Below are 53,928 nucleotides of genomic sequence, written 5' to 3' on the forward strand. Positions count from 1 at the left end.
ATCCCGGAATGACGAAAGGTTAGAGCAATGGTTGAATTCGCACTTCCGAAGAACTCCAAGATTTCCGGCGGCAAGACCTGGCCGAAGCCCGCGGGCGCGACCGAGACCCGCGAGTTTCGCGTCTATCGCTGGAATCCGGACGACGGCAAGAATCCGAGCGTCGACACTTATTACGTCGACACCAACGATTGCGGCCCGATGGTGCTGGACGGCCTGATCTGGATCAAGAACCACATCGACCCGTCGCTGACCTTCCGCCGCTCCTGCCGCGAAGGCGTCTGCGGCTCCTGCGCGATGAACATCGACGGCCAGAATACGCTCGCCTGCACCCGCTCGATGCACGACGTGAAGGACGGCGCGGTGAAGATCAATCCGCTGCCGCACCAGCCGGTCGTGAAGGACCTCGTCCCCGACCTCACCAACTTCTACGCCCAGTACGCATCGGTCGAGCCGTGGCTGAAGACGACCTCGCCGACGCCGCAGAAGGAATGGCGCCAGACCCACGAGGATCGCGAGAAGCTCGACGGCCTCTACGAGTGCATCCTGTGCGCCTGCTGCTCGACCTCGTGCCCGAGCTATTGGTGGAACAGCGAACGTTATCTCGGCCCCGCCGCGCTGCTCCAGGCCAATCGCTGGGTGTCCGATTCGCGCGACGAGGCGACCGGCGAGCGGCTCGACGACCTTGAGGATCCGTTCCGCCTCTACCGCTGCCACACCATCATGAATTGCGCCAAGGCCTGCCCGAAGGGACTGAACCCGGCGGAAGCCATCGCCGAGCTCAAGCTCAAGATGGTCGAGCGCCAGATCTAGAGACGCGGCTCATGGTTCCTGTCCCGGCCAGTCCGGCCGGGACATTCCGAGATCGCAGTCAATTCGAGTAGAATTTTCTCCGACCCGCGGTGCGCGTAAGTTACAGGCGCACAACCAGCGGTTCCGGCACAAGTTGCTTCCTTCCCCGCGCGAGATTCAGTTAAGCTCCCGTCAGGGACGGAGCGACTGTGCAGAGGGCGCAACGCAACTCGCTGAGACTGTTGCAGTGGATGATGGCGGCATCCCTGGCGCTGCCGGTTGCGCTGTTCGCGATCACCTCCGCGATCTCCTACGGCTCGACCAGGGACACCGCCGACCGGGAGATCGAGCGCACGCTCGACGTCGTGCATGAGCACGCGCTCAAGGTGTTCGAGACCATCGACCGCAGCCTTGCCGAGCTCAACGAGGTGGTCCGCGGCCTGCCCGACGACATCATCCGCGCGCGCGAGCCGGCGCTGCACCGCCGCCTGAAGCGGCTGACCGACTCGCTGCCGCAGCTCAAATCGGCCTGGATCTTCGACGCGGACGGAAAAGCGCTGGTCAACAGCCTGGCCTCACCACCGCCGGAGCTCCGCTTTGCAGACCGCGACTATTTCTACGCTCATGTCGACCAGACCATCGGCACATTCATCGGCACGGCCCTGACGCCCCGTCCGCCCTATCAGGGCGCGCGCTTCTTCGGGGTGAGCCGCCGCCGCGACTCCGACGACGGCGGCTTCATCGGGGTGATCCAGGCCTCTGTCCTGCCCGAATATTTCGAGAGTTTTTATGCGCGGATCGGTTCCGATGCCGGCAGCTTCTTCACGATGGGACGCACGGACGGCGTGCTGCTCGCGCATTTCCCGCGGCTCGACCGCGACCTTCGGCTGGATCCGACCGGACCGGTCGGCCGGGAAATCGCGGCCCACCCGGAGCATGGCCTCATCACCGTCGCCTGGCCGTCCGACGGGATCGAGCGTCGCATCGGCTACCGGCGCGTCGCCGAATATCCGATCTATGTCAGCGCCGGGCTCGAGACGTCGGCGATCCGCGCGCGCTGGCTTGCCACCATGGGCCAGCATCTGGTGTTCGGCATTCCCGCCACCGCGCTCCTGTTTCTACTGTTGGCGCTTGCGTTACGGCGCACCCAGCACCTCCAGGCCGAAGCCGCCAAGCGGCGTGAGGCCGAGGAGGCACTCAAGCACAGCCAGCGCCTGGAGGCGCTCGGACAGCTCACCGGCGGCGTCGCGCATGATTTCAACAATCTGCTGACGGTGATCCGCGCCTCGGTCGACCTGTTGAACCGGCCGCAACTGACGGAGGAGCGGCGGCAGCGCTACATCACGGCCATTGCGGACGCGGTGGCGCGCGCGGCCAAGCTGACCTCGCAGCTGCTCGCCTTTGCGCGGCGCCAGACCCTGAAGCCGGAGGTGTTCGACGTCGGCGAGCGGATGCAGGCGCTGCACGACATGCTGGCGCCGCTGCTGGGGCCGGCCATCGAGATCACCATGCGCCTGCCCACCGAGCCCTGCCTCGTCCATGCCGATGCCGGCCAGTTCGAGACGGCGCTGATCAACATGGCGACCAACGCGCGCGATGCCATGCAGGGCAAAGGCAGGATCGTTTTCGCGGTCGAGGCCGCGACGACCGTTCCGGACACGCTGGCCCATGCCCCAGGCAGCCAGAACTTGGTAAGCCAAAGCTTGGGAAGCCAGAGCTTGGCAAACCAGAACCTGGCAAACCGCGGCTTCATCAGCGTGACCGTCAGCGACACCGGCATCGGCATTCCGGCCGCCCGACTGGAGCGCATCTTCGAGCCGTTCTTCACCACCAAGCAGGTCGGCCACGGCACCGGCCTCGGCCTGTCCCAGGTGTTCGGCTTCGCCCGGCAATCCGGCGGCGAGGTGACGGTGACGAGCGAGGTCGGGCACGGAAGCACCTTTGCGCTCTATCTGCCGCGCGTGCCGCCGGACCTGCTGCCGCAGCGGCAGGCGCCGAACACGGCGCCGGCGGTGGCCGGCAGCGGCATGTCGGTGCTGCTGGTCGAGGACAATATCGAGCTTGCCAATTTCGCCGCCGATGGCCTCACCGAGCTCGGCTACAGCATCACGCTGGTCGACAACGCAACCGACGCGCTCGCCGAGCTCGTCATGGACGCGGATCGCTTCGACGTCGTGTTCACGGACGTGGTGATGCCTGGAATGACCGGGCTCGATCTGGCGCAGGCGATCCGCGACCGCGGCATCGACGTGCCGGTCGTGCTGACCACGGGCTACAGCCAGGCCCTGTCGCAAGACGGCGTGACCGGTTTCGAGCTCGTGCAGAAGCCCTATTCGATCGAGGAATTGTCGCGCGTTCTCCACCGGGCGGCCCGGATCCGGCGCGTCCGGGACGGCGCCGCCGAATGAGGTGCCAAGCGGAACCCGAGGGAACCGGTTGATTTCCTTCGCGTTGTCCGCTCATGCAAAAGCCGGCCGCCAAGCGCGAACAGGGCCCCAAACCGCCCATCGTCGGGATCAAGGGGGAGAATGGCGACGAGGTCGCCGCGCCACCGCCGGAAGTGCTCGAGCCTGACCCGGAGCTAACGCCCGAGGAAGCCGAGCAGGCCCGCAAGGATTATCTGCTGACGCGGTTCTGGATCAGCGCGCGCGGCTTCTGGGGACGCAACGGCGATCGCCTCGCCTGGCCGTTCTCGCTCGGCCTCGGCGCGCTGATCGTCCTGACCGTCGGCTTCCAGTACGGCATCAATGTCTGGAACCGGGCGATCTTCGACGCGATCGAGAAACGCGATGCGACCACCGTCTTCCATCTCACCGCGTTGTTCTTCCCGCTTGCGATCGGCAGCATCGTGCTCGGCGTCATCCAGGTGTTCGCGCGCATGGGCATCCAGCGGCGCTGGCGGGCCTGGTTGACTGCGAGCGTGCTGACGCGGTGGCTCAATAACGGGCGCTATTACCAGCTCAACCTCGTCCGCGGCGACCACGAGAATCCGGAATACCGGATTGCGGAGGATCTGCGCATCGCGACCGATTCGCCGGTCGATTTCCTCGCGGGCGTCACCTCGGCGCTGCTGTCGGCCGCGACCTTCATCGTCGTGCTCTGGACCATCGGCGGTGCGCTCACCGTCACGCTTGGCGGATCGACGCTCACCATTCCCGGCTTCCTCGTGATCGCCGCGATGCTCTACGCCGCGATCGCGTCCGGCTCGATCCTGGTGATCGGCCGTCAGTTCGTCCAAGTCTCCGAGGACAAGAACCAGGCCGAGGCCGATTTCCGCTATACGCTGACACGCGTGCGCGAGAACGGCGAGAGCATCGCGCTGCTCGGCGGCGAGGAGGAAGAGCGCGACGGCATCGACCGCAATTTCACGAGCGTGCTCAGGCAATGGGCGCGGCTCGCCGGCCAACACATGCGCACCACGCTGGTGTCGCAGGGATCGAGCCTGGTTGCGCCGGTCGTGCCGCTTTTGCTTTGCGCGCCAAAATTCCTCGACGGCAGCATGACGCTGGGACAGGTGATGCAGGCGGCCTCCGCCTTCACCATCGTGCAGAGCGCGTTCGGCTGGCTGGTCGACAATTATCCGCGGCTCGCGGACTGGAATGCCTGCGCGCGCCGCATCGCCTCGTTGATGATGTCGCTCGACGGCCTCGAACGCGCCGAGCAAGGCGATGGCCTCGGCCGCATCAAGCGCGGCGAGACCCGCAACGACGCCATGCTGGAGATGAAGGATCTCTCGGTCACACTCGACGACGGCACGGCCGTGGTCGGCGAGACCGAGGTGGTGATCGAGCCCGGCGAACGGCTGCTGGTCGCCGGCGAATCCGGCACCGGCAAGAGCACGCTGGTGCGCGCGATCGCAGGCCTCTGGCCCTGGGGCGGCGGCAGCGTCAATTTCCATGCCGACCGGCGCCTGTTCATGCTGCCGCAGCGGCCCTACGTGCCCTCCGGGTCGCTGCGCCGCGCGGTCGCCTATCCCGGCGCCGCCGACCACTGGACCGTGGAGGAGATCGGCGAAGCCCTGCACAAAGTCGGCCTCGATCATCTCAAGGAGAAGATCGAGGACGAGGGTCCGTGGGACCAGACGCTATCAGGCGGCGAGAAACAGCGTCTCGCCTTCGCGCGACTGTTGCTGCACAACCCCGATATCGTCGTGCTGGATGAGGCGACCTCGGCGCTCGACGAGAAGAGCCAGGACAAGATGATGAAGACGGTCACCGACGAGCTGCCGAAGGCGACCATCGTCAGCGTCGCGCATCGTGCCGAGCTGGAAGCCTTCCACAGCCGCAAGATCGTTCTGGAGCGCCGCAAGGGCGGCGCCAAGCTCGTCAGCGACATCGAGCTGATCCCGCGCAAGGGCAAGCGCCGGCTGCTCGGCCGATTTCTGCGGCAGCGCAAGGCACCGAAGAAGGCGGCGTGAGGAAAGCTACATCACGCACACTCTCTCCGTCGTCCCGGACAAGCTGCGTGCAGATCCGGGACCCATACCCACAGAGAGGAGTTTGGCGATGACTCGGAGTGCGCATCTCGCATCAGACTCCTCCCTGGGGTTATGGGTCCCCGCCTTCGCGGGGACGACAGCGAGATTGTGGCTCGCATCGAGCGTTGGAGTCCCGCGCAAAACCGGCTATGCATGCGCCGCTTGCAACGAGGATCGCCTGCTTGACGACCGACAACGCCCCTTCGTCCGCGCCGTTCGGCGCGTTTGCGCCCAATGCGGCGCAGGCTGCGATCATTCGCCTCGCACAGCAGTCGGGGCTGAAGCGCGGCGCGTTCCGGCCCTGGATGTCGCGGCTGGTCAACCTGCTGCGCGGTGGCCCGGTCGACGTGCAATATCAGGGCGCATCGTTCCGCCTCTATCACCAGGGCAGCGCGACCGAGCGCGGCGCACTGTTCAATCCCGATTATAATCTCGACGAGCTCGAGTTCCTGCGCCAGCATACCCCGGCGGGCGGCACCTTCGTCGACGTCGGCGCCAATGTCGGCACGTTTGCGCTGGTGATGGCGCGGCAGGTCGGCACCACAGGCAAGGTGGTCGCGATCGAGCCACATCCGCTGACGTTTGGACGGCTTTCGTTCAACCACGCCGCGTCGAAGACGGCGCAAGTGCGCCTGGTGCAGGCTGCGGCCGGCGACAGCGACGGCGAGCTGATGATCGAGAGCGGCGGCGGTAATCTTGGCGCCACGCACGTCGTCACCGGCACGGCGAGCGCCGAGGCGATCAAGGTGCCGTCGCTGCGGCTGACACGCATTCTCGACGAAGCCGGCGTCCGCCAAGTCGATTCGCTGAAGATCGACGTCGAGGGTTTTGAGGACCGCGTGCTGATCGGCTTCTTCCGCGATGCGCCGCCCTCGCTATGGCCGCGCGCGGTCGTCATCGAGCATCTGTCACAAAACGAATGGCAGCAGGATTGTATTGCCGACATGGTCGCGCGTGGATTCGCGATCATACGCAAGACACGAAGCAATACGTTCCTCTCACGCTGACAAGGACGAAGGAGGTTACGATGATCGACCATCTGGGTTTCTCCGTCTCCGACTATGAGCGCGCCAAGGCGTTCTACGCCAAGGCGCTGGCTCCGCTCGGCTACGGCCTGATCATGGAGGTCACGGCGGAGCAGACCGGCCACGCTGCCGCCGCCGGCTTCGGCGCCAACGGTAAGCCGGATTTCTGGATCGGCGGCGAAGGCGCCATGAACAAGCCGGTGCATGTCGCGATCGCGGCCAGGGACCGCGCCACCGTCGACGCGTTCTACAAGGCGGCCATTGCGGCCGGCGGCCGCGACAACGGCCCGCCCGGCATCCGCCCGCATTACCATGCGAACTACTACGGCGCGTTCGTGCTCGACCCTGATGGCCACAACATCGAGGCCGTGTGCCACGCGCCGGAATAAGGCAGATCCAGCGCGGCGCGATGAGGGAACATCGGCGCGGCATCCTCGTTGTCTTTCTCCGGACAACTGCTCCCGATGATGCCGATGCCGATCGAACCGCCCGAGATTCCACCGGCAACACCGGGGACTCCAGCCGAACCGCCGCCCGGCATTCCGCCGGGCAATCCGCAGCCTGAAATCACGCCGCCGGTGCGCGAACCCGGCTCGCCACCGCGGCCCGACGAATTGCCGGGCCGCATGCCTGAAGAGATTCCATCGCGCGGGCCGAACGGGCCGCTGACGCCGAATCCCGCGACGGATGCAATTCCGCCGCGGGATCGCGCATGAAGCGGCCGATCACATGTGGGGCAATTGCAACCAGCGTCTGAATGCGCAATGAACGTTGCCGCAGTGATGTGATTTCCGTGCAGAAATAAATCGGGCAGCGACCGCTTCGCCCGCCACAATCCGGCCTAACGCGTAGCTGTTCATCCCAACACTTCGTCAAAGAACCTTCCGGGGAAGTTCACCACCATGACCAATCTTCGTTTCGTGCTGCTCGCGACGACGGCTCTGACCGCGATGCAATTCGCAAGCTCCGCATCGCAAGCGCAAAGTGCGCCGCCGCTCGTGGTCGCACAGGCGCAGCCTCAAGACACGGGCCCTGACGGAAAACCGAAGCAGCCGCCGAAGGGACCCGCGGCTGCGCCGCCTGCTGGGCCCGCGCGCCCGGCCGCTCCGCCGCCCGCCGCTGCACCGCCCCACCCGCCCGCTGCGCCGCCGCCGGCCGCCGCACCGCCGCGTCCCGCCGCGCCGCCACCGCCTCCGCCGCCACCTGCGGCGCGTCCGGCCCCTCCGCCGCCACCTGCGGCGCGTCCGGCCCCTCCGCCGCCACCCCCGCCGCCTGCCGCACCGAAGCAGCCGTCGCCGCCTCCGGCCGCGGCGCCGCAGCAGCACGCCCCGACACCGCCGCCTCCGACACCGCCTGCAGCGCGCCCGGCTCCGACGCCGCCGGCACCGCCTCCCGCTGCGGCGCCGCAGCAACACGCGCCGACACCGCCGCCTCCCGCCGCTCGTCCGACTCCGACACCTCCGCCACCTCCTCCGGGCCCCGCGGGGCGGCCCGCGCCTGCGCCGACCGCGACGCCCGCTGCTCCTCCGCCCGCAGCGCCGACGGCACGACCGGGAGCGCCTGCTCCAACCGCCACACCTGCCCCGACTGCAACACCTGCACCGACGGCCACGCCTGCGCCGGCTCCGGGCAGCACGCCCGGCGCGCCGCCGGCTGGACGCCCCGGTGCACCCCCGCCCGGACGTCCCGGCGCGCCCCCGGCCGCAGGATCGCCCTCGCCAGCTCCGGGTGCGACGCCCGCTCCAACGACGACGCCGACACCGGGCGCTGGCACCCCGCCCCCGCCGTCCGGCCGTCCGGGCCCGGCCCCCGCACCTGGCGCAACCCCGGCTCCCACGGCAACGCCGGCCCCTGGCGGCGCTGTGACGCCGGCGCCAGGACGGCAGGGTGGCACGCCTCCTGCGGGCGCGCCCGCTGCCGGAACACCGCCTGCGCCGCCGCAGGCTGGCGTCCCGCCCCGGCCCACACCTCCCCCCGGCGCCGCGGCGCCAACCGTCGTTCCCGGCACGCCGGCCGCAGCGCCGCCGCCGAACAGGGCGCAATACGCCCCGCCAACGGTCGGTCCGGCCTTCCGCGCCGCGCCGACGGTTGCAGCTCCGCTGCCGCCGCCGCCGCGTCCGCAGCAGCGTGACCTGACGCCGCTTGCGATCGGTGCGGGCGTAGTGGCCGGTGCCGTGGTCGGCGCGACCATCGCGGACTACCGCAACCAGCGACGCGAGGTCGTCGAAGGCGGCCGCACCGTCTACACCGAGCCGGACCGCATCATCATCCGCGACCCCGGTGGCCAGGAGTATGTCCGCGGCAACGATCTCTATCGCTTCCGCTATGGCGCCCGCGACATCCGTACCGAGACGGTCGGCGGCGAAACCCGCACGGTCGTGATCCGTCCTGATGGCAGCGAGGTGATTACGGTGGTCGGAACCGACGGTCAGATGCTGCGGCGAATCCGCAGGGACCAGCGCGGACGCGAGCTCGTCATCATCGACAACACCTACCGCGATCCGCAGGCGGTCGGCGGCTTCTATGTCGACGTGCCGCCGCCGGTGGTCAACATGCCCTACGATCGCTACATCGTCGACGCCGAGGAGGCCTCGCCGGACGTGATCTACGAGACGATGCGGGCACCGCCGGTGCAACGGATCGCACGACGCTACTCGCTCGACGAGATCCGCTACAGCCCCAATGTTCGCATGCAGATGCCGAGCATTGACGTCAACACGATCACTTTCGAGACGGGATCGTGGACCATCCCGCCCGATCAGGCGGCGCGGCTGCAAGTCATCGCCGACGGCATCAACCAGGCGATCCAGGCCAATCCGCAAGAGGTGTTCCTGATCGAGGGCCACACCGATGCGGTCGGCAACGACGTCGACAATTTGTCATTGTCGGATCGCCGGGCGCAGGCCGCCGCCGAATTGCTGACCCAGCAATTCAATGTGCCGGCGGAGAACCTGCAGTCGCAGGGCTACGGCAAGCAGTACCCGAAGGAGCAGACGGACGGCCCAAGCCGCATCAACCGCCGCGTCACCGTCCGCCGCATCACCCCGCTGCTCAACGGCGGCCAGGCCAGCGCGGCCCCGCCGCGCTGAGGCGAAAGCACGAACGCAAATGGCCGGGAGCGATCCCGGCCATTTTTTGTTGGCGCGGCGAGCTACCGCCCGGCAGCGAGCCCAAGCGCGTCGGCGATGACGCGAAACACTTCGGTATTGTCCATCGAGCCATGCACGCGATCGCTGCCCGGCCCGGCCGCCGTCAGGATGACGTCCTCGCCCGAATGCACGCTGGCGCCGATCAGCGCCGGCAGATTGCCGAAGCGCAGCACGACGCCCGGGACGTCCTTGTATTTGTCGTTGGCCTTGAAGGTCGCATTGTCTTCACCCTTAACGGTCGGCTCGTTGGGATTGTCGAGCTTCGGGCGGAAAGTCTCGTAATGATCCGGCAGGCTGGCCGAGAAGATGGCAAGCCGCCGGCTCACGTCGATGCGGGCCGGATAACCCTCCGCATCCGGCGCCGGATAATTCGGGAATCCGGCCTGGTCGTAGACGCCGACGCGCTCGCGCAGCGACACGTTGGGCGCGGTGCCCATGTCGTCATTCACCGTGCCGACGAGACTGTTGGGATGATTGTGGTCCGCCAACACCAGGATGAGGGTGTCCTCGCCACGCGCGCCTGCCCATTCACGGGTCTGGCGCACCGCGTTGTCGAGCATGATCGTGTCGAAGACGGCGCGCTCCATGTCGAGCAAGTGCGCGTATTTATCGATCATTCCGGACTCGACCATCAGGAAGAAGCCAGCCTCGTTCTTCGCCAGGATGTTCAGCGCTGCCTGCACCTGCTCGGTCAAGTCAGGCTGCTCGGGAAACTTCTTCACGCCGCCACCTTTGAGGAATTTGCGGTCAAGCACGCCGTCCATGTTGCCGGTGGCGAACAGGCCAAGCAGCTTGCCCGCCTCCGGCTTTGCGGCAGAAGCGCTGAGCTCGGCCGCGGTGGTCGCGACCTGATAGCCTGCGTCACGAAACTTCGCGATGTAGTCGGTCTCGTCCTTGCGCTTGGAACCGGCGGTGGATTTCGGCAGGAAATTCGCGCTGCCGCCGCCCATGAGAACATCAGGCTTCGCCGTGAAGAATTGCTCGACGATCTCGTCATAGGCCGCGCGCCGGCGCGTATGCGCGACCATCGCCGCCGGCGTCGCGTCCTCGATCTCGGTGTTGGTGACGATGCCGATCGCCATGCCGAGCCGCCTCCTGGCGAGGCTCGTGATGGTTTCGACCCGGGGATCGTCGAACGGGCTTGCGGTGCGGTCCGCATAGACGCCGAGGGCGTTGACGGCACTCTTGTGCCCGGTCGCATAGGCGCTGGCCGAGTTCGCGGAGTCCGTGATGATCGAGTCCGAGCCCGCGGTCGCCACCAGTGCCATGTGAGGCATGTCGTCGATGGCGAGCTTGCCGCGGCTCTTGCCCTCCGAAATGCCCTTGGACAGGATTCGGGCCGCGACCCGATGCGCCGGCGACATGCCGTCACCGATGAACAGGATGACGTTCTTCGCCCTGCGCGGACCCGTGTCGTAGACCGTCCATTTGACGCTGCGCTGGCGCGTGCCGTCGCTCACATCCACGGCAAAGCTACCAGGCGTGGTCAGCGTGACGTCGCGCAGGATCAGCGCCGACTGCTCCTTGCCGTCCTCGCGCTCGATGAAGGTCGCCGAACGGCCGAACGCGGTCGCGTAATCCGCGCCGTTCACCGTGACCTTCAAGCTGGCGGGATCGACCGGCCCGGGGAATTCGACCTTGAAGTCGAACTGGGCTCCGGCAAGGATCTCGGCACGATCGATCGGATAGATCGTCTGTGCCGACAGTGACGTTGTCCAAAGCAAGACGATGAGAGAGGCGACGGCCGATCCCTTGACCATGTTCGATGCTCCGCGATGCCCATTCAGGGGGAAGCGGGGAGCCTAACGGCCGAGGATGACACCGTCATTATGTCGCGCATCGCCCGATCGGGCGGCAAAAGGCCTCAACCCTTGTCGCTCTCGAGCCGGAAGATCTGCGAGCCTTCGCTGCCCGAGAGCAGGCCGGTGTCGCTGTAGAGCTTCAGCTTGGTCCGGGTGTCGGCGATGTCGAGGTTGCGCATGGTCAGCTGGCCGATGCGGTCGGCTGGCGAGAACGCGGCGTCCTCGACCTTCTCCATGCTCAGCCGCTCCGGCGCATAGGTGAGGTTCGGGCTCTCGGTGTTGAGGATCGAATAATCGTTGCCGCGGCGCAGCTCCAGCGTCACCTCGCCGGTGACGGCGCGCGCGACCCAGCGCTGCGCAGTCTCGCGCAGCATCAGCGCCTGCGAGTCGAACCAGCGGCCCTGATAGAGCAGGCGTCCCAGACGCATGCCGCTGATGCGGTACTGCTCGATGGTGTCCTCGTTGTGGATGCCGGTGACGAGGCGCTCATAGGCGATGTGCAGCAGCGCCATGCCCGGCGCTTCATAGATGCCGCGGCTCTTGGCCTCGATGATGCGGTTCTCGATCTGGTCGCTCATGCCGAGGCCGTGACGGCCGCCGATGACGTTGGCTTCCAGGAACAGCGCGACGGGATCGGCGAAGGTCTGGCCGTTGAGCGCGACTGGCTGGCCTTCCTCGAAACGAACCACGACTTTCTCGGCCTTGACGGCGCAGTCGTCGCGCCAGAACGGCACGCCCATGATCGGGTTGACGATCTTGATGCCGCTGTCGAGGCTCTCGAGGTCCTTGGCTTCGTGGGTGGCGCCGAGCAGATTGCTGTCGGTCGAATACGCCTTCTCGGCGCTCATCTTGTAGGCAAAGCCCTGCGCGGTCATGAATGCCGACATCTCGGCGCGGCCGCCGAGCTCGTCGATGAACTGCTGGTCGAGCCAGGGCTTGTAGATCTTCAGGCCGGGATTGGTGAGCAGGCCGTAGCGGTAGAAGCGCTCGATGTCGTTGCCCTTGAAGGTTGAGCCGTCGCCCCAGATGTTGACGCCGTCTTCCTTCATCGCCGCGACCAGCATCGTGCCGGTGACGGCGCGGCCGAGCGGGGTGGTATTGAAATAGGTGATGCCGCCGGTCGAGATATGGAAGGCGCCGGACTGGATCGCGGCGATGCCTTCATGGACCAGCTGCGTGCGGCAATCGACGAGCCGGGCCTTCTCGGCGCCGAACTCCATCGCCTTGCGCGGGATCTCGTTGTAGTCGGCCTCGTCGGGCTGGCCGAGATTGGCGGTGTAGGCGTAGCAGCGCGCGCCCTTCTGCTTCATCCAGAGCAGCGCCGCAGAGGTGTCGAGGCCGCCCGAAAAAGCGATGCCGACTTTCTCACCCTTGGGCAGGCTTTTCAGGATCGTGGTCATGGCGCTTCCAATCGGGTCTCAAGGGGCTGATGTCATGGACGGGTTGACCGCGCGAATATCAAATTTCGCGGGGCTCGGCACCCATTTAATGGCTTAAACCGAGGGTTCGGGACCGGACTTGCGGCCGAACAGGCGCCGGCGGAGCCGGTAGGCGGGCATGTTCAGCCGGGTCAGGGCGGCATCGACCGCCTCGTCCGAGAACCGGGTCCGTGGCCAGCGGTAGATCAGCGCGTAGGCAAACCAGATCACGACGAAACTGACGAGGCCGGCGATCGCCACATCGGTGAGAAAATGGCCGCCAAACGCCATCCGCAACCCGCTGGTGACGGCGCCGAACACAACCGCGCCGGCATAGGCGAGCGGCCGCCATGCCGGCGGCGCCAGCGCGGCCGGCGCCAGCGTCCAGAACGCGGTCGCGCCCTCGCCCGAGAAGAACGAGCAGTTGCGCACGCAATCGCCGCGCGGATCCCACCACGCCACGAACTGCTGGTCGCCGGCAAACTGCGTCACCACCACCGGGCGCGGGCGGCCCCAATAGGTCTTGAAGGTGAGGTTGGTGAGGATGCCGGCCGACATGATGATCGTGACCAGCAGAAACACGATCGCGCGCCCCGACACCATCAAGGGACGGTCGGGCCGGATCATCTTGACCACGAGCGCCACAAGCGAGGGCAGCACGAAGGCCCAGGCGACCCACATCGCGGCGTCCCGCGCAAAGCCCGCCCAGTCGTTCAGCTTGAGCGGAAAGGTTTTGGTTTGGGGGTCGAAGAACAGCGACGCGAGCTTGAGATCGAGCTCGGGATAGAGGCCGAAAACAACGCCGATCACGAGCCACAGCGCCAGGGCGATGAAGAGTCCAGTCCGGTTCATGGCGCGCGGTTTAGCGGAGTGGAGAGGCGATGGAAACCCTTGCCAGGGTCATTCCGGGGCGGCTCGCAGAGCCGAACCCGGAATCTCGAGATTCCCCGGTGCGCAGTTGCGCACCTGAGGTCTGGTCCTTCGGACCATCCCGGAATGACGAAGCAACCTACCGCGCGTCCGGCCTCGAATTCGACGGCAGCGGCGGAGGCGGCCGGCGCGGGGGCGGCGGGATGCGCCAGGCGCCGGCATTGCGGCCGGCAATCAGCCAGTAGACCACGCCGGCGACGATGCCCGCGCCGGTCATGATCTCCAGATGGCGCCGCACGATGCCTTCGAACTGAAACGTGTCGGAGTGAAAGGGAACGAGGCCGAGATAGCAGGCAAGCCCGACGAGGCCGCCGCCAACGGCATAGGCGAGCGCGCTGCGGATGTAGAGGGCTTCGGTGATGGCAACGATCACTGCCGCCGGCACCAGCGCAAAGCCGGAGATGAAGACGAAGCCGAAGCCGAGCAGGATGTCGATCGCGCCCTGATCGACAGGGCCGGCGCCGAGATCGGCGAACTCCGGAAACAGCAGCGCGACGACCACGATCATGCCGCCGACGAAACAGGCGGCAAGGAAGCCGATGAAGATGACGATGAGGCGGCCGATCAGGGACATGGGATCAGCAGGTTGCCGATCAACGGCGTCGCGACGCTCACGACCGTCATGCCCGGGCTTGACCCGGGCATCCACGACTTTCGTGCTCGCCGCTCGACGTGGATGGCCGGGTCAAGCCCGGCCATGACGAGCATTGAGGATGTTGCCATCCTCAATCCGTCATCGCCATAGCGCGCAGCGCCTGGCGTTCGCGTGCGCTGAGCTTCTCGGTCTCCGACTTGAGCTGGCCGCAGGCGGCGAGGATGTCGCGGCCGCGCGGCGTGCGCACCGGCGAGGAATAGCCGGCATTAAAAATGTATTCGGAGAATTTCTCGATCTGGTCCCAGTCCGAACATTCATAGGCGGTGCCGGGCCAGGGATTGAACGGGATCAGGTTGATCTTGGCGTGAATGCCCTTGAGCATCTTCACCAGCAATTTTGCATCGTCGAGCGAATCGTTGACGCCCTTGAGCATCACATATTCGAAGGTGATGCGGCGCGCATTCGAGGCGCCGGGATAGTCGCGACAGGCCTGCAGCAGATCCTTGATCGGATATTTGCGGTTGAGCGGCACCAGCTCGTTGCGCAGCTCGTCGCGCACCGCGTGCAGCGAGATCGCGAGCATGACGCCGATCTCCTCGCCGGCGCGCACGATGTTCGGCACCACGCCCGAGGTCGACAGCGTGATGCGGCGGCGAGAGATGCCGATGCCTTCATTGTCGCCGACGATCAAGAGCGCATCGCGCACCGCGTCGAAATTGTAGAGCGGCTCGCCCATCCCCATCATCACGATGTTGGTGACGCGGCGCGTGCCGTCCTCACGGTCGGCCCAATCATTCAACCGATCCCGCGCCACCATGATCTGTCCGACGATCTCACCGGCGGTGAGGTTGCGCACCAGGCGCTGCGTGCCGGTGTGGCAGAAGGAGCAGTTCAGCGTGCAGCCGACCTGCGAGGAGACGCAGAGCGTGCCGCGATCGGTCTCGGGAATGTAGACGCACTCGACTTCATGAGCGCGCTCGACATTGTCGCCGCTCGGCAGACGCAACAGCCATTTGCGGGTGCCGTCGTTGGAGATCTGCTCAGCCACGACTTCGGGCCGGTCGACCGTAAAATGCTGCGCGAGCTCGGCGCGAATGCCCTTCGAGATCGAGGTCATGTCGTCGAAGCTTTGAGCGCCGCGGAAATAGAGCCAGTGCCAGAGCTGCTGCACGCGCATCTTGCGTTGCGCCGGCGCGACGCCGATCTCGCCGAGGCGATCGGCAAGCTCCGTGCGCGACAGACCGATCAGCGAAGGCCTCGCCGGCGGCACATAGGTCTCGAGTGGCGTCTTCTCCACCAGGATTGCGTTATGCGGCTCGGTCGTCGTCGGTTGCATTGAATGGACCTAAAGGTTTTGTGTCGTTTCGGAATGGTCCGAAGGGATCGCAAAGCGACCCTGAGGACCAGACCTCAGGTGCGCAACTGCGCACCGGGGAACCTCGAGATTCCGGGTTCGATGCTGCGCATCGCCCCGGAATGACGGAAGAAATCTGGAACCGGCCCTATATAGCAACCGGAACAGCCGATTGCGACCGTGGCTGTCGCTTAGCCTTAAAGGACTAAGCCGAGAGGCTTACCGCCGGCAATCCTGGGCGATCTTGTCCAGCGCCTGGGCGAGGCCTTTCAGCGAGAACGTGTCAGTCGTCTCGGTGCCCTTGGCCGAGACCCCCTTGACGACCAGCTCGGCGGATTTGCGCATGGCTTCGACCATCCGCTCCTCCTCGGCGGCGTTCTTGATCCAGAGGCCGTCGCCCTGCGTATACATCGCGAAGGCGGCGCCGCCGACCTCGACCGACGATTCCGAGCCCGGCTTCAGGGCGTAGCCGATCATGACCGAGACTTCGTTGTTCACCTTCTCGGTCGGACGGGTCGAGACGAAGGCATAAGCGGGATCGCGCGGCCGATTCGGCGGATTGGTCTTCGACGACGAGGGTTTTGCCAGCGCGAAGCAGACCTTCTTGCCGTTGGGGGTGGCCGAATAAGCGCCCCAGGTGCCGAACTGGCCGATCAGGGTCGGCTCCGCGCCCCCCGCAACCGCGGCGGGCGGGGCCGCAGGCTTGCTCTCGGGCTTTGCCGCGCTCTTTGCAGCCGTATTGGCCGCCGGAGCCGCAGACTTCGGTGCGGCCTTCGGCGCCGGTTGCGCCGTCTGCGCTCGCGCAAGATCGGCGATCCCGCACGTCATCATGCCGATCATCAAAGCTAAAGATAGCACCCGCCACATGCTGGAGTGGTTCCCTCAATATTGTGACTGGAAGATGGCCCGGCCGCGCTTTGTCCCCCGGCAGGGATAGCCGGGAAAGTCCAATTTGGGAAGGCAGTTAGCGGTATCGGCGGCGCCTTAAGCTTTGGATCGCGCGGCGCGCTGGTCGGCCCATTGCGTCTCGGTCCAGCGCAACAAATCCTCGGCGCCGGAACTGCGCAAATGCGCGCCACCGTCGATGACGACCATCTCGCCATTGATGTAAGCAGCGCGGTCCGAGACCAGGAAGCTGGCGAGGTCGGCAAGCTCGCTGTGCTCTCCGGTCCGGCCAAGCGGATTGCGCGCGGTCCAGCCTTCGTCACGGCCTTCGGGGCGGAGCTGCCCCGACGCGCCCGCGGTCGGGAACGGACCCGGGGCGATGGCGACGGTGCGGATGCCTTTCGGTCCCCATTCCACCGCGAGGCTTTTGGTCATCGCCAGCAGCGCCGATTTCGCCATCGCCGACGGCACGGTGAAGGCACGCCCGGTGATGGTCGAGGTCGAGAGGATCGAGAGCACGACGCCGCCGTGCTTGTCCTCGATCCAGCGCCTGCCGGCGGCGAGCGTGCAATACATCGCGCCATGCAGCGTCGGCGCGAGGATCGCATCGGCTGCTCGGAACGATAGATGCTCGCTCTGTGCGATGAACGTCGCAGCGGCGTTGTTGACAAGGATATCGAGGGGCGCCTCGCGCCAGATCTGCTCCATCATGCTATCGACGGCGGCGCCGTCGCGGATGTCGCAGGCGATGGTGGTGACCTTGCCACCGGTCTCTTCGCGCATCTCGCTCGCGGTTGCGTCCAGCCGGTCGAGCTTGCGGCCGCAGATCACCAGCTCGGCGCCGAGTGCAAGGAAACGGCGTCCCATCGCCGCGCCAAGGCCGGAGCCGCCGCCGGTGACGAGGATGCGTTTGCCCCTGAGCAGACCTGTTTCAAACATCGTTTGAATCCTCCCTTTTCTTCTTGCTCCGTCATTGCGAGCGCAGCGAAGCAATCCGGAATCCGTCCCGCGGAAATAGTCAGGATTGCTTCGCTGCACCCGCAATGACGAGGATAGGCCGAACATGGCGTCTGGCAAAGAAACCGGATTGTCGCCCGTGCCTAAATCCGGCAGAAACGGCCAAACTATAATTCCACTCGAAACGCCCAAGGTGCCGCCATGAAAGCCATCCTCTGCTCGCAATATTGCCAGCCTGACGATCTCGTGCTGGCTGAGGTGCCGGATCCGGTGGCCGGTCCCGGCGAAGCGGTGATCGCGATCAAGGCGGCGGCGCTGAACTTCTTCGACATCCTGATGATTCAGGGCAAGTACCAGATCAAGCCGCCATTCCCGTTCTCGCCGGCCGCGGAAGTCGCGGGCGTGATCGAGAGCATCGGCGCCGGCGTGACCGATCTGAAGGTCGGCGACCGCGTCGTCGCTTCCTGCGGCCACAACGGCGCGCGCGAGAAGATCGCGCTGCCGGCGGCCTCGATCGTGAAGATCCCCGACAATCTCGACTACGACCGCGCGGCCGGCATCATCATCATCTACGGCACGGCGCTGCATGCGCTGGAAGATCGCGCCAGCCCGAAGCCGGGCGAGACGCTTGCGGTATTAGGCGCGGCCGGCGGCACCGGCCTTGCCGCCTGCGAGCTCGGCAAGCTGATGGGATTGAAGGTGATCGCCTGCGCTTCGTCGGATGAGAAGCTCGAATTCGCGAAAGCGCATGGCGCCGAGCTGACGCTGAACTACGCCAAGGAAGATCTGAAGGAAGGCTTGCGAAAACTCACGGGCGGCAAGGGCGTCGACATCATCTTCGATCCGGTTGGTGGTGCCTATGCCGAGCAGGCGCTGCGCTCGATCGCGTGGGAAGGCCGCTTCCTCGTGATCGGTTTCGCCGCGGGCGACATTCCGAAGATGCCGCTGAACCTCGCGCTCTTGAAGGGCTGCGACATCCGCGGCGTGTTCTGGGGCGCCTGGACCCGACAGAATCCGGAGAAGAACCGCGCCAATCTCGAGAAGCTCGTGAAGTGGACCGCGGAAGGAAAGATCTCGTCGCATGTCGACCGCACCTTCCCGCTGGCGCAGACAGCGGATGCACTGAAGGTGCTCGCGGGACGTCAGGCCATGGGCAAGGTGATCCTGCATCCGTGAGGATGTAGGCGTCGCCATCGCCACATGCACAACTGTCACCGCTCGAATCGCTGGCGTCGCTGAAGCTGCGCCAGCTTTTTCGTGCGCCGTCGCCTGGTAAAGGTCCCTCAACCATTCCCGCCAAAATTGCGGTGCATTCCCCGGCTTCGCCGCAATCAAACCCAAATCTCTCCCGATTCGCGCAAATCGTCGTCGTTTTTTGGTCTGATTCAGACGGCGATTTACCGGCTCCAGTTTGCGGGGTACTTCTGGACAACAATAAAAAGACTGAAGCCGGGAATGCCCCTGCGTTGCGTAGTAATGGGGAGCATCACCATGGAGACGACGGCGTACCGCCCGTCGAAGGAGTCGAGTGCGCTCGACTTCAATCGAGCCGCATCACATCCGCCGACCGCGTCCTTTGTCCGTGCGCGCGCCGCACGGGCCGATCTTTCGCAGGACGATCCGATTCCGCTGTTCCTGTCCGATCCGCTCGGTGCGCCGGACCCAAGCGAATATACGCCGGTGGAGTTGCGTTCCAGAATTGTGCCGCGTGTTCTCGCGGCTGTTCTGGCAGCGTCCACCCTGGCAGTTCTGGCCGTCCTGTATCAATCCGACTTTCGCGGCTTCATGACCGCCAATGCCGGTAGCTGGGTGGGGGTCGCGCCGGACATAGCCATGGCGTCGGCCAATGCGCCGGCGACACCGCAGACCCCGCTCAAGGATCCGGCCCGCGTGTCCGACACGACGCTGGCGAGCGCCGACTTACGGGACCTCCCTGCACCGCTGGCGCCAAGCCGCGAAGCGATAGCGACCGCCTATCAGGTTGCGCTGCAAGCGCAAGGACCGGTGCAAGCACCGGAGCCCGTCGCGGCACAGCCTGCACCGCCTGAGCCGGTCAGGACGCTCGACGCCGACACGCTGGCAGGGTTGATGACGCGCGCGAAGAGCCTGTTGAGGATCGGTGACATCGCCGCAGCGCGGCTGCTGCTCGAACGCGCGGCCAATGCGCAAGATGCAACGGCCGCGCTTCTGCTGGCGCAGACCTATGATCCCACGGTGCTCGGCACCAGCGATGCGCGAAGTGTCATTGCCGACGCATCCGCCGCACGTGACTGGTACCAGCGGGCTGCATCACTCGGATCGGCGGAGGCGCGCCAGCACCTCGTCCGGTTTCAGAACTAGAACTCTTCAGAGGACATCATGCGTAACGCTTTTGGAATGGCACTTGCAGCCATCATGACGATCTATGCCTCCACCGCCAGCGGCGCCGAGCAGACCGAATATGATCCGGCCAAGGTCTCGGACGGCCTGAAGGCGATCTTCCAGTTCGGCTCGACCTCGACCAAGCAGGCGCTGAATGCCAACACCGTCACGCTGATCACCGGCACGATCGGCGGCACCTACGTGCAATTCGGCGCCGACCTTGCCTCGGTGCTCGACGACGGCAACAAGATCCGCGTGCTGCCGATCGTCGGCCGCGGCTCGGTGCAGAGCGTTGCCGACATCCTGTTCCTGCAAGGCGTCGATCTCGGCATCGTGCGGGCCGACACGCTCGACTATCTCGAGCGCAAGGGTTTTGCCAAGGACATCAAGAAGCAGTTCACCTATGTGACAAAGCTGTACAACGAAGAGATGCAGGTGATCGCGCCGAAATCGATCGCGACATTGAAAGACCTCGAAGGCAAGAAGGTCAGCGTCGACCTGCCCAATGGCGGTACCTTCGTCACCGCGCTCACGGTGTTCGAGCGGCTCGGGATCAAGGCGAACTTCGTCTATGTCGAGCAGCGCATCGCGATGGAGAAATTGAAGGCCGGCGAGATCGACGCCGTCATCGTGGTCGGCGGCAAGCCGTACAAATCGGTCTCGACCTTCAACAATGACGGCCGCTTCCATCTTGCCAAGGTCGACTATGCAAAGCCGCTCCAGAGCGACTATCTGCCGGCGACGCTGACGACCAAGGACTATCCGAACCTGATCAAGGAGGGCGAGAGCGTGGACACCATCGCGGTGCCGGCGGTGCTCGCGGCCTATAGTTGGGCGCCAAACACTGAACGCTATCGCAAGCTCGCGCTGTTCGTGGACGCGTTCTTCACGAAATTCCCGGCGCTCCAGAACCCGCCTTTCCATCCCAAGTGGAAGGAGGTCTCGCTCGCGGCACCCCTGTCGGGGTGGAACAGATTGCCGGTGGCGCAGCAATGGCTCGACAAGCACGGCGTCGAGCCGGTGACACGGCAACGATTCGAGGCGTTCCTGAAGCAGAGTCCCACGGCCGCAAACGTGTCCGACGTGGACAGGGAAAAGCTGTTCAAGCAATTCCAGGCATGGGACGCGGAGAAGGCGCGGGCGGAGGCGGGGAAGAAGTAGCGAGCTTCATCCCCACATTCGCTGTCATCGCCCGCCTTGTGCGCACTTGCCACTGGGGCAGGCGATCCGGCATGCCAGAGGCAGTCGCGATTGAACCGAGACGCCGCGGCGTACTGGATTCCTCGCCTGCCGCCTTCGCTAAAGCTGGACATCAACCCCGGCGAAGCCTTGGCGGAGCCGGATCGCGGGGAATGACAGCGGTGGGAGATCGCGCCTACTGCGCAGCGCCTTCTTCCATCTCACCCACACCGCGCTTCAGCACAGCGCGCGCGGCTTCGCGATGCTCATTCGTGATGTGGCTGGAAACCATGCGGATGGCGGTGGCGAGCACCGCGGCGTCGTCGGCGAAGCCGAGGACCGGCATCACGTCGGCGACGAAATCGAACGGCAGGATGAAATAGGCGATCGCACCTAACAGCGCGGCCTGGACGTGGCGCGGGGTCTGCCGGTCGAACGCGCAGTAATAAGCAGCAAGCAGGTCCTCCGCGAACGGCAGCTGCGCGGCGACACGCTTCAGCTTGCGCCAGAAGCGGCGGCGCACGCTCTCGCGATCTTCCGCGAGCCGGTCGGCCGGCTCGAAACCGACGCTGTGTTCGGCAGCCATGTTCGACAAACTCCCCGTTCGGCCCCGGGCGGCGGATCGCCGATCCCGGCTGATCACAAGATGGGGATGTGGCCGATCGCTGCAAGACGTCGGCCGGTCTCAGCCTGCGATCGCGTTCATCGTCTTGGCCAGCGCGACGTCGAGCGCCGTGACGCCGCCGGCGTCGTGGGTCGACAGCACCACCTCCACCGTCTTGTAGACGTTGCGCCATTCGGGGTGGTGATCCATCTTCTCGGCGGCCAGCGCGGCGCGGGTCATGAAGCCGAACGCCTCGTTGAAATCCTTGAAGATAAAGGTTTTGCCGATGGCATCCCGGCCCTGAACCTCGCTCCAACCGGGTAGTCCGCCCAGCACCTGCCTGCGCGCCTCCGCCGAAAGCCGATCTGCCATGGTCATGTCTCCGTCCTTCAGGGGAACTTTACCCTAACACCCCGCTGACGCCCGGGTTCATACGGGGATTCCCGCCATTCGCTAACCATGACGGAGATGTAACCCCGCCGGACAAGAAATTTGCTACAATTACGGGCGTAAATCGCCGGCCAAGATGAAACTGAGCCCGAAGCGCCTGTTTGGGAGATCGATGACCGGGGGATTGGACCTGGCCGAAACGCCCTCTCCGCCTTCGCCGCGATCCGCGGCGCGGAAGACCGCGCTCGTGTCTCTTGCGCTCGTGCTTGCGATCATCGGCGCACTCGTTGGCGGCTACTATTTCGCCATGCGGCCCGTGACGTTGAAGATCGCGGTCGGTCCCGCCAACAGCGACGACGTCAAGGTCGTGCAGGCGCTGACGCAGGCCTTCACGCAGAGCAAGGGCCAGGTGCGGCTGCGACCGATCCAGACCGACGGCGCCACCGCCAGCGCCAATGCGCTTGCGGAAGGCAAGGTCGATCTCGCCATCGTGCGCGGCGACCTCGACGTGCCCAAGAACGCGCAAGCGGTCGCGACCCTACGCAAGAACGTCGTGGTGCTGTGGTCCGTACCGGGCAAAGGCAAGAAGCGGGGCGCGAAGATCACCAAGATCTCGCAGCTCGCCGGCCATCGCGTCGGCGTGGTCGGCCGCACCCAGGCCAACGTCAATCTGCTCAAGGTGATCCTCCAGCAATACAACGTCGATCCCGCCAAGGTCGAGATCGTGCAATTCCCGGCCAACGAGGTCGCCGAAGCGATCAAGGCCCAGAAGGCCGACGTCTATCTCGCGGCCGGCCCGGTCAACAGCAAGATCACGGCAGACGCGATCGCCGCCTCCACCAAGGATTTCGGCGCGCCCAGCTTCCTCGCGATCGAGTCCGCGGATGCGATCGCGCAGAACCACCCGGTCTACGAAGCGTCCGAGATTCCCGCCGGCACCTATGGCGGCTCGCCCGCCCGCCCGGATGACGAGGTCAAGACCATCAGCTTCTCGCACCACGTCGTGGCGCGCAAAGGCGTATCCGAAACCACGATAGCCGCGTTCACGCGCCAGCTCTTCGCCGTGCGCCAGCAGCTGGTGACGGAATTCCCGCTGGCGGCGAAGATCGAGACGCCCGACACCGACAAGGATGCGGTGATCCCGGTACATCCGGGCGCTGCCGCCTTCGTCGACGGCGAGGAAAAGACCTTCCTCGACAAATACAGCGATTACATCTGGTGGAGCCTGATGGCGTTGTCCGCCATGGGCTCGATCGGCGCCTGGTTCGCCGGCTATCTGAAGAAGGACGAGCGCGACAACAACAACCATCAGCGCGAACGGCTGCTCGACATGATCGCCGCTGCACGCAGATGCGAGACGACCGAAGAGCTCGACCAGATGCAGACCGAGGCTGACGAGATCCTGCGCGACACGCTGCGCTGCTTCGATCACGGCGCGATCGAGGAAGCCGCGCTCACCGCCTTCAACATCGCGCTGGATCAGTTCCACGCCGCCGTCGCCGACCGCAAGGCGGTGCTGTTCAGCCTGCCGCAGAACCTGCAACGCGCGGGCGCGCAGTTCAGGGCCGCCGGCAACGCGTAACGCTCGCGCGCGTTATCGCTGCGTCACATTGTCTCAATATAGCTCACACGGTCATTCCGGAATGGTCCGAAGGACCAGACCGCAGGTGCGCAATTGCGCACCGGGGATGCTCAAGATTCCGGATTCGCGCTTCGCGCGCCCCGGAATGACAGCGCAAGACAGCTAGCCAGCGAACCCGTCCCATGAACATCAAATTCTCCCGCCGCCGCTTCCTTGCCACCAGTGCCGGTGCGCTCGGCACGATGGCGATGCCCTATCTCTCGCGCGCCGCGGACCGGCCGATGGTCACTCACGGCGTGCAGTCGGGCGACGTCACTGTCGACGGCGGCGTGGTGTGGGCGCGCACCGATCGGCCCGCGCAGATGCTGGTCGAGGTGGCGACGACGGAGTCATTCAGGGATGCCCGCGCGCTGCCGCCGATCGCAGCGCTCCCCGACAGCGACTTCACCGCAAAGATGCTGATCGACAGCCTGCCGGGCGGCCAGGACATCTTTTATCGCGTCCGCTTCCGCGATCTCTCCCACAGCGCCATCGAGGGCGAGCCGGTCATCGGCCGCTTCCGCACCGCGCCGGCCGACCGCCGCGACGTCAGCTTCGTCTGGGGCGGAGACGTCGCCGGCCAGGGCTGGGGCATCAATCCCGACGACGGCGGCATGTTCACCTTCTCGGCGATGCGCAAGCACCGTCCGGATTTCTTCCTGCATTCGGGCGACACCATCTATGCCGACGGCCCGATTGTATCCGAGGTGAAGCTCGCCGACGGCAAGATCTGGAAGAACGTCACCATCCCCGAGAAGGCCAAGGTCGCCGAGACGCTGGACGAGTATCGCGCCGCGCACAAATACAATTTCACCGACGAAAACCTCCGCGCCTTCAATGCCGAGGTGCCGATCTTCGTGCAATGGGACGACCATGAGGTGACCAACAACTGGTCGCTGTCGAAGGAATTGCCGGCCGCCTACAAGGAGCGCGACATCGCCTTGCTCGCCGCCCGCGCGGGCCGCGCCTTCCACGAGATGTATCCGATGCGCGAGAGCATCGTTGAGCCGGGCCGGGTCTATCGCCAGATCTCCTACGGCCCGCATCTCGACGTGTTCATGCTCGACGAGCGCAGCTATCGCGGTCCGAACGGCCCCAATCTCGAAACCGCTTACGGCCCCGCCAGCTACTTCCTCGGCCCGGACCAGATCGCCTGGCTCAAGCGCGGCCTGCTCAATTCGCGCGCGACCTGGAAGGTGATCGCCTCCGACATGCCGCTCAGCCTTGTCGTCTCGGACACGCCGAAGGGCGGCTCGGAAGCGATCGCGCAGGGTGACGGCCCGGTGCGCGGCCGCGAGCTCGAGATTGCCGACATCCTGCGTTTCATCAAGATGGCGCCAATCAGCAACACGGTGTGGCTGACGGCGGACGTGCACTACGCTGCCGCGCATTACTACGATCCGAACAAGGCGCAGTTCCAGGAGTTCGAGCCGTTCTGGGAGTTCGTGTCGGGCCCGCTGCATGCCGGCACGTTCGGTCCGAACGCGCTCGACAACACCTTTGGACCCGAGGTGCGCTTCGTCAAGGCGCCGGGCAAGGACAGCCAGAACCTGCCGCCCTCCGCCGGCATGCAGTTCTTCGGTCACGTCAAGATCGACGGCGCCTCGGGCCAGATGACGGTGACCTTGCGCGACCGCGCCGACGTCGCGCTGTGGTCGACCACGCTCGATCCGAAGCAGGCCTGATCGCTAATCGAGGGCGCGCACCTTGAGCGCCGCCTCCAGCGCGTCGCTCGAGCACGGCTTCTGCAAGCACGGCTGGCCGGAGAATTCAGGCGGAATGCGCGCCTCGGCGCCATAGCCGGTCACGAAGACGAACGGGATCTTCAGCGCAGCCAGCCGCGCGGCGACCGCAAAGCTCGTCTCGCGGATCAACTCGACGTCGAGCAGCGCGAAATCGGGCGCACGGTTAGCGATGGCGCCGAGCGCCTGCGTCACCGAACCGACGGTCCGCACGCCCGGCACTCCAAACCCGAGCAGACGGTCCTCGAAATCGATGGCGATGATCGGGTCGTCCTCGACGATCAGAACATCGGCCGGCCAGCTTGAGCCATTGGAAAGTGCGGGTGTCATGATCGCATCTTGTGTGTCGGGGATTCGGATCAGGACTGCCGCGACACGATGCCTGCGCACAGCGCACCGGAGGGTTCCTGGAACGAAACCCACCACATTGCCGTTCTCCAGTCTGTCCACTTGTGCACACAGGGAATGCACGGAACTCGTTAAGATGGGGAGGAGGATGGGAGTTCACGATGGATGCGCGTATCAGCAAGATGACCGAGGTCGAGAGCCGTCCGGCCAACAATCTGTTGCGGCGTTTGAGCCAGGCAGACTACGCCCTGCTCGCACCGCACGTGACCGTCGAAAACTCCGCCGCCAGCCAGCTGCTCTACAGCCCCGGTGACGATGTCCAGGTCGTCCACTTCCCCTGCGGACCGGCGCTCGCGACCTTTCTGGTCCCCAACGAGGATGGCCGAGACGTCGAGACCATCCTGGTCGGTCGCGAAGGCGCGGTGGGCGGCATCGTCAGCGAGGGATTCCTGCCGGCCTATACCCGGATCTGCGTGAAATTCGGCGGCCCGTTTGCGCGCGTTCATGTCGCCAAGCTGGAAGCGGCCAAGCTGCGCTCGGCGTCGCTGCGCAACATCTTTGCCCGCTACGCCGATTGCATGCTGGCGCAGATCTTCCAGTCGACCGCCTGCAATGCGATCCATTCGATCGAACAGCGGACCGCCAAATGGATATTGGCGGCGATGGAGCGCACCGGCGACGAGGACAGCGTGCCGCTGACCCACGAACAGCTTGCGACGCTGCTCGGCGTTGGCCGCAGCTATGCCAGCCGCGTGCTTCAATCCTTCAAGGCGGAACGGATTCTCGACACGAGGCGCGGATCGATCCTGGTTCGCAACCGCGACGGCCTGAGGCTTCGCGCCTGCCTGTGCAACGACGCGGTGAAAATGCATTTCGAAGAGGTGCTGCGCGGCGTCTACCCGACCGAAGAGCGCGAAGCCAGCTAGCGGTCCGCCTCGCTTCTCCGGCGTGGAGAACGAGCAGGCGCACTATCCCGCACGGCCGGAACCTGGGCTAATATCCCCGCATGAGCGGGGCTTTGCTTCATACTCTCTTCGACATTGTAGCCTGGCTGGCGGCGGCGGCGGCCGTCTACTGGCTGTCGCGACAGCGCCTGCAGTTTCCGGCGCAATCCTTCGAGCTGCCCTATATCGCGGCGCTGGTGTTCGGCGCGGGCCTCGGGGCCTACCTGTTCGGCTCCGCCAATCTGTGGCTGTCGGGCGAGAGCGGCATTGCGCGCTCGGTCGAGGGGGCGCTGGCCGGCGGCATCGTCGCGATCGAGCTCTACAAATGGTCCGCGGGGATCGCCGCGCGAACCGGTGCCCGTTTTGCGCTGCCGCTGGCGCTCGGCATCGCGATCGGCCGGCTCGGCTGCTATTTCGCGGGCCTCGACGATTTCACCTATGGCACGCCGACGACGCTGCCCTGGGCCCATGATTTCGGCGACGGCGTTCTGCGCCATCCCGTGCAGCTCTACGAGAGCGCGGCCATGGCCGTATTCGCGCTGCTCTATGTGCTGGCCGTCGTGAACCGGAACGCCTTTGTGATCACCAATGGTTTCTACCTGGTTCTCGTCTATTATGGAGCGCAACGCTTCCTGTGGGAATTCCTCAAGCCCTACGGCACGCTGATCGGCCCCTTCACCCTGTTTCACCTGCTGTCGCTGTCCATTTTGCTCTACGCCGGCGTCATGCTGGCGACGGCGCCCAAAGCGAGACCCATGCATGAACGCGCCGTTGCGTAAGTCGCGTCCCTATATTTTCTGGGGCCAGACCCAATCTCTTTGCGAGACCTGCCTGAAGCTAGTGCCGACCAAGATCCAGATCCTGGACAACGAGGTCTGGTACGAAAAGCGCTGCAAGGAGCATGGCGTCCAGTCGACGCTGGTGTCGACGGATGCCGCCTATTGGCGCCTGTGCAAGGATTTCATCAAGCCAGGTGACCGGCCGCTACAATTCCAGCAGCGCACGGAATTCGGCTGTCCCTATGATTGCGGTCTCTGTTCCGACCACGAGCAGCATTCCTGCCTGGCGCTGATCGAGATCACCGAGCACTGCAATCTCACCTGCCCGGTTTGCTTTGCGGAATCCTCGCCGGCACGAACGAAATTCACCCCGCTCGCGACGATCGAGAAGATGCTGGATGCGCTGGTCGCAAGCGAGGGCGAGCCCGATCTCGTGCAGATCTCCGGCGGTGAGCCGACGCTGCATCCTGATTTCTTCGAGATCCTAGACGCGGTGCGCGCCCGCCCGATCCGGCACGTCATGATCAACACCAACGGCCTGCGCATCGCCCGCGAAAAGGATTTCGTGGCGCGGCTCGCCGAGAACAGGCGCGGGCTGGAGGTCTATCTCCAGTTCGATTCATTGCAGCGCGATGCGCTGATCGACCTGCGCGGCGCGGATTTGCGAAAAATCCGCCAGCAGGCGCTGGAGAATCTCGAACATTTTGGCGTGTCGACCACGCTGGTCGCGACCATCAAACGCGGCGTCAATGATTCCGAGATCGGCGACATCGTTCGCCACGCCCTGACCTGGACATGCGTGCGCGGCGTCACGCTGCAGCCGGTGCAGGACGCCGGCCGCAACGAGAATTTCGACGAGAAAACCGATCGCATCATGCTGTCGGAGATCCGCAAGCGCGTGACCGAGACCGGCGTGTTCGGCGACAAGGACATGATCCCGCTGCCCTGCAATCCCGAAAGCATCTCAATCGGCTATGGCCTGCGCAATGGCGAGAGGGTGCTGCCGCTGACCTCGCTGATTCCGCAGGAGCAGCTCGTCGCCGTGATGCCCAACACCATCAGCCCGGAGAAATATCCGGTGCTGCGGGAGAAATTCGTCGATCTGTTCTCGCTGTCGTCGGGCCCGCTCAACACCTCCGAGCGCGTCTGCGAGCTGCTGTGCTGCCTGCCGAGCTTTCAGGTGCCGGAAGGGCTCTCTTACGAGAACGTCTTCCGCGTCACCATCGTGCAGTTTCTCGATCGCTTCAATTTCTGCGTCGGCAACGTCAAGCGCAGCTGCATCCATTTCGTGACGGAGCAAGGCGCGATCATTCCGTTCGACACCTACAATCTGTTCTACCGCAACGGCAAGATCGACGGCATTCGCGCGGCGCTGCGCGGCGACACTTATCGGGAAACCACGCAGAGCGAGGAGATGCCTCGTTGAGCGAGACGCCTCCACCTCCACCGTCGCGAGGCGGACTTGCCACCGCGTTGATGGTGATGTTCGGGGTGATCCTGCTGCTGCCCGGCATCTGCGCCTTGATCTTCATCGCCGACTCGTCGATCCCGTTGGATATCCGTTTCGTCCCCGTCCTCGTCCTCACACTGCTGGTGGCATTCGCCGGCGTGATGCTGATCAGGGCCGCGAGAAAGAGACCATGAGCGATTCCGGCCACACCCCACCGGCAGTGCCTCCCAACCAGCAACAGCGCGGCGGCTGCCTGACCGCGCTGATGGCGATCGCCGGAATCTTCATGCTGCTGCCGGGGCTCTGCGCGCTCCTGTTTGGCGGAATGTCAGTGGTCGAGGACGGCCGGATCCCCTCCGACATCGCGTCGCTGGTGTTTTTGGGACTAGTCATCGGCATCGGAGGCGTCGTTCTGATCTGGGCGGCCATCATGGGACGAAAGGCCCCGCCGGCCCGGAACGGCAGCTAACCCCCGGAGATTCCCGGGCAAAATTCAGTCAACCAAGGCCCAAAGAACGCATTGTTTTTTGGCGGTTTTTGCATATATTGCGGCGCAACGCGTAGGCTGCCCGGTCGATATGGCCGGGCTTCCTTTTTGGGCGGAAAGCGCCCCGTTTCCAGTCTTCCAGCGTTGTTTCGAGAAGAGGTCCCGGTCCGACCGGCGAGATCGCGCTTAACCCATTGTTCGAACCAAAGAAGCTCACTCATGAACCTCCGTAACGTCGCCATCATCGCTCACGTCGACCACGGCAAGACGACCCTGGTCGACAAACTCCTCCAGCAGTCCGGCACGTTCCGCGAGAACCAGAAGGTGACCGATCGCGCCATGGACTCCAACGATCTGGAGCGCGAGCGCGGCATCACCATCCTGGCCAAGGCGGCCTCGGTGCAGTGGAAAGACACCCGCATCAACATCGTCGACACCCCCGGCCACGCCGATTTCGGCGGTGAGGTCGAGCGCATCCTGAACATGGTGGACGGCGCCCTGGTGCTGGTGGACGCCGCGGAAGGCCCGCTGCCGCAGACCAAGTTCGTGGTCTCCAAGGCGCTCAAGGTCGGCCTCAAGCCGATCGTCGTCATCAACAAGGTCGACCGTCCCGACGCGCGCCCGACCGAAGTCATCAACGAGGTGTTCGACCTGTTCGCCGCGCTCGACGCCAGCGAAGAGCAGCTCGACTTCCCGATCCTGTACGGGTCGGCCAAGCAGGGCTGGATGGCCGACAGCCCGGAGGGTCCGAAGGACAAGGGCATGGAGCCGTTGTTCGACCTGATCCTGCGCCACGTCGCGCCGCCGAAGGTCGAGGAAGGTCCGTTCAGGATGATCGGCACCATTCTCGAGGCCAACCCCTATCTCGGCCGCATCATCACCGGCCGCATCTCCTCCGGCGTCCTCAAGCCGAACCAGCAGGTCAAGGTGCTCAACGCCGAGGGCAAGCTGGTCGAATCCGGGCGCATCACCAAGATCCTCGCGTTCCGCGGTCTCGAGCGCACGCCGCTCGATGAAGCCGAAGCCGGCGACATCGTCGCCATTGCCGGCCTGACCAAGGGCACCGTCGCCGACACCTTCTGCGATCCGACCGTCGAAGTGCCGCTGCCGGCGCAGCCGATCGATCCGCCGACCGTGTCGATGTCGTTCATCGTCAACAACTCCCCGCTCGCCGGCACTGAAGGCGACAAGGTGACGAGCCGCATGATCCGCGACCGTCTGTTGCGCGAAGCCGAAGGCAACGTCGCGCTGCGCGTCGTCGAAGCCTCCGACAAGGACGCGATGGAAGTCTCGGGCCGCGGCGAATTGCAGCTCGCGATCCTGATCGAGACCATGCGCCGCGAGGGTTTTGAGCTCTCGGTGTCGCGCCCGCGCGTCGTGTTCCAGAAGGACGAAGCCACCGGCGCCACCCTGGAGCCGATCGAGGAAGTCGTGATCGACGTCGACGAGGAGCATTCCGGCGTCGTCGTGCAGAAGATGAGCGAGCGCAAGTCCGAGCTGATCGAGATGAAGCCCTCGGGCGGCAACCGTCAGCGCCTGGTGTTCTACGCGCCGACCCGTGGCCTGATCGGCTACCAGGGCGAGCTGCTCACCGACACCCGCGGCACCGCGATCATGAACCGCCTGTTCCACGGCTACGCTCCCTACAAGGGCGAGATCCAGGGCCGCCGCAACGGCGTCCTGATCTCTAACGACCAGGGCGACGCGGTGGCCTACGCCATGTTCAAGCTGGAAGACCGCGGCCCGATGATGATCGAGCCCGGCTGGAAGGTTTACAAGGGCATGATCGTCGGCGAGCACACCCGCGACAACGATCTCGAGATCAACGTGCTCAAGGGCAAGCAGCTCACCAACATCCGCACGACCTCGAAGGACGAAGCCGTGCGCCTGACCCCGCCGATCCGCATGACCCTGGAAAAGGCGCTCGCCTATATTGAGGACGACGAGCTCGTCGAGGTCACGCCGAAGTCGATCCGCCTGCGCAAGAAGCATCTCGATCCGAACGAGCGCAAGCGCGCCGAAAAGTCCAAGGAAGCGGTGGCGTAAGGCCACCGTTCTCCGTGGTGCCGTAGGGTGGGCAAAGCGCAAGCGTGCCCACCAATGGACGATGGTGGGCACCGCGCAAGAGCGCCTTTGCCCACCCTACAAAAGCGTTTACCCGTCCGGCTTCAGCACACCCAGCGAACGTGCTAGAGCCCGCCCATGACCTCCCTCCCCTCCTCCGTGGACGTCGCGATCGTCGGCGCCGGTGCAGCCGGCCTCGGCGCTGCACATGCGCTGGCGGGCTCCGGTCTCGCCGCGATCGTGCTGGAGGCACGTAACAGGCTCGGCGGCCGCGCCTGGACCGTACAGGCTTCACCTGACGTGACCTTCGACGTCGGCTGCGGCTGGCTGCACTCGGCGGACAAGAACTCCTTCGCTTCGATCGCGCAGCGGCTCGGTTTCGAGCTCAACAAGGACCTGCCGCCCTGGCGCGAGCGCGCCTATGGCAACGCGTTTCCGCAAGGCGAGCGCGACGATTTCATGCGCGCGATGGACGCGTTCTATGAGCGTCTCTGGGAAGCCGCGCAGAAGGGCAAGGACGAGCCCGCGAGCCGGAGCCTCGAGGCGGGCAATCGCTGGAATCCCATGATCGATGCGATATCGACCTATATCAACGGCTGCGAACTCAAGGACATGTCAACGCTGGACTGGGACGCCTATGAGGACTCTGGTCTCAACTGGCGCGTCCGCCGCGGCTATGGCGCGCTTGTGACGGCCTACGGCGCGCCCTGCCCGGTGGCGTTGAACTGCAACGTCGCGCTGATCGATCATGCCGGCCGACGCATCCGCCTCGAAACCTCGCAGGGCACGCTGACCGCGGACAAGGTGATCGTCACCGTGCCGACCAATCTGATTGCCGATGAGACGATCCGCTTTTCGCCGCCGTTACCGTCCAAGGTCGACGCAGCAGCCGGCCTGCCGCTCGGCGTCGACGACAAGGTGACGCTCGCGCTCGAGGACGCCGAAGCGTTTCCCAAGGAAGCAAACTTGCGCGGCGCCACCATGCGCACCGCGATGGGCACCTACCACATCCGCCCGTTCGGCCAGCCCTGCATCGAAGGCTTCTTCGGCGGCAGCTTTGCACGCGCGCTGGAAGATTCCGGCGACGGCGCCATCGCCGCCCACAGCATCGACGAGATCGCGGGCTTCCTCGGCAACGACATCCGCCGCAAGCTGAAGCCGCTGTACGAGTCGCGCTGGGCACATGATCCGTTCGCGCGAGGCTCCTATTCGCATGCGCTGCCCGGCCACGCCGGGGATCGCACCGTGCTGGCCACGCCGGTAGATGGTCGGCTGTTCTTTGCAGGGGAAGCGACGTCGCCGACCTTCTTCACGACCGCGCATGGGGCGCGGGACAGCGGGGAACGGGCGGCAAAGGAAGTGCTGGCGGCCCTGGGTAAGCCATAACCGCAAACTCCGTCATTGCTAGCGTAGCGACTTGTCCGCCGAAGCCTTGGCGAAGGCGGAAGCAATCCAGACTGCCTCTGCGGAAAGAGCCTGGATTGCTTCGTCGCAAGGGCTCCTCGCAATGACGAATTACTCGATCACCCGGGCCCGCAGATCTGCATCAGGCACGAAGCACGCGTCATACTTGCCGAAGATGCGATAGCGGTTGCGCGCGATGAGGTTGTACACGGGGTCTCGCAGCGGCTTCGGCACGGCGAACAACATGCGCACCCACCCCCAGCGGGGAAGCAGAGACAATACCGTCAGTGCAGCGTCGGACTTCAGAAACGCCTCGCCGCCATGAAAAACGGCATTGGTGTCGGGATCGTCGGGATCGATGCCGAATGTCCGCGCGAGCCGGGCTCCATAGTCCGACTGGATCGGCGTGAAGCGAAACCGCTTCGCCGTGTCGCGCTGCGCGACGAAGCGGACCCAGCGCGAGCAGAAGACGCAGACACCGTCGAACAGGATCACATCGTCGTCGGGCCATTTGCTCATCAGCGGTTATCCAGCGTCAAGAGCGCCACCAACATCAGCACGATCGCCGGCCCCGTCTTCACCAGCGCGCCGAGCGGCTCGATCCAGAGATCGGGCGTCAGGACCGCCGCGCCGAACATATAGCCGAGCGAGGCGACGATGCCAGCAACGAGCCCGGCCGCCGCGGTGCGGCGGAAGGCAATCAGCACGCCGATGCTCATGTCCATCAGGCTGGTGCCGATGGTGATGGGATCGACCAGCGCGGCCGGGAAGTCGTGCGCCGTCAGGATGCTGGCGGCGGCCCGGTAGGACACGAACAGCGCGATGAAGCCGGAGATCAGCCAGAACACGACGAGGCTGGCGAAGATCAGCGCCTTGACCAGGAATAGCCGCGCGAACCATTTGTCCTGAACGGTCGCGGGATGACGACCAATCGTCTCGACCAGCGTCTTCGGCGTGATGTCCGTGGCGGCGATCCATGCCGAGGGATCACCGCTCACGCCGCGGCGCAGCTCGGCGATGGCCGTGGAGCGCATCGGCGGCATCCAGCCAAGATAATTGGCGAGATCGCCGATCTTGGCGCCGAGATCGAGCATGAAGGACGGCATCGCGACGTGCGGCCACCCGGCCGTGCCGAACGCAAGGCGGAACTGCCCGATGACGCCGGCCATGGTGACCGGCTCAGCCTGCATCAGATCCCAGCTCACCGCTTTTACAGAGGCATCGTCGATGTCGCGCGCGGCAAGCCAGGCGATGGTGGCCGAAATATCCTCGATGGCAACAGGCTGGAACGACGTCGCCATCGCCTTGTCCGGCAGGTTGAGTGGGAAGGCAGCGAGCGCGCGGAGCATGGCGCTGCCGCCATAGGCGGATGGTGCGACCACGAAGCCCGGCCGCAGGATGGCGTGCGCAATGCCTGAGGCCGCGATCAGGCGCTCGGCCTCGCGCTTGGTCGTTGCGAAGGCGGTGCGATCAGCTTCGGCCGCTCCGGGGATCGAGATGTGCACCAGCCGGATCGCGCGGCCGCTGTCGGTGATCGCCGTAAGCAGGCGCGCAACGAAATCGCGATGCACGGCACCTGTGTCGCTGCCGGGGCCGTCCTGGAGCACGCCGAGACAGTTTACGACGACATCCACCGCATGCTCGCGCAGCAGCCGCGTCAGCACCGTCACGTCGAGCGAGAGGATCGGCAGCTCGATGTCGAGCGCGCTCGTCTTCTGCGCCGGTGACAGGCTGCGCGCCACGCCAAGCGCGCGAAAGCCACGCGCGCGAAGATCGTCAGTAACGAAGCGGCCGATCAGGCCGGAGGCGCCGAGCACCAAGATGGTTCGCTGGTTCATCACTGCTCTCAAAACGGCTTTGCAACCATCAGCCAGAGGATCAGCATCGTCGCGCCGAAACCAGGGAAGCCGAACGCGAACCAGCGGCGAAACAGGACGAAGTATCGTTGTGGCAACGCCTTGTGCTGCTCTGCGGCCTTGCGCGCGAGATCGCGCATCTCGATCTGCATGAACACGACAGGGATCCAGAACAGGCCGGCGACGACATACAACACGAGCGAGGCGAGCAGCCAGCGCTCGGTGATCGACGTCGCGGAGAGCATCATCAGCAAGCCGCCCGTGATCGGCTGGAGGAGCACGGCCGACAGTGTGAAGATTGCGTCCGCAATGACGACGACCGAAGCGGTGCGCGCGATGAACTCCGCATCGTCGGTGCGATGCGCCATCAGCATGAAGAAGGCGATGCCAGTTCCGGTGCCGAGGATGACGATGGCGCCTAGCACATGGAGAAATTTGACCAGGAAATACAGCGTCATGGCTTCTTGATCGCGGTTGGCCTGCTCTGGTTCAGCGCACCCACGAGCTCCCGGCTCGCGGCTTTGACGCCGGCCTCACTCTCGATCATCCAGTGCCCCTCGCTGCCGGCGGCCGGCAAGGTGTGGAAGTCGACCTTGCCGCCGCTGCCGCGAAATGCGTCGGCCAGGCCCTTTGAAAACGCCGGCGAAAAATAGCTGTCATTGGTCGCAACGAGCCATGTGACAGGGATGCGCGCGCCCTTGCCGAACTCTGCAGCAGTGGCAAGCAGCGTGTGCGGCGCGCAGATCCGGTTCGGCTCATCATTGGCATGGCCGCCGCGCCCCGGCGCAAACACTGTGATCCCAGCGATCACCTTCGGATCGGCATTGGCGAGCGCCAGCGCACCCCAGCCGCCGGCGGAATGGCCGATCACAATGGCAGCCTCCTTGCGGATGAAATCCTGCTTTCGCAAGAACTCCAGCGCGAGCCGGATCTCCTCGGCCGTTGCACGGCCCGAACGCGCATAGTCCGCCTCGTCACATCCGCCCTGGTCCTCGACATAGCGGCCGCCGGTCGCACCATGGCCGAGCCGCTCCGGCACCAGAACGGCAAAACCGCGCGCGACGAGATAGGCGGCGAGCGGACGATATTCCGGCTGCGGCATTTGCGCTCGACGCAAGCCATTCTGCGTCGAGGCGTGTGCGACGACCGCCAGCCGGAACGGACCTGCACCGGCGGGGCGAAGCAGCAGGGCACGCGCAGCAATGTCGGTATCCGGCGACGGCACCCGCCACGCTTGTCGGCGAAACGGTTCGCCCTCCTCGCCCGCTGGGCCAAACGTGACCTGAGCGCACAGAGGCGGCGCGGACAGCAGGGCCCGCAGAGTCAGGAGCGCGAAGATGTTGAGAAGCCGCATGAATGGCCGAGGGCGAGCACGAACAGCGACAGTCACACTAGTAGGAACGAATCACTATGGGCGGACTTTCTGCGTGTCCCTCGCCCTTCATTCGTTGCCGCAGAGGGAGTTTTGCACCGACACACGGCACGCCGGTGCCATTCGAGTCGGCGTCCTGTCTTTTTTCGGTACAACATGGTTCAGATACTGATGCACAAAGTCCACACGTTAACCGATAATTAACGATAGGTCTTGCCGCCGGCGCGGCGACTTGGTTTGATTGCGCCCATGAGCACAACCCTGATCGAGGTCCGGCCGGCCAAAGCTGCAGATGCAACTGCGGTGGCGTCTACTCATGACGAAGCCTGGCGCTCCGCCTATCAGGGCATCATTCCCGGCGCCGAGCTGGAAAAGCTCATCAACCGCCGCGGCCCGCAATGGTGGGACAGCGCGATCCGCAAGGGCAGCCGCGTCAGCGTGCTGGTGTTCGGCGACAAGATCGCGGGCTACGCTAATTACGGCCGCAACCGCGCCCGCAGCCTGCATTTCGACGGCGAGATCTACGAGCTGTACCTGCGCCCCGAATTCCAGGGCCTCGGCTTCGGCCGCCGCCTGTTCGCCTCCGCCCGCCGCGACCTGATGCAGAGCGGGCTGAAGAGCATGGTGGTGTGGGCGCTCTCGGACAACGACCCGGCGACGGAGTTCTACCGGGCGCTGGGGGGCCGTATGGTGGCCCGCTCGTCGGAGCGGTTCGGGCCGAAGTCGCTCGACAAGGTTGCCTTCGCTTGGACCAATTGAGCTGCTGAAAGCCTAGGCGGCAGCGTTTCCCTTCCGTCGATACCGTTGCCTTTGAGCCGGTGACTTCCGGATTCATTATTTCACAAAAACGCGATGGATCAGCGGGCCAAGCCCGCGTATGACAGCGCCAAATCGCTGCCGGGCGCGATTTATCCTCGGCAATAACGGAGCCTTGAATGCGTATCGATGCGATCTCGATCGGGAAGAACGTACCTCACGAAGTCAACGTCCTCATCGAAGTCCCCGTGGGCGGCGAACCGATCAAATACGAGATGGACAAGGAGGCCGGCACGCTGGTGGTCGACCGCTTCCTCTACACGCCGATGCGTTACCCCGGTAACTACGGCTTCATCCCGCACACCTTGTCGGATGACGGCGACCCCTGCGACGTCCTGATCATCAACACCCGCGCCATCATTCCTGGCGCCGTCATGAGCGTCCGCCCGGTCGGCGTGCTGTTCATGGAAGACGAAGCCGGCGGCGACGAGAAGATTCTGGCGGTGCCGTCGTCGAAGCTGACGCAGCGCTACGACAAGGTGAAGTCGTACTCTGACCTGCCTGACATCACGCTGCAGCAGATCCAGCATTTCTTCGAGCACTACAAGGATCTCGAGAAGGGCAAATGGGTGAAGATCCTTCGCTGGGGCGGCCCGGAGGACGCGCACAAGCTAATCCTCGAGGGCATGGATCGCGAGAAGAAGAAGAAGGGCTGAAGCATCCGTGTCCCGGACGCGGCGCGGCATGAAATGACGCGACGCTGAGCCGGGACCCATGTCGCCACTGGGCCCCGGCTCAGCAGCGCACCGCTGAAGAAGCGCTGCGCTGCGTCCGGGGCACGAGAACCTGACCTACACCGCCGGCTTCGGTAGCTCGGCGATCGCACAGGCCGCGCGCAGCGTGTTGACCAGCAGGCACGCCACGGTCATCTGACCGACACCGCCCGGCACCGGCGTGATCGCGCCGGCAACCCCAAGCGCTTCCTGATAGGCGACGTCGCCGACGAGGCGCGTCTTGCCGTCTACTTTGGGGATCCGGTTGATGCCAACGTCGATCACGGTCGCACCCGGCTTGAGCCAGTCGCCGCGCACCATCTCAGGTCTTCCGACCGCGGCATAGACGAGGTCGGCCTGCTTCACGAGCCCGGGCAGGTCGCGCGAGCGCGAATGCGCGATCGTCACCGTGGCGTTCTCGTTCAGCAGCAATTGCACCAGCGGCCGGCCAACGAGATTGGAGCGGCCGATGACGATGGCGTTCATGCCTTCCAGCGAGGCATGCACGCTCTTGGTCAGGATGATGCAGCCGAGCGGCGTGCAGGGCGACAGCGCCTCGAAACCGCCGGCGAGCCGGCCGGCATTGTTCGGATGCAGCCCGTCGACGTCCTTGGCGGGGTCGATGGCGTTGACGACGGCCTCGGTGTTCAGCCCCTTCGGCAGCGGCAGCTGCACCAGAATGCCGTGCACGGCCGGATCGCGGTTGAGCTTTGCGACCAGCGCCAGGAGATCTGCCTGCGAGACGTCGGCCGGCAGCTTGTGCTCGAACGAGGCCATGCCGGCGGCCTGGGTCTGGGTGTGCTTGGAGCGGACATAAACCTCGCTGGCGGGGTCGCTGCCGACCAGCACGACCGCCAGCCCCGGCACCAGATTGTGCTCACGCTTGACGCGGGCGACCTCCTCAGTGACGCGGGCCCGAAGTTCCGCGGCGATGACTTTTCCATCGATAATCTTGGCGGTCATGTCAGTTCCCTCAGTCTTTCGATTGGGCCGAGACGAGCTGGCGCAGGGCTTCGCCGAGCCGTGCGGGATCGCCGTCGACTGCGATCTGCTTCAGCCGCGAGGTGGCTCCGGATAGGAGCTTTACGCCGGCCTTGGGGACGCCCAGCGATTTCGCCAGCAGGACCAAAACGGCCTTGTTGGCCTCGCCGCCATCGGCGATGGCGCGCACCCGCACCTTGAGCACGCTGCGGCCGTCGGCCAGTTGCTCGATCCCGTCGATGCCGTCGCGACCGCCGCGCGGCGTCACCCGCAGCACGATGCTGATGCCTGCGGCCGAGTAACGCCAGGGTTCCTTAAAAGCTTCGTTCGCAACCAAGGGCTCCAGCCCGCTCAGATCACGTTCGGGTAGATGTAGTACAGGATCACCCGCTCGATGAACATGATGAGCAGGATCAGGATGATCGGCGAGATGTCGAGACCGCCGAGACTGGGCAGGAAGTTGCGAATCGGTGCCAGCACCGGCTCGGTGATCCGGTAAAGGAACTCTGCCACCGCCGACACGAACTGGTTGCGCGTGTTCACGACGTTGAAGGCGATCAGCCAGGACAGGATCGCGGAGGCGATCAGCAGCCAGACGTAGAGGTCGAGCACGATGATGACGATGTCGAGAACGGCACGCATGGCTTTTGAAGCCTCTGGCTTTGAAAACGTTGGCTGCGGTCGGGATTGACGCCTTTTGCTAGATATCGGTTCCCCCCCGCCCAAACAAGGGAAGTCGGCGCCCCGAATGGCTAAAACCGCCTTGCACCCGTCCTTGACTTGACCTTGGCGGGGACTTAAATGGCGCCCGGTTGTCGGCCGCATTTACCAGAGCGGCCAGCAAAGGGGCCATAGCTCAGCTGGGAGAGCGCGTCGTTCGCAATGACGAGGTCGGCGGTTCGATCCCGCCTGGCTCCACCAGCCTTCGCTGGCTTCGCCAGCTTCGGCTCGGCAAGCCCTTTCGTGGCGAAGGCTGCCGCGGCGTAGCCTGAAGGGCGAAGCCGGGCTCTCTCCGAATCCCCCTACCTCCCCGTAAACCTCGGCGGCCGCTTTTCCATGAAGCTCGCCACGCCTTCCCGGAAATCGCTGCCGGCGAGCGCCACCATCATCTCCCGATTGGCTTCGATCGTTGCCTCCGCGAGCGTCTGGAACGGCACCTCGTAGAGCTGGCGCTTGATCACGGCCATCGCACTCGGCGAGACGAAATCGGCGAGATCGCGCGCATAGGCATAGGTCTCCTCGCGAAGCTTGTCAGGCGGGCAGAGCCGGTTCACGAGGCCGATCCGCAGCGCCTCCTCACTTGAAACGCGCCTCGCCGAGAGCAGCAGATCCATCGCGTTGGCGTGACCGACGATGCGCGGCAGCATCCAGCTGATGCCGTGCTCGGCAATCAGGCCGCGCCGCGCGAAGGCCGTCGTGAACACGGTGTTGTCGGCGGCAAAGCGCAGGTCGCAATAGAGCGCGTGCACCAGCCCAATGCCGGCCGTGGCGCCATTGAGCATGGCGATCACAGGCTTCTTGATCGACGGATAGAAACCGTAGCGCGTCTGCCAGTCCGGACGCCGGTTCATGTCGAACGGCGGCAGGTTCGACGCGCGCCGGACGTCATCGGGGTCGAGCCCCTTCAGCGCATCCATGTCGGCGCCGGCACAGAAGGCGCGGCCGGCGCCAGTGAGGATGATGACGCGGACATCGTCATCGGCGCTTGACGCCTCCATCGCATGGCGCACGTCGCGCTCCATGGTCGGCGTCCACGCATTCATGCGATCGGGACGGTTGAGCGTGATGGTCGCGATCTTGTCGCTCACCTCATAGAGAATGTGCTCGTAGGCCATGACGCTCTCCCTTTGTCTGCCGGCGCGTTAGCGCGCTCGTTGGCAACGAGCCTAGCATATCCAGGGAAGAGACAGAGACTCGCGCCAAGGACCTGTGAAGGACCTGCACCAAGGACTTCGCGCGAACGCGCGGATCACTCGGCGGCTTGCGCCAGAACCGGCCGGCGCGCCAGCCAGCCGTCGATGAAATGGTCGAGCCAGGCGCGCTCCGCGACATCGTATACGGCACGATCGGCGAAATGATGATGTCGCTGCCGCGCACCGGGCGCGCTGAAGCCGTCATAGCCGCGCGTGGTCCAGCGATGCATCATCGCGTAGGTCACGTCAGGATGAAACTGCACGCCGAAGGCATTGCCGGTGCGGAACGCCTGCACCGGAAAATCGTCGCCTTCTGCAATCAGCTCTGCGCCGACAGGCAGCTCGAATCCCTCGCGATGCCAGTGATAGACCTGGGCTGGCCAGGCCGGGCAGAGCGCGTGGCCCGCAGCGGTCGGGCGGATCGGGTAATAGCCGATCTGGGTCAGCGCATCGGCATGCGGCGCGACGCGGGCGCCGAGCTGCATCGCCAGCATCTGGGCACCGAGGCAGATGCCGAGGAACGGCCGCTGCTCACGGAGCGGAATTTCGATCCAGTCGATCTCGCGGCGAATATAAGCGTCGGAATCATTGGCGCTCATCGGACCGCCGAAGACCACGGCGCCGGCATGCTGATCGAGCGTCTCGGGCAGGGGATCGCCGAAGCGGGGACGGCGGATGTCGAGGCGATGGCCAAGCGCACGCAGCGCATTGCCGACCCGGCCCGGCGTCGAGGATTCCTGGTGCAGGATGATCAGAACCGGCAGTTGGCTTTCGGAGGCGACGGCACTTGGCGTCCTTCTCGGGAAGGGCACCACCTCTGCGCCACCAAACCTGTCCGTCCGGAACGACATGGCCTCTGCGAATGCTATCGGTTCAGACCGCCAGCATAACTAAGCGATCGTTAATTTCGTGTGAGTTCGCGCACACAACGAAACCGAAGCAAGCCCCGGGCCAATACGGGAGCTTCGAGATTTAATGCCTCTGCCGTTGGAACCGGCTGGTGGCGGCCAGGATGAAGCCCCGCGGGAAGAAGCGCAGCGCAAATGGCACAATCTTGATGCCCAGACCGGGCAGCACTGCTCGTTTGTTGGCCATCAGGCCACGATAGGCCTCCTGCGCGACATCGGCGGCCGAGACATTGAGCAGGGCCGTATCATGTCCGGAGCCGACGCCGGCGCGCGCCTGGAATTCGGTGGGCACGGGACCCGGGCAAAGCACGGTAACCCGAACGCCGCGCGGCGCGAGCTCGGCCCGCAGCGCTTCGGTGAAGGAAATCACGTAGGCCTTGGATGCGTAATAGACGGCCATGCCGGGGCCGGGCAGGAAGCCCGCGACCGAGCCGACGTTGAGTAGACCGCCCTTGTTCCTGATGAGCTGATCGGCGAAGCGCAGCGACAAATCGGTCAGAGCCCGCACGTTGACGTCGACAATCCCGATCTGCTCGTCGCGATCGCGCTCGATGGCATCGCCGAACACGCCGAAGCCGGCATTGTTGACGAGGTGATCGAGCTCGACGCCTTCGGCAGCCAGCGCCGCCGCAATCGTCTCGCCGGCGTCGAGGTCCTCGAGATCGCAGGCGATCACGATCGGCTTCTTGCCGCCCTTGGCGATGAGCTCGTCGGCGAGCGCCTCCAATCGATCCACGCGCCGCGCTGTCAAAGCGAGGCGATGTCCATTGGCGGCGAACACGCGCGCCAGCTCCGCACCTATGCCCGCCGAAGCACCGGTGATCAACGTTACCCGCTCAGCCACGATCGAAGTCTCTTGAATTGAAGTTTTTGGCCCCGCAATGACGGAACGAGAGCATAAGCCGTGCGCGACAGGCAAGCGGCGTCGGCCGCATGGCCGCCTGAGCGGGCGACAGGAGGCGCAGGAAAGCCGGGTTTTTACGGACGAATCCGAAGCCGGACGGCCGGCAGCTACATTAAAGTTTCGTCATGTGATCCGCACAACCGGCCATCCACCGGTTTGCGCGGATCAGCCGCCGACGGCGCTGTCCGTCACCTGACCACCGGCGCGCTCGGCCACCGCATGCTTCAGGTCGATCCGGTCGCGCTGGGAAATCCCGAGCAGGTCGGAGGCGCGCCAGACGACGTTGTCTTCGAATTCGGAGACCTGACCGTCGGCATAGACCAGCTCCCACATCATCCGGACGATGCGCTTGCGGCCCTCTTCGTCGAGCGAGCGCATGATGACGCTGGTGAAGTGATAGAGGTCCACCGCCTCGCCCTCGACCTGGGTGGCGTCCGCGATCAGACGATCCGCCGTGCCGCGATCGAGCTTAAAATGGCTTTCGATCAGGCTGTGCAGCTTGCGCTGCTCGGCCGCGCTCGGCTGGCCGTCGAGCGAGATTACGTGGACCAGCAGCGCGGTGGCCGCCAACCGATAATCGCTGTCACCGAACGCGCGGTTCTGGTCATTGGGGGCGACAATGTCGGCGATGAATTGGCGCAAGCCGTCGAGCATGAGATCCTACCGAAAATCGATACAGCCGCGAGGCGCGGCCGTTACCAGCATTATATGAGCAGGAAACTCAACCGGCGCAACGTGCGTCAGTTCCGCGCGCTGCATTACGTTTCGGCAATATGGATACCGTCATTCCGGGGCGATGCGCCAGCATCGAACCCGGAATGACGAATGATCTCTCACGGAATCTCGTACACCACCATCTTGTCGGCGATGCCGCGCAGCGCTGCCTGTTTCTGGATCGGCTTGATCGCGCGCTGCTCCAGCACCTCCGCAACCGCGGGCGCATCGAGCACCGGGCCGGTGATGTGGATCTCCTGCGCGGTCGACAGGCTCTGCACGCGGGCGGCGATGTTGACCGTTTGGCCAAAATAATCCTGCCGCTCGTTGAGCATCACCGCGAGGCAGGGACCTTCATGGATGCCGATCTTGACGATGAGATCATCAGTACCGCGCCGCTTGTTGAGCTGGTCCATCGCCGCACGCATCCGCAGGCCCGCGACGATGGCATGCTCGGGGCGGACGAAGGTCGCCATCACGGCATCGCCGATCGTCTTCACAACGGCGCCCTTCTCGGAGGAGATGATCTCGAGCAGCGCATGGAAATGCGCGCGCACGAGATCGAAGGCGGCAAGGTCGCCGACGCGCTCGTAAAGCGCCGTCGAGCCCTTCAGATCGGTGAACAGGAAGGTCAGCGACGTGATCTGGAGCCGCTGGTCCAGACTGAGATTGTCCGCCTTGAAGACATCGCGAAAGGTCTGGTTCGACAGCATCCGCTTGGCAGTGAGGAACGGCTTGCGCTTACCGATGAGATGATGGAGTGCCTCGGCCGCGATGAACACCGACGGCAGCACGCGCACGCCGGCCTGGTTCTCGAGCGACAGCCGCAGCGGACCCGGCCGCATGGTCGTGGTCCCCGTCGGAGCCTGTACCTTGTTGTACATGATGGCGAGCTGCTGACGGTCCTTGGTCGGTTCGCCCTGGACGTCGATGAAATGGGCGGCGTGCGTGACCGGCTCGAAGATGATGACGAAGTCACTCGGCAGCTGCAGCGACATGGTCGCCTTCTCGCCGGCCGGCAGCTCCATCGTATCCAGCGTCACCTCGTTCGCCAGCGTCGCAAACGATTCCTTGTTGAAGTCGACGCCGGAGCTCCAGAACACCTGCTTGAAATACTCCCACACCGGCAGCGTGTCGGGGTCGTGCGCCGCGATGCGCCGGACGCGCGGATTCACGGTGAAGGAGACCTCGACCTGGTCGTCGACGGAGGCCTTGTAGCCGCAAGCACAGAGCGCGCAGTGATAGTCGTCGGGCTTGAGCGCCTTCAACGTCGTGTGCGCGCCGAGCACGCCACCGCAGCCTGGACACAGCACGTTCCAGCCGAGATCGAACAGCCCGAGCCGTGCTGCGTGCAGGAATGCCGAGATCGCGTGCTCTTCGTCAACGGCATGCTGCGTGGCGAAGTCGAGGACATTGACGCGGTTGAGCTCGTGATCGTCGCCGTCCTCGATCAGACGCGCAATCGCATCGACCACCTTCGTGTCGGCGGTCTGCTTGAGAACGGAGAACTGGGCCTGGATGTCGCTCATCGCGGGACTCTGCTGGTTGAATCACGCCATCGGCCAGGCAATCGCCTGTCACCGACGGTTGATACGGAACATGGGTGAGTGGTCCGGCTGGGTCGTGACGACGCCGAGCGGGATCACGGGATTGGCCTGATCGGCGAGCTCGACGCGGAACGCGCCGATCAGCCGGGCCAGCGCCAGCACGGATTCGGCTTGTGCAAACGGTGCGCCAATGCAGACGCGCGGACCTGCGCCGAACGGCAGATAGGCGAAGCGATCGGGCGCCTCCGTCGACATGAAGCGCTTTGGAATGAACGCGTTCGGCTGATCCCACAGTTTCTCGTGCCGGTGCAAAAGCCAGGGCGCGATCATGATGATGTCGCCCTTGCTGATCTCGATTCCGGCCGCATTGTCCTTTTCGCGTGCGGCGCGCGCGACCAGGAAGGCGGGAGGATAGAGCCGCATGGTCTCGTCGATCACCGCGCGGGTGAATTTCTGGCGATCGATGTCGGCCATGCTGTCGAGATGCTCGCCGCTTGTCTCGGACGCCACCTCCTCCTGCGTCTCCGGATCGAGTGCGAGCAGATAGAGCGCCCAGAACAACGCCGTTGCGGTGGTCTCGTGACCCGCCAGGATCATGGTCGCGACCTCGTCGACGAGCTGCTCGTCGGAAAAGCCCTTGCCGGTTTCCGGATCGCGCGCCGCGTCCATGAGATCGAACAGGTCACGCGGCGGCGCGCCCTCCTTCTTGCCGGCGGCGCGCCGCTCGGCGATCAACATCGCGACGAACTCGGTCCAGCGCTTGCGGAAACGGGCGCGGGCAAAATCCATCGGGCTCGGCCACGACACCGGCAGCAGCATGTCGAGGAAGTAGGGCCGTCCCAGCCGGGACGCATACTCCATAATGAAATTGCGCAGGGTCGCGCCATGCCGGTCCATGCCGAACGAGAACATCGTGCGCCCGGCGATCTCCAGCGTCATGCGCTGCATGATTTCGCGCAGATCGACCGGCGCGCCCGTCTGCGTATCGAGCTTCGCGATGGTCTCATCCAGCACCGCCGTCATGTGCGGCACGAGGTTGGCGGTGGCGCGCGGCGTGAAGGCCGGCGCGAGCGTGCGGCGCTGGAACGTCCAGGAATGACCTTCCGCGATCAGAAGCCCGTCGCCGAGCACCGGGCGCAGCATGCGGATGCCCGCCGGCGTGCGCGTATAATTCTCGTAATTGTTGAGCAGGACGTGCCGGATCGCATCCGGCTGATTCAGGATGAAGCTGTTGCGAAGGAAGAAGCGGCCCTTGATGACCTCTTCCTCATAAGCGGGCTGCCCCCATGTCGCGATCATGTTGCGCCGGATCACGGCAAGCCGGCCGAAGAACGACATGTCGTCGGGCGCACGCGGGGGAGCCGGGGGGATGATGGGCCTACGCACGCTGGCGATATTCATGGCTCTCTCCCGAGAGATGTGACGCAGGCAAAATAGCTAATAAGTCAGCTCGGCGACCGCAATCCTGTTCTCCTGGGCGGGCCAGGCGCGCGCCACAATTCGTTCTTCGCCGAACTCGGCCACGATGTTACGCCCAACCTCGCTGGCGGGAAGCCGCAGGGTTGCTGCCGCATCCGTGGGCACGCCCGGCTTGACGTCGGCCGGCTCCTTGCCGTCGAAGAGCACCACGTCCCGCGGCAGGCCGAAATAGCCCCTCGGCCGCGACATGATCACGACAGCGCCTGCGTCCTTGTCGGCCGGCCCGAGCGGGCGCGCGGCGCGCAAATGCACGACGTCGGATGAGCGCGGGAAGGGCGAGCGGTAGATATGCGTCGTCGGCGTGTCGGGCGATGCCAGCACGAATTCGAGCGACCAGGCGGGATCGACCTGCGCCGGTCCCCAGCGGCCGTCGGCACCGGTTTTCGCGCTGTGCAGCGCACCGCCCTTGCGCTCTCCGGTTTCAGGATCGACGCGGAAGATATCGACGGTTGCGCCCGCCACCGGACGGTTGGTCGACACGCCGCCGGGCGTCCCGGTGACGAGGCCGCTCAGCCTGACAGCCGGCTCCGGCACGATCGCAATGCGCGCGGGCTCGCGTCCCGCGATGAATTTGTAGATCTCGCGGAAAGCGCGCGGATGGAACGCCACTTCGCGATGATCGAGTGCGCCGAGCACGAGGTTGGTGGCGCCCTTCAGCTCCGGCCCTTCATTGGTGACACCGGTCGGCGTGCCCGGCTTGCCGATGAAGCGGCCGTCGGCCTGGGCGTATTTGTCCATGCCATCGCTGCGCAAGGTGAGGAAGGCGACACCCGGCGTCACCTCGCTCTCGCCCTCGTTCAGGCCGCGCAGGAATACGCCGCGGCCGTTGAACTCGTTGTTGGGCTGGTCGTCGGTCGCGAACACGCCGTGATTGGGCGTGCCGCACAAAACGGCGTGGCTGACATCGCCGGCACCGCCATTCTTGATCACGTTGCGGATCGCATAGCCGCCGCGCGAGCTGCCGACCAGCGCCACGCGCGCCGCGCCGGTGCGGCGCTTCAGCTCAGCGATGGCAGCGGCGAGCTCGCGGCGCTGGTCCTCGGTCGAGGAGCGGTTCGCCTGCTCGACCTTGTCGTCGCTGCGCGCATTGGGATCGGTGAAATTGATCGCCATCATGCGATCGCGCGCGATGCCGTTGGATTCCATCCGCCACAAGGTCGTCATCCAGAGCGCGTCGTAGTCGCCATTGCCGTGGACGAACAGGATCGGCGGCACCTCGGTGCCCGGCGCCGCAACGGGCGCGGATTGGGCCGATGCGCCCGTCCGCAAGCTCGCAATTGCGAAAGGCAAGCTGCCGGCCCCCTGCAGGATCGTCCGTCGCGACAGCTTCATTTGTTCCTCCCGGCAAACCAACTCTTTGCACCGCTTATAGCGGTCTAACCACTGGACAGCGAAGGACTTTCGCGGGCATCACTGAATTTGCCGGAATCGCCCAGGATCACTCCAAGACCATTCTGCCAGCCCGTTTGGAAGGGGATATGACCGAGCAGACGAACCGCCAGAAAATCGCCGCCGACGGCATCACCGCGCCTCTGCGGTACACCGTGTTCCGGCGCATCTGGCTCGCCAGCCTGCTCTCCAATCTCGGCCTCCTGATCCAGGGCGTCGGCGCGGCCTGGGCGATGACGCAGATGGCGGCCTCGGCGGACAAGGTGGCGCTGGTGCAGACCGCCTTGATGCTGCCGATCATGCTGATCTCGATGCCGGCCGGCGCCATCGCCGACATGTATGACCGCCGCATCGTCACCCTGGTCTCGCTGATGGTTGCACTCACCGGCGCGACGGTATTGACGGTGCTGGCAGGGTTCAATCTCATCACCCCGGAGACGCTGCTCGCCTTCTGCTTCGTCGTAGGCAGCGGCAACGCGCTGTTCGGCCCGGCGTGGCAGTCTTCGGTCAGCGAGCAGGTGCCGCCGGATGCGCTGCCTTCGGCCGTCGCGTTGAACGGCATCAGCTACAATATCGCGCGCAGCTTCGGTCCCGCGGTCGGCGGCGTCATCGTCGCCGCGCTCGGCGCGGTGGCCGCTTTCGCCTGTAACGCGATCCTCTATCTGCCGCTGCTGGTGGTGCTGCTGCTGTGGCGGCGCAGCACCGAGCCCTCGCGCCTGCCGCGGGAAAAGCTCAACCGCGCCATGGTCTCCGGCTTCCGCTACATCACCAATTCACCGCCGATTAAGATCGTGCTGTTGCGTACGCTGGTGATGGGCCTGATCGGCGGCGCCATCATGGCGCTGATGCCGCTGGTCGCGCGCGACCTGCTGCATGGCGGCGCGCAGACTTACGGCATCATGCTGGGCGCCTTCGGCATGGGCGCCGTGATCGGTGCGCTCAACATCCATGAATTGCGCAAGCGCATGAGCGGCGAGGCCGCGATCCGCGCCTGCACCATCTCGATGGCGTTTGCGATGGCTGCGCTTGCCTTGAGCACCGAGCCGGTGCTGACGGCGACTGCGCTGGTGCTGGCCGGCGCGGTCTGGATGGCCGCGATCGCGCTGTTCAATATCGGCGTGCAGCTCTCGGCGCCACGCTGGGTCGCCGGCCGCTCGCTCGCGGCATTCCAGGCCTCGATCTCCGGCGGCATCGCGATCGGCGCCTGGGGTTGGGGCCATCTCACCGACTATGCCGGCGTCGAGGTCGCATTGCTGACTGCGGCTGGCCTGATGCTGATCTCGCCGCTGCTCGGGATCTGGCTGACGATGCCGCGCGTCGGTGCCCGCAACGAAGATGCCGACGTGCTGGCCGATCCCGAGGTGAAGCTGTCCCTGACGGGACGCAGCGGACCTCTGGTGGTCGAGATCGAATATCGCGTCGCGCAGGAGAACGCGCGCGCGTTCCACAACGTGATGCAGGACGTGCAGCTCTCGCGCCAGCGCAACGGCGCCTATGGCTGGTCGATCGCCCGCGACATCGCCGACCCCGAATTGTGGACCGAGCGCTATCATTGCCCGACCTGGTTCGACTATTTGCGCCAGCGCAACCGCTCGACCCAGTCCGAGCGCGCGCTACATCAGCAGGCGATCGCTTTCCATATCGGTCCCGAGCCGGTGCGGATCCGCCGCATGCTGGAGCGTCCGTTCGGTTCGGTGCGCTGGAAGGAGGAGACGCCGGATCGTGCGAGTGCCGAGGTGCTGCCGGTGGTCGCGACTGCGGCGGGGAGCAGCACGTAGGTTTTGTGAGTGCGTAACCCGCATGAGCGGAGCTATATGCGGGGTCAGAAGTCCCGGATGTCGCTTCGCTCATCCGGGCTACGGGAATCACTACTGCCCGTGATCGGTCAGCACCTTGTCGCAGCCTTTGCTCAGGCGGGTGCGGTTCTGCTTGAGGCAGGCGAGCACGGCGCCATCGCCATTGTTCATCACGGCGCGGCAAAAGCGGGTGACATCGCGCGCACAGGCATCGTGGCCCGGCTGCTGCTGCGCGGATGCGACCGATGCGCTGAGCAGCAAAGGAAGAATGAAAAGAAATCTGGTCATCGCGTAATGCCTCTTACCCGGAAGAAATGTGCGGGCGAAGCTAGTGCGACGATCCCCTGGCCGCAACGGCTTTATTGGCAGGCTGCATGGCGCCGCCGCGTTGCCCCGGCTTGACGCCGGGGCGTATCGCGAAGGGAGCTAACCGACGCAACGATGACAGTGTTGCGTGCTCTTACTGCTTGTCCTGGGCGTCAGCGACCTTGCGCGAGGCGCCCTTGGCGAGATCCTTGTCCATCACCGCGCGGCAGCCGACGCTCAGATCCGAGCGATGCTTCATCATGCACGCCGTGATCTTCGGGATGTTGGGGATTTCCGACGAGCACAGGCGGAAGGCGTCGCCGGTGCACTGCTGCTGCGCCTCGGCCGTGAAGGCGAAGCTCGAACTCGTCGAGACGAGCGAGACGATGGCGGCAAAACCGAGCGCCAGGCTGGTGTCGCGGAGACTGGCAGAGAACGACTTGGTGGTAAGAGACTTGGTGTTAATAGACTTGGTCATTTGAAGCTCCCATTGGCGCCGTCGGAACGGTGCCCGTTGTTGATGGGAGCTACGATGCTCCAGCAAAACAGTTTCCACTGTGATGATGGTCACGGGCCGCACCCCGACTGTGACGTCGGTCACTTTGGCGCACCTCCCTGAAATTCCTCCACAACCGCCGTCGTGTTGGTGTCACGTTAACTGTTACTTCGCATTAATGGCTCGTCGCGCGGGAAATTCCGCCGGTTTGGTTGCGTAATTGGAAAGAGTAGCGATGCGTAATGCGTTGGGCCTGATGTTGGCCAGTGTAGTTGCGGCGGTCGTGATCGCCGCCGGCGGTTGGTTTTATTATTCCTCGCGCGCCGATCAGGCCGCTCCCAAGACAATTGCCGCCCGTGCCGCCGATCAATTGCCGGCACCGGCGAAGCTCGCCGCCAGGGATGACGTCGAGACCACCGCGACGATCGCGGCCAAGCCGACGACAGTTGCTCAGGCACCCGCGCCTGCCCCGGCCATGCCGGTTCAGCAGAAATCGACCTGCGCCAATCCGAACGCGCTGGGCGTCTCCCGCGTGGTCGAGATCGACACCACCGGCGGCCCCGGCTTCGGCTTCGATCATTTCAAGCAATTCGACTTCCTCACCGACAAGGAGGTCGTGCTGACCTTCGACGACGGGCCCTGGCCCGTGAACACGCCCGCGGTGCTGAAGGCGCTGGCGGACGAATGCACCAAGGGCCTGTTCTTCTCGGTCGGCAAGCACGCGACCTATCATCCGGAAATCCTGCGCCAGGTGTTGGCCCAGGGCCACACGGTCGGCACGCATACCTGGTCGCACGTCAATCTGAACGGCAAGAAGATGACGGAGCAGATGGCCAAGGACGAGGTCGAAAAGGGCATCAGCGCGGTGAGGTTCGCGCTGGGTGCCAACCCGGCGCCGTTCTTCCGCTTTCCGCAGCTCCAGCATAATCCGGCGATCGTTGGCTATTTCGGCACCCGCAACGTCGCGATGTTCTCGACCGACGTCGACTCCTTCGACTTCCGCAAGGGTGCCACGCCGGAAAAGATCATCGAGACGGTGATGACGCGGCTGGACAAGCTCGGCAAGGGCATCATCCTGATGCACGATTTCCAGAAGAATACCGGCATAGCACTGCCGACGCTGCTCGCGCGGTTGAAGGCCGGCGGCTACAAGGTCGTGCAGATGAAGGCCAAGTCGACGCTGCAGACGCTGCCGGAATATGACGAAGCGATCATGAAGGACATGAAGGTGCCGACCGCGAGCACCAACACGCGTCCGATCGGAAGCGTGGTGCAGACGGTCTCGCAGTAAGCTCGACCACATTCAAAACTGCGCATGGCCGGGCTTGTCCCGGCCATTTGCTTTTGGCGAGCGGCTTACCAATAGATGCCGTGGCGGTGCAGCTCGCTGATGATGCGGCGCTCGGTCCAGCGCTTGGACTTCGGCTTGTCCGCCCTTGCCGTTTTCTTGGTGGCGGGCTTGGTTGTCGCGACCGGCGCCGGGGTGGTCGTGGGCGTGGTCACCGCCGGAGCCGCCGGCGTGACTGTGGCGGCCGGCGCAGAGAGCGACACTGCCGGCGGACGATCGGAATATTTCGGCACCTCGGTCGCCGGCGCAGCTTCGCTCGCCTGCGGCGTGGACGTGGTCGCCGAGGTTGGCGTGGTCAGTGGAGCGGGAGCCTGAGCGCCGGCCGCAGACAGCGACAGGCTGCGGGAGTCGCCTGCCTGGGCCGACGCAGAAGCTAGGACCATGGCGGCAACCAGAATGATCTTGCGCATGTGAAATCTCCCCGTGTTGGCGTACCCGGGACATTACGGGGAAGGTGTCCTGGGTTAAGTGATTGGCCTCACACAATCGCGGAGCAATTTCGAACCGGCCGGCTGCGATCAGCACCCCCGCCGATAGATCCGCAGCGTCACATCCGGAAAGCTCATGCTGTCGAGCAGGCAGACGCCCTTTTCCGCGTCCATGCGGGCGATGATCTCATCGCCGACCCGCGGTCCGACCAGCGTATGCTGGATCGAGCTCGAGACGACGAGGATGTTCGACTGCAGTAGCGCGTCTGCGGTGGCCGCTGCCGTTCGGTGCAGCATCTCGCCACGAACGACGAGATTCATCCGCGCCTGCGCCGCATACAACTGAATGGTCGCGGGCGTGACCGGGTAGGGACTCGAAAAGCCGACGTAAAGCGGGCCCGACGGCGGCGGCTTGACGTCGCGCAGAAGCGACCAGAGCCGCTCGGTCGATGCGCGGATGCTGTCCTGCTGCTGTGCGCTCAGCGGCGTCGCCACGCTGAGCTGACCGATCACGACGTGCTTGACGAACAGCGCGAAGGCGATTGCGAGCGCAAGCACCCGGCCCGCCGTCAGCAGATGCCGACGGATGGCTGTCGCAAGGACCGTGCGCGCAAGCAGCGATTCAATGGACGCCATGCTGGCGCAGCCATTGAGGACCATCGCGACGATGAACACGCCGTAGAACATTGCGCCGAAAAAGTAGGTCTTGATCTCGGCAACGGACGGAATGGCGTAGGCAATCAGCACGGTCGCGAGCAGAACGACGGCATCCAGCACCGCTGCCCGGCCCTGGATCGCTGCGAGCACGAGGCGCAGCAGCATCAAGGCCAACCCGATGGCGAGCCAATAGTGCAGGCCGAACTGTCCCTCTCCACCGATGGAGAAACGTAGCAGCCCGGGCCAGAAACCTTCGCCCGTCGTCCAGAGGTCGCGCTGGCCGACGAACACGTTGAGAATGTAGGTGACGGTCTCGACCAATGCGGGTCCGATCAGCGCGGCCGTGGTCGCGATCAACGGCAGCACGAACCACGCGAGCGCGCCGAGCGCAGTCCCGATCGACAGGCGCAATCCGCCGGCCTGGATGCAATCGACGACCAGCCGGATCGCGAACGCACTGCCGAGCAGAGCAAGCGCCGCCGGGAACGATGTCGGCTTGATGCAGGCGGCGAGTGCGCAGGCGACGCCGAGGCCAGCCAGCGACCGGGCGCTACGCCGGAGCACGCCGCGGTAGACGATGGCACCGGCGGCAAGACCAATGGCAAGTCCCGAGGGCAGATCGGGACGCGCTTCCGTGATCGTGTGCCACAGCACCGGCACGCACACCGCTGCGACCAGACACGATGCGATCTCGAGGACCGGCCGTCGCCGAACCAGCCAGATGATCCCGAGCAGGAAGCCGAAGACGGTCACGGCATGAACGAGATAAGGACCGACATAGCTTCCGGGAAACGACCAAAAACCGGTGGCCGCCACCAGCGTCGAAAACGGCGCATGGTGATGCAGCAAATCCCAGACGCTGCCGGCGACGCCGCGGCTTCCGAAGGCATTCACCCATCTGACCGCGTCGCCGAAATAGGCGACGTCGTCATAGAGCGGGGGAACGGACAGCCGGCTGTGCAGCCGCGACGCGTCGAGCGATTTGGAAGCGACGATGGCGGTGATCAGCGCCGCAAGGATGACGAGGCCGGGCAACCGGACCCAGTCGCTCCGATCCGCCGACCCCGTTCCGTTCGCCATGTCCTTGCCTGCCCCATCGCCCACACAGGGGCCGGCGCGCATCGTAAAGACACCGGCATCGCGCGCAATGCGCCGGATGCAATGGCCGGGACCTAGGCTTGCGTTTCTTCGATCGGATGAGCTGTGAGCGACCCGAGACATAGGTGACAGAACGTACCGGACACATGGGTTACACTTTCTGCTTTTGTTCTGCGGGAGGTGGCGATGCCGTGGAGAGCGAGTTCGGTCATGGAAGAACGCCTTCGCTTTGTCGCCCGGCTTCTGGAAGGAGAAGCCATGTCCGAGGTCTGTCGCGAGTTCGGCATCTCGCGGAAGACCGGCTACAAGATCTTCGATCGCTATAAAGAGCACGGTCTCGAGGCCCTGAGCGATCGCTCCCGGCGGCCGGTCCGCTATGCCAATCAGCTGCCAAGCCAGATCGAGACCCTGATCGTGCAGCTCAAGGCCGAGAAGCCGCATTGGGGTGCACGG

General features: G+C 65.0%; 52 protein-coding genes and 1 tRNA gene. 25 read left to right on the top strand and 28 right to left on the bottom strand.

The features are described from left to right. The first annotated feature begins 27 nt into the window (after positions 1 to 27). The 7 genes from GA0061098_RS30160 (at position 28) to GA0061098_RS30190 (ending at position 9,380) form a co-directional block, all read left to right on the top strand. The gene (locus GA0061098_RS30160) at positions 28 to 810 is read left to right on the top strand and encodes a succinate dehydrogenase iron-sulfur subunit (RefSeq protein WP_091965042.1); all 783 of its coding nucleotides are present in this window, start codon (positions 28 to 30) and stop codon (positions 808 to 810) included. A 188-nt stretch (positions 811 to 998) separates the two neighbouring features. Next, the gene (locus GA0061098_RS30165) at positions 999 to 3,197 is read left to right on the top strand and encodes a hybrid sensor histidine kinase/response regulator (protein WP_091965043.1); all 2,199 of its coding nucleotides are present in this window, start codon (positions 999 to 1,001) and stop codon (positions 3,195 to 3,197) included. A 53-nt stretch (positions 3,198 to 3,250) separates the two neighbouring features. Next, positions 3,251 to 5,206, top strand: coding sequence for an ABC transporter ATP-binding protein/permease (locus GA0061098_RS30170; protein ID WP_091965045.1), 1,956 nt, complete (start codon positions 3,251 to 3,253; stop codon positions 5,204 to 5,206). Positions 5,207 to 5,448: 242 nt separating this feature from the next. Continuing rightward, positions 5,449 to 6,273 (top strand): FkbM family methyltransferase, encoded by an 825-nt coding sequence (locus GA0061098_RS30175; protein ID WP_165637694.1) that lies wholly within the window; start codon positions 5,449 to 5,451, stop codon positions 6,271 to 6,273. Positions 6,274 to 6,293: 20 nt separating this feature from the next. Then, positions 6,294 to 6,680 carry a VOC family protein gene (locus tag GA0061098_RS30180; RefSeq protein ID WP_018318935.1) on the top strand — a complete coding sequence of 129 codons (387 nt, stop codon included), beginning with the start codon at positions 6,294 to 6,296 and terminating at the stop codon, positions 6,678 to 6,680. An 84-nt stretch (positions 6,681 to 6,764) separates the two neighbouring features. Then, positions 6,765 to 7,007: a hypothetical protein gene (locus GA0061098_RS30185; protein ID WP_026202099.1), complete on the top strand. Its 243-nt coding sequence runs from the start codon at positions 6,765 to 6,767 to the stop codon at positions 7,005 to 7,007. Between the two features lie 186 nt (positions 7,008 to 7,193). Next, the gene (locus tag GA0061098_RS30190; protein ID WP_091965048.1) at positions 7,194 to 9,380 is read left to right on the top strand and encodes an OmpA family protein; all 2,187 of its coding nucleotides are present in this window, start codon (positions 7,194 to 7,196) and stop codon (positions 9,378 to 9,380) included. A 62-nt stretch (positions 9,381 to 9,442) separates the two neighbouring features. Here the strand turns inward: GA0061098_RS30190 and GA0061098_RS30195 are convergent, their stop codons facing one another. The 7 genes from GA0061098_RS30195 to GA0061098_RS30225 all read right to left on the bottom strand — a co-directional run bounded on the left by GA0061098_RS30195 (position 9,443) and on the right by GA0061098_RS30225 (position 17,363). Next, positions 9,443 to 11,200, bottom strand: a complete 1,758-nt coding sequence (locus tag GA0061098_RS30195; protein ID WP_091965050.1) for an alkaline phosphatase — start codon at positions 11,198 to 11,200, stop codon at positions 9,443 to 9,445. Positions 11,201 to 11,304: 104 nt separating this feature from the next. After that, positions 11,305 to 12,642, bottom strand: a complete 1,338-nt coding sequence (gene argG, locus GA0061098_RS30200; protein WP_091965052.1) for an argininosuccinate synthase — start codon at positions 12,640 to 12,642, stop codon at positions 11,305 to 11,307. Between the two features lie 93 nt (positions 12,643 to 12,735). Then, entirely contained in the window at positions 12,736 to 13,512 is a 777-nt protein-coding gene (locus tag GA0061098_RS30205) for a phosphatase PAP2 family protein (RefSeq protein WP_091965053.1), read from the bottom strand. A 157-nt stretch (positions 13,513 to 13,669) separates the two neighbouring features. Beyond that, complete coding sequence (locus tag GA0061098_RS30210) at positions 13,670 to 14,164, bottom strand: hypothetical protein (RefSeq protein ID WP_091965054.1); 495 nt, start codon at positions 14,162 to 14,164, stop codon at positions 13,670 to 13,672. 151 nt (positions 14,165 to 14,315) lie between these two features. After that, positions 14,316 to 15,521: a dual-specificity RNA methyltransferase RlmN gene (gene rlmN, locus GA0061098_RS30215; RefSeq protein ID WP_091965056.1), complete on the bottom strand. Its 1,206-nt coding sequence runs from the start codon at positions 15,519 to 15,521 to the stop codon at positions 14,316 to 14,318. Positions 15,522 to 15,758: 237 nt separating this feature from the next. Then, the gene (locus GA0061098_RS30220) at positions 15,759 to 16,406 is read right to left on the bottom strand and encodes an invasion associated locus B family protein (RefSeq protein WP_091965058.1); all 648 of its coding nucleotides are present in this window, start codon (positions 16,404 to 16,406) and stop codon (positions 15,759 to 15,761) included. A 117-nt stretch (positions 16,407 to 16,523) separates the two neighbouring features. After that, positions 16,524 to 17,363, bottom strand: coding sequence for an SDR family oxidoreductase (locus GA0061098_RS30225; protein WP_091965060.1), 840 nt, complete (start codon positions 17,361 to 17,363; stop codon positions 16,524 to 16,526). 219 nt (positions 17,364 to 17,582) lie between these two features. Between GA0061098_RS30225 and GA0061098_RS30230 the strand changes: the two genes are divergently transcribed. The 3 genes from GA0061098_RS30230 to GA0061098_RS30240 all read left to right on the top strand — a co-directional run bounded on the left by GA0061098_RS30230 (position 17,583) and on the right by GA0061098_RS30240 (position 20,903). Next, a complete protein-coding gene (locus tag GA0061098_RS30230; RefSeq protein ID WP_038950945.1) occupies positions 17,583 to 18,557 on the top strand; it encodes an NADPH:quinone oxidoreductase family protein in 975 nt (324 codons plus the stop codon). Positions 18,558 to 18,872: 315 nt separating this feature from the next. Continuing rightward, positions 18,873 to 19,721: a hypothetical protein gene (locus GA0061098_RS30235; RefSeq protein WP_091965134.1), complete on the top strand. Its 849-nt coding sequence runs from the start codon at positions 18,873 to 18,875 to the stop codon at positions 19,719 to 19,721. 18 nt (positions 19,722 to 19,739) lie between these two features. Next, positions 19,740 to 20,903 carry a TAXI family TRAP transporter solute-binding subunit gene (locus tag GA0061098_RS30240; RefSeq protein WP_091965062.1) on the top strand — a complete coding sequence of 388 codons (1,164 nt, stop codon included), beginning with the start codon at positions 19,740 to 19,742 and terminating at the stop codon, positions 20,901 to 20,903. 214 nt (positions 20,904 to 21,117) lie between these two features. Here GA0061098_RS30240 and GA0061098_RS30245 read toward each other — a convergent pair whose 3' ends face one another. After that, positions 21,118 to 21,507, bottom strand: coding sequence for a YkvA family protein (locus GA0061098_RS30245; protein ID WP_038950942.1), 390 nt, complete (start codon positions 21,505 to 21,507; stop codon positions 21,118 to 21,120). Positions 21,508 to 21,606: 99 nt separating this feature from the next. Continuing rightward, complete coding sequence (locus tag GA0061098_RS30250; protein ID WP_091965136.1) at positions 21,607 to 21,897, bottom strand: 4a-hydroxytetrahydrobiopterin dehydratase; 291 nt, start codon at positions 21,895 to 21,897, stop codon at positions 21,607 to 21,609. 154 nt (positions 21,898 to 22,051) lie between these two features. Here GA0061098_RS30250 and GA0061098_RS30255 point away from each other — a divergent pair, with 154 nt between their 5' ends. Then, positions 22,052 to 23,497 (top strand): TAXI family TRAP transporter solute-binding subunit, encoded by a 1,446-nt coding sequence (locus GA0061098_RS30255; protein WP_091965064.1) that lies wholly within the window; start codon positions 22,052 to 22,054, stop codon positions 23,495 to 23,497. Positions 23,498 to 23,679: 182 nt separating this feature from the next. Next, positions 23,680 to 25,221 carry an alkaline phosphatase D family protein gene (locus tag GA0061098_RS30260; RefSeq protein ID WP_091965066.1) on the top strand — a complete coding sequence of 514 codons (1,542 nt, stop codon included), beginning with the start codon at positions 23,680 to 23,682 and terminating at the stop codon, positions 25,219 to 25,221. 3 nt (positions 25,222 to 25,224) lie between these two features. Here the strand turns inward: GA0061098_RS30260 and GA0061098_RS30265 are convergent, their stop codons facing one another. Next, positions 25,225 to 25,608 (bottom strand): response regulator, encoded by a 384-nt coding sequence (locus GA0061098_RS30265; protein ID WP_091965068.1) that lies wholly within the window; start codon positions 25,606 to 25,608, stop codon positions 25,225 to 25,227. 179 nt (positions 25,609 to 25,787) lie between these two features. On the opposite strand from GA0061098_RS30265, the gene GA0061098_RS30270 reads away from it, so the two are divergent. The 7 genes from GA0061098_RS30270 (at position 25,788) to GA0061098_RS30300 (ending at position 32,736) form a co-directional block, all read left to right on the top strand. Next, positions 25,788 to 26,552 (top strand): Crp/Fnr family transcriptional regulator, encoded by a 765-nt coding sequence (locus tag GA0061098_RS30270; RefSeq protein ID WP_091965070.1) that lies wholly within the window; start codon positions 25,788 to 25,790, stop codon positions 26,550 to 26,552. 80 nt (positions 26,553 to 26,632) lie between these two features. Then, entirely contained in the window at positions 26,633 to 27,349 is a 717-nt protein-coding gene (locus GA0061098_RS30275; protein WP_091965072.1) for a prolipoprotein diacylglyceryl transferase, read from the top strand. Next, positions 27,330 to 28,775 carry a radical SAM protein gene (locus GA0061098_RS30280; protein ID WP_091965074.1) on the top strand — a complete coding sequence of 482 codons (1,446 nt, stop codon included), beginning with the start codon at positions 27,330 to 27,332 and terminating at the stop codon, positions 28,773 to 28,775. The genes GA0061098_RS30275 and GA0061098_RS30280 overlap by 20 nt, the downstream gene beginning before the upstream one ends. Next, complete coding sequence (locus GA0061098_RS30285) at positions 28,772 to 28,993, top strand: hypothetical protein (protein WP_091965076.1); 222 nt, start codon at positions 28,772 to 28,774, stop codon at positions 28,991 to 28,993. Before GA0061098_RS30280 ends, GA0061098_RS30285 begins: the two co-directional genes overlap by 4 nt. Beyond that, the gene (locus GA0061098_RS30290) at positions 28,990 to 29,268 is read left to right on the top strand and encodes a hypothetical protein (protein ID WP_091965078.1); all 279 of its coding nucleotides are present in this window, start codon (positions 28,990 to 28,992) and stop codon (positions 29,266 to 29,268) included. Before GA0061098_RS30285 ends, GA0061098_RS30290 begins: the two co-directional genes overlap by 4 nt. Positions 29,269 to 29,505: 237 nt before the next feature. Beyond that, positions 29,506 to 31,332 (top strand): translational GTPase TypA, encoded by a 1,827-nt coding sequence (typA, locus tag GA0061098_RS30295; protein ID WP_091965080.1) that lies wholly within the window; start codon positions 29,506 to 29,508, stop codon positions 31,330 to 31,332. Positions 31,333 to 31,488: 156 nt separating this feature from the next. After that, positions 31,489 to 32,736, top strand: a complete 1,248-nt coding sequence (locus GA0061098_RS30300; RefSeq protein WP_091965082.1) for a flavin monoamine oxidase family protein — start codon at positions 31,489 to 31,491, stop codon at positions 32,734 to 32,736. 129 nt (positions 32,737 to 32,865) lie between these two features. On the opposite strand, the gene GA0061098_RS30305 is transcribed toward GA0061098_RS30300, so the two are convergent. The 4 genes from GA0061098_RS30305 to GA0061098_RS30320 are packed head-to-tail and all read right to left on the bottom strand — an operon-like array spanning position 32,866 to position 35,964. After that, positions 32,866 to 33,273 (bottom strand): thiol-disulfide oxidoreductase DCC family protein, encoded by a 408-nt coding sequence (locus GA0061098_RS30305; RefSeq protein WP_091965084.1) that lies wholly within the window; start codon positions 33,271 to 33,273, stop codon positions 32,866 to 32,868. Beyond that, positions 33,273 to 34,592, bottom strand: coding sequence for an SDR family oxidoreductase (locus GA0061098_RS30310; protein WP_165637695.1), 1,320 nt, complete (start codon positions 34,590 to 34,592; stop codon positions 33,273 to 33,275). Before GA0061098_RS30310 ends, GA0061098_RS30305 begins: the two co-directional genes overlap by 1 nt. Before the next feature lie 8 nt (positions 34,593 to 34,600). After that, positions 34,601 to 35,068, bottom strand: coding sequence for a DUF2269 family protein (locus GA0061098_RS30315; protein WP_091965087.1), 468 nt, complete (start codon positions 35,066 to 35,068; stop codon positions 34,601 to 34,603). Beyond that, on the bottom strand, positions 35,065 to 35,964 hold the full coding sequence (locus tag GA0061098_RS30320; protein WP_091965089.1) for a dienelactone hydrolase family protein: 900 nt from the start codon (positions 35,962 to 35,964) through the stop codon (positions 35,065 to 35,067). Before GA0061098_RS30320 ends, GA0061098_RS30315 begins: the two co-directional genes overlap by 4 nt. Before the next feature lie 267 nt (positions 35,965 to 36,231). Between GA0061098_RS30320 and GA0061098_RS30325 the strand changes: the two genes are divergently transcribed. Both GA0061098_RS30325 and ppa read left to right on the top strand, forming a co-directional pair. Then, on the top strand, positions 36,232 to 36,741 hold the full coding sequence (locus GA0061098_RS30325) for a GNAT family N-acetyltransferase (protein ID WP_018318962.1): 510 nt from the start codon (positions 36,232 to 36,234) through the stop codon (positions 36,739 to 36,741). 176 nt (positions 36,742 to 36,917) lie between these two features. Beyond that, positions 36,918 to 37,454: an inorganic diphosphatase gene (ppa, locus tag GA0061098_RS30330; protein WP_018318963.1), complete on the top strand. Its 537-nt coding sequence runs from the start codon at positions 36,918 to 36,920 to the stop codon at positions 37,452 to 37,454. A 135-nt stretch (positions 37,455 to 37,589) separates the two neighbouring features. On the opposite strand, the gene folD is transcribed toward ppa, so the two are convergent. Genes folD through GA0061098_RS30345 form a run of 3 tightly spaced genes read right to left on the bottom strand, consistent with a single transcriptional unit; the run spans position 37,590 to position 39,134 of the window. After that, positions 37,590 to 38,474, bottom strand: a complete 885-nt coding sequence (gene folD / locus GA0061098_RS30335; RefSeq protein WP_091965091.1) for a bifunctional methylenetetrahydrofolate dehydrogenase/methenyltetrahydrofolate cyclohydrolase FolD — start codon at positions 38,472 to 38,474, stop codon at positions 37,590 to 37,592. Between the two features lie 10 nt (positions 38,475 to 38,484). Next, complete coding sequence (locus GA0061098_RS30340; RefSeq protein ID WP_091965093.1) at positions 38,485 to 38,829, bottom strand: DUF167 domain-containing protein; 345 nt, start codon at positions 38,827 to 38,829, stop codon at positions 38,485 to 38,487. A 14-nt stretch (positions 38,830 to 38,843) separates the two neighbouring features. Further along, positions 38,844 to 39,134: a YggT family protein gene (locus tag GA0061098_RS30345; RefSeq protein WP_007598721.1), complete on the bottom strand. Its 291-nt coding sequence runs from the start codon at positions 39,132 to 39,134 to the stop codon at positions 38,844 to 38,846. A gap of 203 nt (positions 39,135 to 39,337) precedes the next feature. Between GA0061098_RS30345 and GA0061098_RS30350 the strand changes: the two genes are divergently transcribed. Continuing rightward, positions 39,338 to 39,413 (top strand) — tRNA-Ala (locus GA0061098_RS30350). Positions 39,414 to 39,514: 101 nt separating this feature from the next. On the opposite strand, the gene GA0061098_RS30355 is transcribed toward GA0061098_RS30350, so the two are convergent. The 7 genes from GA0061098_RS30355 to GA0061098_RS30385 form a co-directional block, all read right to left on the bottom strand. Then, positions 39,515 to 40,327 (bottom strand): enoyl-CoA hydratase, encoded by an 813-nt coding sequence (locus tag GA0061098_RS30355; protein ID WP_091965095.1) that lies wholly within the window; start codon positions 40,325 to 40,327, stop codon positions 39,515 to 39,517. Between the two features lie 134 nt (positions 40,328 to 40,461). Then, a complete protein-coding gene (locus GA0061098_RS30360; protein WP_091965097.1) occupies positions 40,462 to 41,256 on the bottom strand; it encodes a glutamine amidotransferase in 795 nt (264 codons plus the stop codon). 121 nt (positions 41,257 to 41,377) lie between these two features. Beyond that, a complete protein-coding gene (locus GA0061098_RS30365; RefSeq protein WP_091965099.1) occupies positions 41,378 to 42,157 on the bottom strand; it encodes an SDR family NAD(P)-dependent oxidoreductase in 780 nt (259 codons plus the stop codon). 225 nt (positions 42,158 to 42,382) lie between these two features. After that, the gene (locus tag GA0061098_RS30370) at positions 42,383 to 42,871 is read right to left on the bottom strand and encodes a tellurite resistance TerB family protein (RefSeq protein WP_091965101.1); all 489 of its coding nucleotides are present in this window, start codon (positions 42,869 to 42,871) and stop codon (positions 42,383 to 42,385) included. 179 nt (positions 42,872 to 43,050) lie between these two features. Next, positions 43,051 to 44,460: an adenylate/guanylate cyclase domain-containing protein gene (locus GA0061098_RS30375; protein WP_091965103.1), complete on the bottom strand. Its 1,410-nt coding sequence runs from the start codon at positions 44,458 to 44,460 to the stop codon at positions 43,051 to 43,053. A 48-nt stretch (positions 44,461 to 44,508) separates the two neighbouring features. Beyond that, on the bottom strand, positions 44,509 to 45,879 hold the full coding sequence (locus GA0061098_RS30380) for a cytochrome P450 (protein WP_091965105.1): 1,371 nt from the start codon (positions 45,877 to 45,879) through the stop codon (positions 44,509 to 44,511). Between the two features lie 36 nt (positions 45,880 to 45,915). Continuing rightward, positions 45,916 to 47,289 (bottom strand): hydrolase, encoded by a 1,374-nt coding sequence (locus GA0061098_RS30385; protein WP_091965106.1) that lies wholly within the window; start codon positions 47,287 to 47,289, stop codon positions 45,916 to 45,918. Positions 47,290 to 47,435: 146 nt separating this feature from the next. Between GA0061098_RS30385 and GA0061098_RS30390 the strand changes: the two genes are divergently transcribed. Continuing rightward, positions 47,436 to 49,124: an MFS transporter gene (locus GA0061098_RS30390; RefSeq protein WP_091965108.1), complete on the top strand. Its 1,689-nt coding sequence runs from the start codon at positions 47,436 to 47,438 to the stop codon at positions 49,122 to 49,124. A gap of 90 nt (positions 49,125 to 49,214) precedes the next feature. On the opposite strand, the gene GA0061098_RS30395 is transcribed toward GA0061098_RS30390, so the two are convergent. Both GA0061098_RS30395 and GA0061098_RS30400 read right to left on the bottom strand, forming a co-directional pair. After that, positions 49,215 to 49,430, bottom strand: coding sequence for a cysteine rich repeat-containing protein (locus GA0061098_RS30395; protein ID WP_091965110.1), 216 nt, complete (start codon positions 49,428 to 49,430; stop codon positions 49,215 to 49,217). A 172-nt stretch (positions 49,431 to 49,602) separates the two neighbouring features. Then, entirely contained in the window at positions 49,603 to 49,926 is a 324-nt protein-coding gene (locus GA0061098_RS30400; protein WP_091965112.1) for a hypothetical protein, read from the bottom strand. 253 nt (positions 49,927 to 50,179) lie between these two features. Between GA0061098_RS30400 and GA0061098_RS30405 the strand changes: the two genes are divergently transcribed. After that, the gene (locus GA0061098_RS30405) at positions 50,180 to 51,235 is read left to right on the top strand and encodes a polysaccharide deacetylase family protein (protein ID WP_091965114.1); all 1,056 of its coding nucleotides are present in this window, start codon (positions 50,180 to 50,182) and stop codon (positions 51,233 to 51,235) included. 65 nt (positions 51,236 to 51,300) lie between these two features. On the opposite strand, the gene GA0061098_RS30410 is transcribed toward GA0061098_RS30405, so the two are convergent. Together GA0061098_RS30410 and GA0061098_RS30415 are read right to left on the bottom strand one after the other, a co-directional pair. Beyond that, positions 51,301 to 51,702: a hypothetical protein gene (locus GA0061098_RS30410; protein WP_091965116.1), complete on the bottom strand. Its 402-nt coding sequence runs from the start codon at positions 51,700 to 51,702 to the stop codon at positions 51,301 to 51,303. A gap of 108 nt (positions 51,703 to 51,810) precedes the next feature. After that, complete coding sequence (locus GA0061098_RS30415) at positions 51,811 to 53,457, bottom strand: hypothetical protein (RefSeq protein WP_091965138.1); 1,647 nt, start codon at positions 53,455 to 53,457, stop codon at positions 51,811 to 51,813. A 204-nt stretch (positions 53,458 to 53,661) separates the two neighbouring features. Here GA0061098_RS30415 and GA0061098_RS30420 point away from each other — a divergent pair. Then, on the top strand, positions 53,662 to 53,928 hold a 267-nt coding region (locus tag GA0061098_RS30420; protein ID WP_129590846.1), incomplete at its 3' end, for a helix-turn-helix domain-containing protein.

Source organism: Bradyrhizobium shewense (genome assembly GCF_900094605.1).
Classification (GTDB): Bacteria; Pseudomonadota; Alphaproteobacteria; order Rhizobiales; family Xanthobacteraceae; genus Bradyrhizobium; species Bradyrhizobium shewense.

Bases quoted from the DNA above. Each gene is read 5' to 3' on its own strand.
- GA0061098_RS30160 (WP_091965042.1), top strand. From the start codon at position 28: ATGGTTGAATTCGCACTTCCGAAGAACTCCAAGATTTCCGGCGGCAAG.
- GA0061098_RS30170 (WP_091965045.1), top strand. From the start codon at position 3,251: ATGCAAAAGCCGGCCGCCAAGCGCGAACAGGGCCCCAAACCGCCCATC.
- GA0061098_RS30180 (WP_018318935.1), top strand. From the start codon at position 6,294: ATGATCGACCATCTGGGTTTCTCCGTCTCCGACTATGAGCGCGCCAAG.
- GA0061098_RS30185 (WP_026202099.1), top strand. From the start codon at position 6,765: ATGCCGATCGAACCGCCCGAGATTCCACCGGCAACACCGGGGACTCCA.
- GA0061098_RS30190 (WP_091965048.1), top strand. From the start codon at position 7,194: ATGACCAATCTTCGTTTCGTGCTGCTCGCGACGACGGCTCTGACCGCG.
- GA0061098_RS30195 (WP_091965050.1), bottom strand. From the start codon at position 11,200: ATGGTCAAGGGATCGGCCGTCGCCTCTCTCATCGTCTTGCTTTGGACA.
- argG (WP_091965052.1), bottom strand. From the start codon at position 12,642: ATGACCACGATCCTGAAAAGCCTGCCCAAGGGTGAGAAAGTCGGCATC.
- GA0061098_RS30205 (WP_091965053.1), bottom strand. From the start codon at position 13,512: ATGAACCGGACTGGACTCTTCATCGCCCTGGCGCTGTGGCTCGTGATC.
- GA0061098_RS30210 (WP_091965054.1), bottom strand. From the start codon at position 14,164: ATGTCCCTGATCGGCCGCCTCATCGTCATCTTCATCGGCTTCCTTGCC.
- rlmN (WP_091965056.1), bottom strand. From the start codon at position 15,521: ATGCAACCGACGACGACCGAGCCGCATAACGCAATCCTGGTGGAGAAG.
- GA0061098_RS30220 (WP_091965058.1), bottom strand. From the start codon at position 16,406: ATGTGGCGGGTGCTATCTTTAGCTTTGATGATCGGCATGATGACGTGC.
- GA0061098_RS30225 (WP_091965060.1), bottom strand. From the start codon at position 17,363: ATGTTTGAAACAGGTCTGCTCAGGGGCAAACGCATCCTCGTCACCGGC.
- GA0061098_RS30230 (WP_038950945.1), top strand. From the start codon at position 17,583: ATGAAAGCCATCCTCTGCTCGCAATATTGCCAGCCTGACGATCTCGTG.
- GA0061098_RS30235 (WP_091965134.1), top strand. From the start codon at position 18,873: ATGGAGACGACGGCGTACCGCCCGTCGAAGGAGTCGAGTGCGCTCGAC.
- GA0061098_RS30240 (WP_091965062.1), top strand. From the start codon at position 19,740: ATGCGTAACGCTTTTGGAATGGCACTTGCAGCCATCATGACGATCTAT.
- GA0061098_RS30245 (WP_038950942.1), bottom strand. From the start codon at position 21,507: ATGGCTGCCGAACACAGCGTCGGTTTCGAGCCGGCCGACCGGCTCGCG.
- GA0061098_RS30250 (WP_091965136.1), bottom strand. From the start codon at position 21,897: ATGGCAGATCGGCTTTCGGCGGAGGCGCGCAGGCAGGTGCTGGGCGGA.
- GA0061098_RS30255 (WP_091965064.1), top strand. From the start codon at position 22,052: ATGAAACTGAGCCCGAAGCGCCTGTTTGGGAGATCGATGACCGGGGGA.
- GA0061098_RS30260 (WP_091965066.1), top strand. From the start codon at position 23,680: ATGAACATCAAATTCTCCCGCCGCCGCTTCCTTGCCACCAGTGCCGGT.
- GA0061098_RS30265 (WP_091965068.1), bottom strand. From the start codon at position 25,608: ATGACACCCGCACTTTCCAATGGCTCAAGCTGGCCGGCCGATGTTCTG.
- GA0061098_RS30270 (WP_091965070.1), top strand. From the start codon at position 25,788: ATGGATGCGCGTATCAGCAAGATGACCGAGGTCGAGAGCCGTCCGGCC.
- GA0061098_RS30275 (WP_091965072.1), top strand. From the start codon at position 26,633: ATGAGCGGGGCTTTGCTTCATACTCTCTTCGACATTGTAGCCTGGCTG.
- GA0061098_RS30280 (WP_091965074.1), top strand. From the start codon at position 27,330: ATGAACGCGCCGTTGCGTAAGTCGCGTCCCTATATTTTCTGGGGCCAG.
- GA0061098_RS30290 (WP_091965078.1), top strand. From the start codon at position 28,990: ATGAGCGATTCCGGCCACACCCCACCGGCAGTGCCTCCCAACCAGCAA.
- typA (WP_091965080.1), top strand. From the start codon at position 29,506: ATGAACCTCCGTAACGTCGCCATCATCGCTCACGTCGACCACGGCAAG.
- GA0061098_RS30300 (WP_091965082.1), top strand. From the start codon at position 31,489: ATGACCTCCCTCCCCTCCTCCGTGGACGTCGCGATCGTCGGCGCCGGT.
- GA0061098_RS30305 (WP_091965084.1), bottom strand. From the start codon at position 33,273: ATGAGCAAATGGCCCGACGACGATGTGATCCTGTTCGACGGTGTCTGC.
- GA0061098_RS30310 (WP_165637695.1), bottom strand. From the start codon at position 34,592: ATGAACCAGCGAACCATCTTGGTGCTCGGCGCCTCCGGCCTGATCGGC.
- GA0061098_RS30315 (WP_091965087.1), bottom strand. From the start codon at position 35,068: ATGACGCTGTATTTCCTGGTCAAATTTCTCCATGTGCTAGGCGCCATC.
- GA0061098_RS30320 (WP_091965089.1), bottom strand. From the start codon at position 35,964: ATGCGGCTTCTCAACATCTTCGCGCTCCTGACTCTGCGGGCCCTGCTG.
- GA0061098_RS30325 (WP_018318962.1), top strand. From the start codon at position 36,232: ATGAGCACAACCCTGATCGAGGTCCGGCCGGCCAAAGCTGCAGATGCA.
- ppa (WP_018318963.1), top strand. From the start codon at position 36,918: ATGCGTATCGATGCGATCTCGATCGGGAAGAACGTACCTCACGAAGTC.
- folD (WP_091965091.1), bottom strand. From the start codon at position 38,474: ATGACCGCCAAGATTATCGATGGAAAAGTCATCGCCGCGGAACTTCGG.
- GA0061098_RS30345 (WP_007598721.1), bottom strand. From the start codon at position 39,134: ATGCGTGCCGTTCTCGACATCGTCATCATCGTGCTCGACCTCTACGTC.
- GA0061098_RS30355 (WP_091965095.1), bottom strand. From the start codon at position 40,327: ATGGCCTACGAGCACATTCTCTATGAGGTGAGCGACAAGATCGCGACC.
- GA0061098_RS30360 (WP_091965097.1), bottom strand. From the start codon at position 41,256: ATGTCGTTCCGGACGGACAGGTTTGGTGGCGCAGAGGTGGTGCCCTTC.
- GA0061098_RS30370 (WP_091965101.1), bottom strand. From the start codon at position 42,871: ATGCTCGACGGCTTGCGCCAATTCATCGCCGACATTGTCGCCCCCAAT.
- GA0061098_RS30375 (WP_091965103.1), bottom strand. From the start codon at position 44,460: ATGAGCGACATCCAGGCCCAGTTCTCCGTTCTCAAGCAGACCGCCGAC.
- GA0061098_RS30380 (WP_091965105.1), bottom strand. From the start codon at position 45,879: ATGAATATCGCCAGCGTGCGTAGGCCCATCATCCCCCCGGCTCCCCCG.
- GA0061098_RS30385 (WP_091965106.1), bottom strand. From the start codon at position 47,289: ATGAAGCTGTCGCGACGGACGATCCTGCAGGGGGCCGGCAGCTTGCCT.
- GA0061098_RS30390 (WP_091965108.1), top strand. From the start codon at position 47,436: ATGACCGAGCAGACGAACCGCCAGAAAATCGCCGCCGACGGCATCACC.
- GA0061098_RS30395 (WP_091965110.1), bottom strand. From the start codon at position 49,430: ATGACCAGATTTCTTTTCATTCTTCCTTTGCTGCTCAGCGCATCGGTC.
- GA0061098_RS30400 (WP_091965112.1), bottom strand. From the start codon at position 49,926: ATGACCAAGTCTATTAACACCAAGTCTCTTACCACCAAGTCGTTCTCT.
- GA0061098_RS30405 (WP_091965114.1), top strand. From the start codon at position 50,180: ATGCGTAATGCGTTGGGCCTGATGTTGGCCAGTGTAGTTGCGGCGGTC.
- GA0061098_RS30410 (WP_091965116.1), bottom strand. From the start codon at position 51,702: ATGCGCAAGATCATTCTGGTTGCCGCCATGGTCCTAGCTTCTGCGTCG.
- GA0061098_RS30415 (WP_091965138.1), bottom strand. From the start codon at position 53,457: ATGGCGAACGGAACGGGGTCGGCGGATCGGAGCGACTGGGTCCGGTTG.